Origin of the sequence: Sphingomonas sp. 3-13AW (assembly GCF_049311085.1) — a bacterium.
Classification (GTDB): domain Bacteria; phylum Pseudomonadota; class Alphaproteobacteria; order Sphingomonadales; family Sphingomonadaceae; genus Sphingomonas.
Genome location: NZ_JASNVZ010000004.1, coordinates 1 through 55,078, shown reverse-complemented (window position 1 = coordinate 55,078; position 55,078 = coordinate 1). Strand labels below are relative to the sequence as shown.

At 68.4% G+C, this 55,078-nt stretch carries 58 protein-coding genes (1 of these 58 cut by a window edge); 36 read left to right on the top strand and 22 right to left on the bottom strand.

What is annotated here, in order from left to right; translation table 11 throughout:
- From QP045_RS06700 to sdhC, 10 genes are all read right to left on the bottom strand, one after another.
- On the bottom strand, positions 1–1,910 hold the 5' portion of the coding sequence (locus QP045_RS06700) for a 2-oxoglutarate dehydrogenase E1 component (protein WP_422514199.1). Its footprint begins 1,063 nt before the window's first position; 1,910 of the gene's 2,973 nt are visible here — the first part of the coding sequence; the start codon lies at positions 1,908–1,910; its stop codon lies off the left edge, out of view.
- A 106-nt stretch (positions 1,911–2,016) separates the two neighbouring features.
- Complete coding sequence (sucD, locus tag QP045_RS06695; protein WP_422514198.1) at positions 2,017–2,901, bottom strand: succinate--CoA ligase subunit alpha; 885 nt, start codon at positions 2,899–2,901, stop codon at positions 2,017–2,019.
- Positions 2,902–3,243, bottom strand: a complete 342-nt coding sequence (locus tag QP045_RS06690) for a GIY-YIG nuclease family protein (protein WP_422514197.1) — start codon at positions 3,241–3,243, stop codon at positions 2,902–2,904.
- 76 nt (positions 3,244–3,319) lie between these two features.
- Positions 3,320–4,282 (bottom strand): malate dehydrogenase, encoded by a 963-nt coding sequence (gene mdh, locus QP045_RS06685; RefSeq protein ID WP_422514196.1) that lies wholly within the window; start codon positions 4,280–4,282, stop codon positions 3,320–3,322.
- Between the two features lie 253 nt (positions 4,283–4,535).
- A complete protein-coding gene (gene zapE, locus QP045_RS06680; RefSeq protein ID WP_422514195.1) occupies positions 4,536–5,654 on the bottom strand; it encodes a cell division protein ZapE in 1,119 nt (372 codons plus the stop codon).
- Between the two features lie 132 nt (positions 5,655–5,786).
- A complete protein-coding gene (locus QP045_RS06675; RefSeq protein WP_422514194.1) occupies positions 5,787–6,572 on the bottom strand; it encodes a succinate dehydrogenase iron-sulfur subunit in 786 nt (261 codons plus the stop codon).
- 144 nt (positions 6,573–6,716) lie between these two features.
- The gene (locus QP045_RS06670; protein WP_422514193.1) at positions 6,717–7,280 is read right to left on the bottom strand and encodes a peptidase S14; all 564 of its coding nucleotides are present in this window, start codon (positions 7,278–7,280) and stop codon (positions 6,717–6,719) included.
- A gap of 110 nt (positions 7,281–7,390) precedes the next feature.
- Positions 7,391–9,193, bottom strand: a complete 1,803-nt coding sequence (gene sdhA / locus QP045_RS06665) for a succinate dehydrogenase flavoprotein subunit (protein ID WP_422514192.1) — start codon at positions 9,191–9,193, stop codon at positions 7,391–7,393.
- Positions 9,193–9,579, bottom strand: a complete 387-nt coding sequence (gene sdhD, locus QP045_RS06660; protein WP_422514191.1) for a succinate dehydrogenase, hydrophobic membrane anchor protein — start codon at positions 9,577–9,579, stop codon at positions 9,193–9,195. Before sdhD ends, sdhA begins: the two co-directional genes overlap by 1 nt.
- Entirely contained in the window at positions 9,579–9,992 is a 414-nt protein-coding gene (sdhC, locus tag QP045_RS06655) for a succinate dehydrogenase, cytochrome b556 subunit (protein ID WP_422514190.1), read from the bottom strand. The genes sdhD and sdhC overlap by 1 nt, the downstream gene beginning before the upstream one ends.
- Positions 9,993–10,205: 213 nt before the next feature.
- Between sdhC and QP045_RS06650 the strand changes: the two genes are divergently transcribed.
- The 3 genes from QP045_RS06650 to QP045_RS06640 are packed head-to-tail and all read left to right on the top strand — an operon-like array spanning position 10,206 to position 12,587.
- Positions 10,206–10,904, top strand: coding sequence for an SDR family NAD(P)-dependent oxidoreductase (locus tag QP045_RS06650; RefSeq protein ID WP_422514189.1), 699 nt, complete (start codon positions 10,206–10,208; stop codon positions 10,902–10,904).
- A gap of 55 nt (positions 10,905–10,959) precedes the next feature.
- Entirely contained in the window at positions 10,960–11,898 is a 939-nt protein-coding gene (locus tag QP045_RS06645) for a 50S ribosomal protein L11 methyltransferase (protein ID WP_422514188.1), read from the top strand.
- 38 nt (positions 11,899–11,936) lie between these two features.
- On the top strand, positions 11,937–12,587 hold the full coding sequence (locus tag QP045_RS06640; RefSeq protein WP_422514187.1) for a TIGR02117 family protein: 651 nt from the start codon (positions 11,937–11,939) through the stop codon (positions 12,585–12,587).
- A gap of 34 nt (positions 12,588–12,621) precedes the next feature.
- On the opposite strand, the gene QP045_RS06635 is transcribed toward QP045_RS06640, so the two are convergent.
- From QP045_RS06635 to QP045_RS06620, 4 genes are all read right to left on the bottom strand, one after another.
- Positions 12,622–12,912, bottom strand: coding sequence for a hypothetical protein (locus QP045_RS06635; protein WP_422514186.1), 291 nt, complete (start codon positions 12,910–12,912; stop codon positions 12,622–12,624).
- Between the two features lie 75 nt (positions 12,913–12,987).
- Positions 12,988–13,716 (bottom strand): DsbA family protein, encoded by a 729-nt coding sequence (locus QP045_RS06630; RefSeq protein WP_422514185.1) that lies wholly within the window; start codon positions 13,714–13,716, stop codon positions 12,988–12,990.
- An 8-nt stretch (positions 13,717–13,724) separates the two neighbouring features.
- On the bottom strand, positions 13,725–15,089 hold the full coding sequence (locus QP045_RS06625; protein ID WP_422514184.1) for a M48 family metalloprotease: 1,365 nt from the start codon (positions 15,087–15,089) through the stop codon (positions 13,725–13,727).
- Between the two features lie 121 nt (positions 15,090–15,210).
- The gene (locus QP045_RS06620; RefSeq protein ID WP_422514183.1) at positions 15,211–18,036 is read right to left on the bottom strand and encodes an Rne/Rng family ribonuclease; all 2,826 of its coding nucleotides are present in this window, start codon (positions 18,034–18,036) and stop codon (positions 15,211–15,213) included.
- A gap of 481 nt (positions 18,037–18,517) precedes the next feature.
- Here QP045_RS06620 and QP045_RS06615 point away from each other — a divergent pair, with 481 nt between their 5' ends.
- The 7 genes from QP045_RS06615 to QP045_RS06585 all read left to right on the top strand — a co-directional run bounded on the left by QP045_RS06615 (position 18,518) and on the right by QP045_RS06585 (position 26,360).
- Positions 18,518–19,414: an N-acetylmuramoyl-L-alanine amidase family protein gene (locus QP045_RS06615; RefSeq protein ID WP_422514182.1), complete on the top strand. Its 897-nt coding sequence runs from the start codon at positions 18,518–18,520 to the stop codon at positions 19,412–19,414.
- Between the two features lie 81 nt (positions 19,415–19,495).
- A complete protein-coding gene (locus tag QP045_RS06610; protein WP_422514181.1) occupies positions 19,496–22,003 on the top strand; it encodes a penicillin-binding protein 1A in 2,508 nt (835 codons plus the stop codon).
- A gap of 118 nt (positions 22,004–22,121) precedes the next feature.
- Entirely contained in the window at positions 22,122–23,249 is a 1,128-nt protein-coding gene (gene prfB / locus QP045_RS06605; RefSeq protein WP_422514180.1) for a peptide chain release factor 2, read from the top strand.
- Positions 23,250–23,278: 29 nt separating this feature from the next.
- Positions 23,279–24,067: a class I SAM-dependent methyltransferase gene (locus tag QP045_RS06600; RefSeq protein WP_422514179.1), complete on the top strand. Its 789-nt coding sequence runs from the start codon at positions 23,279–23,281 to the stop codon at positions 24,065–24,067.
- A gap of 38 nt (positions 24,068–24,105) precedes the next feature.
- Positions 24,106–24,900: a thymidylate synthase gene (locus QP045_RS06595; RefSeq protein WP_422514178.1), complete on the top strand. Its 795-nt coding sequence runs from the start codon at positions 24,106–24,108 to the stop codon at positions 24,898–24,900.
- Positions 24,897–25,367 carry a dihydrofolate reductase gene (locus QP045_RS06590; RefSeq protein ID WP_422514177.1) on the top strand — a complete coding sequence of 157 codons (471 nt, stop codon included), beginning with the start codon at positions 24,897–24,899 and terminating at the stop codon, positions 25,365–25,367. Before QP045_RS06595 ends, QP045_RS06590 begins: the two co-directional genes overlap by 4 nt.
- A 63-nt stretch (positions 25,368–25,430) precedes the next feature.
- Positions 25,431–26,360 (top strand): bifunctional riboflavin kinase/FAD synthetase, encoded by a 930-nt coding sequence (locus QP045_RS06585; protein ID WP_422514176.1) that lies wholly within the window; start codon positions 25,431–25,433, stop codon positions 26,358–26,360.
- A 48-nt stretch (positions 26,361–26,408) separates the two neighbouring features.
- Here QP045_RS06585 and hemA read toward each other — a convergent pair whose 3' ends face one another.
- Together hemA and murI are read right to left on the bottom strand one after the other, a co-directional pair.
- On the bottom strand, positions 26,409–27,650 hold the full coding sequence (gene hemA, locus QP045_RS06580) for a 5-aminolevulinate synthase (RefSeq protein ID WP_422514175.1): 1,242 nt from the start codon (positions 27,648–27,650) through the stop codon (positions 26,409–26,411).
- Positions 27,651–27,724: 74 nt separating this feature from the next.
- Positions 27,725–28,522, bottom strand: a complete 798-nt coding sequence (gene murI / locus QP045_RS06575; protein ID WP_422514174.1) for a glutamate racemase — start codon at positions 28,520–28,522, stop codon at positions 27,725–27,727.
- A gap of 143 nt (positions 28,523–28,665) precedes the next feature.
- Here murI and plsY point away from each other — a divergent pair, with 143 nt between their 5' ends.
- The 3 genes from plsY (at position 28,666) to QP045_RS06560 (ending at position 33,008) form a co-directional block, all read left to right on the top strand.
- Complete coding sequence (plsY, locus tag QP045_RS06570; protein WP_422514173.1) at positions 28,666–29,235, top strand: glycerol-3-phosphate 1-O-acyltransferase PlsY; 570 nt, start codon at positions 28,666–28,668, stop codon at positions 29,233–29,235.
- Positions 29,228–30,331, top strand: a complete 1,104-nt coding sequence (gene dprA / locus QP045_RS06565; protein WP_422514172.1) for a DNA-processing protein DprA — start codon at positions 29,228–29,230, stop codon at positions 30,329–30,331. Before plsY ends, dprA begins: the two co-directional genes overlap by 8 nt.
- Before the next feature lie 103 nt (positions 30,332–30,434).
- Positions 30,435–33,008 carry a hypothetical protein gene (locus tag QP045_RS06560; RefSeq protein WP_422514171.1) on the top strand — a complete coding sequence of 858 codons (2,574 nt, stop codon included), beginning with the start codon at positions 30,435–30,437 and terminating at the stop codon, positions 33,006–33,008.
- An 86-nt stretch (positions 33,009–33,094) separates the two neighbouring features.
- On the opposite strand, the gene panC is transcribed toward QP045_RS06560, so the two are convergent.
- Positions 33,095–33,937 carry a pantoate--beta-alanine ligase gene (gene panC / locus QP045_RS06555; protein WP_422514170.1) on the bottom strand — a complete coding sequence of 281 codons (843 nt, stop codon included), beginning with the start codon at positions 33,935–33,937 and terminating at the stop codon, positions 33,095–33,097.
- 68 nt (positions 33,938–34,005) lie between these two features.
- Here panC and QP045_RS06550 point away from each other — a divergent pair, with 68 nt between their 5' ends.
- The 4 genes from QP045_RS06550 to QP045_RS06535 all read left to right on the top strand — a co-directional run bounded on the left by QP045_RS06550 (position 34,006) and on the right by QP045_RS06535 (position 37,404).
- On the top strand, positions 34,006–34,845 hold the full coding sequence (locus QP045_RS06550; RefSeq protein ID WP_422514169.1) for a division plane positioning ATPase MipZ: 840 nt from the start codon (positions 34,006–34,008) through the stop codon (positions 34,843–34,845).
- Positions 34,845–35,099 carry a J domain-containing protein gene (locus QP045_RS06545; RefSeq protein ID WP_422514168.1) on the top strand — a complete coding sequence of 85 codons (255 nt, stop codon included), beginning with the start codon at positions 34,845–34,847 and terminating at the stop codon, positions 35,097–35,099. The genes QP045_RS06550 and QP045_RS06545 overlap by 1 nt, the downstream gene beginning before the upstream one ends.
- Before the next feature lie 51 nt (positions 35,100–35,150).
- Positions 35,151–36,533: a phosphoglucomutase/phosphomannomutase PgmG gene (pgmG, locus tag QP045_RS06540; RefSeq protein ID WP_422514167.1), complete on the top strand. Its 1,383-nt coding sequence runs from the start codon at positions 35,151–35,153 to the stop codon at positions 36,531–36,533.
- Between the two features lie 115 nt (positions 36,534–36,648).
- Positions 36,649–37,404 (top strand): exonuclease domain-containing protein, encoded by a 756-nt coding sequence (locus QP045_RS06535; RefSeq protein ID WP_422514166.1) that lies wholly within the window; start codon positions 36,649–36,651, stop codon positions 37,402–37,404.
- Here QP045_RS06535 and QP045_RS06530 read toward each other — a convergent pair.
- The 3 genes from QP045_RS06530 to QP045_RS06520 all read right to left on the bottom strand — a co-directional run bounded on the left by QP045_RS06530 (position 37,401) and on the right by QP045_RS06520 (position 39,926).
- Positions 37,401–37,883 (bottom strand): DUF1440 domain-containing protein, encoded by a 483-nt coding sequence (locus tag QP045_RS06530; RefSeq protein WP_422514165.1) that lies wholly within the window; start codon positions 37,881–37,883, stop codon positions 37,401–37,403. The genes QP045_RS06535 and QP045_RS06530 overlap by 4 nt on opposite strands.
- Before the next feature lie 61 nt (positions 37,884–37,944).
- The gene (locus QP045_RS06525) at positions 37,945–38,871 is read right to left on the bottom strand and encodes a TraB/GumN family protein (RefSeq protein WP_422514164.1); all 927 of its coding nucleotides are present in this window, start codon (positions 38,869–38,871) and stop codon (positions 37,945–37,947) included.
- Positions 38,872–38,924: 53 nt separating this feature from the next.
- Positions 38,925–39,926: a bile acid:sodium symporter family protein gene (locus tag QP045_RS06520; protein WP_422514163.1), complete on the bottom strand. Its 1,002-nt coding sequence runs from the start codon at positions 39,924–39,926 to the stop codon at positions 38,925–38,927.
- A gap of 188 nt (positions 39,927–40,114) precedes the next feature.
- Here QP045_RS06520 and QP045_RS06515 point away from each other — a divergent pair, with 188 nt between their 5' ends.
- Positions 40,115–40,603, top strand: a complete 489-nt coding sequence (locus QP045_RS06515; RefSeq protein ID WP_422514162.1) for a hypothetical protein — start codon at positions 40,115–40,117, stop codon at positions 40,601–40,603.
- Between the two features lie 26 nt (positions 40,604–40,629).
- Positions 40,630–41,910 carry a DNA-packaging protein gene (locus tag QP045_RS06510; protein ID WP_422514161.1) on the top strand — a complete coding sequence of 427 codons (1,281 nt, stop codon included), beginning with the start codon at positions 40,630–40,632 and terminating at the stop codon, positions 41,908–41,910.
- 8 nt (positions 41,911–41,918) lie between these two features.
- Here the strand turns inward: QP045_RS06510 and QP045_RS06505 are convergent, their stop codons facing one another.
- Positions 41,919–42,134, bottom strand: coding sequence for a hypothetical protein (locus QP045_RS06505; RefSeq protein ID WP_422514160.1), 216 nt, complete (start codon positions 42,132–42,134; stop codon positions 41,919–41,921).
- Between the two features lie 28 nt (positions 42,135–42,162).
- Here QP045_RS06505 and QP045_RS06500 point away from each other — a divergent pair, with 28 nt between their 5' ends.
- Positions 42,163–43,299 (top strand): phage portal protein, encoded by a 1,137-nt coding sequence (locus tag QP045_RS06500; RefSeq protein ID WP_422514159.1) that lies wholly within the window; start codon positions 42,163–42,165, stop codon positions 43,297–43,299.
- A gap of 35 nt (positions 43,300–43,334) precedes the next feature.
- Here QP045_RS06500 and QP045_RS06495 read toward each other — a convergent pair whose 3' ends face one another.
- The gene (locus QP045_RS06495) at positions 43,335–43,490 is read right to left on the bottom strand and encodes a hypothetical protein (RefSeq protein WP_422514158.1); all 156 of its coding nucleotides are present in this window, start codon (positions 43,488–43,490) and stop codon (positions 43,335–43,337) included.
- A 28-nt stretch (positions 43,491–43,518) separates the two neighbouring features.
- On the opposite strand from QP045_RS06495, the gene QP045_RS06490 reads away from it, so the two are divergent.
- From QP045_RS06490 to QP045_RS06415, 16 genes are all read left to right on the top strand, one after another.
- Positions 43,519–43,827 (top strand): DUF6127 family protein, encoded by a 309-nt coding sequence (locus QP045_RS06490; protein ID WP_422514157.1) that lies wholly within the window; start codon positions 43,519–43,521, stop codon positions 43,825–43,827.
- Entirely contained in the window at positions 43,824–44,198 is a 375-nt protein-coding gene (locus QP045_RS06485; RefSeq protein WP_422514156.1) for an HK97 family phage prohead protease, read from the top strand. The genes QP045_RS06490 and QP045_RS06485 overlap by 4 nt, the downstream gene beginning before the upstream one ends.
- A gap of 72 nt (positions 44,199–44,270) precedes the next feature.
- On the top strand, positions 44,271–45,329 hold the full coding sequence (locus QP045_RS06480; protein WP_422514155.1) for a phage major capsid protein: 1,059 nt from the start codon (positions 44,271–44,273) through the stop codon (positions 45,327–45,329).
- Positions 45,330–45,400: 71 nt separating this feature from the next.
- Positions 45,401–45,952, top strand: a complete 552-nt coding sequence (locus QP045_RS06475; protein WP_422514154.1) for a head-tail connector protein — start codon at positions 45,401–45,403, stop codon at positions 45,950–45,952.
- Positions 45,949–46,164, top strand: coding sequence for a hypothetical protein (locus QP045_RS06470; RefSeq protein ID WP_422514153.1), 216 nt, complete (start codon positions 45,949–45,951; stop codon positions 46,162–46,164). Before QP045_RS06475 ends, QP045_RS06470 begins: the two co-directional genes overlap by 4 nt.
- Positions 46,161–46,562 (top strand): tail completion protein gp17, encoded by a 402-nt coding sequence (gene gp17, locus QP045_RS06465; protein ID WP_422514152.1) that lies wholly within the window; start codon positions 46,161–46,163, stop codon positions 46,560–46,562. The genes QP045_RS06470 and gp17 overlap by 4 nt, the downstream gene beginning before the upstream one ends.
- Positions 46,563–46,578: 16 nt before the next feature.
- A complete protein-coding gene (locus tag QP045_RS06460; protein WP_422514151.1) occupies positions 46,579–46,986 on the top strand; it encodes a phage major tail protein, TP901-1 family in 408 nt (135 codons plus the stop codon).
- The gene (locus QP045_RS06455; RefSeq protein WP_422514150.1) at positions 46,983–47,300 is read left to right on the top strand and encodes a gene transfer agent family protein; all 318 of its coding nucleotides are present in this window, start codon (positions 46,983–46,985) and stop codon (positions 47,298–47,300) included. The genes QP045_RS06460 and QP045_RS06455 overlap by 4 nt, the downstream gene beginning before the upstream one ends.
- Positions 47,297–47,497, top strand: a complete 201-nt coding sequence (locus QP045_RS06450) for a phage tail assembly chaperone (protein WP_422514149.1) — start codon at positions 47,297–47,299, stop codon at positions 47,495–47,497. The genes QP045_RS06455 and QP045_RS06450 overlap by 4 nt, the downstream gene beginning before the upstream one ends.
- Positions 47,490–48,053, top strand: a complete 564-nt coding sequence (locus tag QP045_RS06445; protein WP_422514148.1) for a tail tape measure protein — start codon at positions 47,490–47,492, stop codon at positions 48,051–48,053. Before QP045_RS06450 ends, QP045_RS06445 begins: the two co-directional genes overlap by 8 nt.
- A gap of 15 nt (positions 48,054–48,068) precedes the next feature.
- Positions 48,069–50,357 (top strand): phage distal tail protein, Rcc01695 family, encoded by a 2,289-nt coding sequence (locus QP045_RS06440; protein WP_422514147.1) that lies wholly within the window; start codon positions 48,069–48,071, stop codon positions 50,355–50,357.
- Entirely contained in the window at positions 50,354–51,172 is an 819-nt protein-coding gene (locus QP045_RS06435; protein ID WP_422514146.1) for a DUF2163 domain-containing protein, read from the top strand. Before QP045_RS06440 ends, QP045_RS06435 begins: the two co-directional genes overlap by 4 nt.
- Positions 51,169–51,573 (top strand): peptidoglycan endopeptidase, encoded by a 405-nt coding sequence (locus tag QP045_RS06430; protein ID WP_422514145.1) that lies wholly within the window; start codon positions 51,169–51,171, stop codon positions 51,571–51,573. Before QP045_RS06435 ends, QP045_RS06430 begins: the two co-directional genes overlap by 4 nt.
- On the top strand, positions 51,573–53,729 hold the full coding sequence (locus QP045_RS06425; protein ID WP_422514144.1) for a phage tail protein: 2,157 nt from the start codon (positions 51,573–51,575) through the stop codon (positions 53,727–53,729). The genes QP045_RS06430 and QP045_RS06425 overlap by 1 nt, the downstream gene beginning before the upstream one ends.
- Positions 53,730–53,741: 12 nt before the next feature.
- A complete protein-coding gene (locus QP045_RS06420) occupies positions 53,742–54,248 on the top strand; it encodes a DUF2793 domain-containing protein (RefSeq protein WP_422514143.1) in 507 nt (168 codons plus the stop codon).
- Positions 54,249–54,357: 109 nt separating this feature from the next.
- The coding region (locus QP045_RS06415) for an outer membrane protein (protein ID WP_422514142.1) at positions 54,358–55,078 on the top strand (721 nt) is incomplete at its 3' end.

The window sequence follows — 55,078 nt, the reverse complement described above, 5'->3', positions numbered from 1 at the left end:
AGCGAACCGAACGCCAGCGCTTCCGCGGTCGCCCAGTCGAAGCCTTCGCCCGACTTGAACATCTGGCGCTTGGCCTCGATCACGCGGCCGAGCGTCTTGTGGATCTCCAGGTCGGCCGGAACCTCGGTGAGCGTGCGGCCAAGCGAGTCGAACAGCTTGCTCTCGATGCCGGTGTCGGCGGTGCGACGCGCGCTCTCGGGATCGGCCGGCATGTGCAGGCCGGACCAGCGACCCGCGAACCAGTCCGCCCGGTTGGGCTTGTAGCTCTTGGCGCTTTCGAACTCGCCTTCCAGCAGGGTCGTGAATTCGTGCGTCTTGCTGTCGACGAACGCCTGGTCGACCACGCCCTCGGCCAGAAGCCGCTTGGCATAGACTTCCGAAACCGGCGGGTGGTTCTTGATCTTGGCGTACATCAGCGGCTGGGTGAACGAGGGCTCGTCACCCTCGTTGTGGCCGAAGCGGCGATAGCACCACATGTCGATCACGACATCGCGCTTGAAGGTCTGGCGGAACTCGATCGCGACCTTGCAGGCGAAGGTGACGGCTTCGGGATCGTCGCCGTTGACGTGCAGGATCGGCGCCTGGACGCCCTTGGCGACGTCTGACGGATAGGGCGAGGAGCGCGCGAACTGCGGGCTCGTCGTGAAGCCGACCTGGTTGTTGATGACGAAGTGGACGCAGCCGCCGGTGTTGTAGCCGCGGATGCCGGAGAAGCCGAGGCACTCCCAGACGATGCCCTGGCCCGCGAAGGCCGCGTCGCCGTGGATGAGGACCGGCAGCACCTGCTCGTGCTTTTCGAGGTCGTTGCGCACCGTCTGGATCGCGCGCGACTTGCCGAGCACGACCGGGTTCACCGCCTCGAGATGCGAGGGGTTGGCGACCAGCGACATGTGGACGGTGATGTCGTCGAAGCTGCGATCGGTGGAGGTGCCGAGGTGATACTTCACGTCGCCCGAGCCGCCGACATCCTCGGGGTTGGCCGAGCCGCCCGAGAATTCGTGGAAGATCACGCGGAACGGCTTTGCCATGACGTTGGCGAGCACGTTCAGGCGGCCGCGGTGGGCCATGCCGTACACGATCTCGCGCACGCCCATCTGGCCGCCGTACTTGATCACCGACTCCAGCGCCGGGATCATCGATTCACCGCCGTCGAGGCCGAAGCGCTTGGTGCCGACATATTTGCGGCCCAGGAACTTCTCCCACTGCTCGGCCTCGATGACCTTGGAGAGGATCGCCTTCTTGCCGTCGACCGTGAACTGGATGGCCTTGTCCTTGCCCTCCATGCGGTCCTGGAGGAAGCGGCGCTCCTCCACATCGGCGATATGCATGTATTCGAGGCCGACGTTGCCGCAATAGTTGGCGCGCAGGATCGTCACCAGCTCGCGGATGGTCGCGGTCTCGAGGCCGAGGGCACCGCCCAGGTACACCGGACGGTCGATCTCGCTGTCGGAGAAGCCGTGGTACTCGGTCGTGAGATCGGCGGGCAGCTCACGATGGGGCGAGAGGCCGAGCGGATCGAGATTGGCTGCCAGGTGGCCGCGCACGCGATAGGTGCGGATCAGCAGCTGGGCGCGGATCGCGTCGCCGGCCGCCTTCGCGATCTCTGCGTGGGTGGCGGCAGCCGGGGCCGCGGCGGGAGCAGGCGCAGGCTTGCCGCCCTTGGCGGGCTTGGGAGCGGGCTCCATCTGGGTCGGGTCGAGCGCTGCGGTGAGCGCATCGGTCTCGGTCAGCGGCCAGCGCTTGCTCTGCCAGCTGGGACCGGAGACGGCGCCCTCGAGCCCGTCGAACCACTGGCGCCAGCTGGCGTCGACGCTGCCGGGGTCCGCCTTGTAGCGGGTGTAGAGCGTCTCCACGAACGCCGGGCTCACGCCGGCTGCGATATCGGAGAAATCCTGGCCTTCGTAGCCCATGGTGCGTCCTGTCCGTCCGTTCGTCCCGACCTAGCGTCGAGGGACGTGCCGCGCGTTTCGGCGTGTCCTTGTGACACGCACAAGATGGGAACGCGCGGCTGTGTCTTTAACCCTTCAGTACTTCGAGCAGCGTCGAGCCGAGCTCGCTCGGGGAAGCCGCAACCTTGATGCCTGCTGCTTCCATCGCCGCGATCTTGTCCTCGGCGCCGCCCTGGCCGCCCGACACGATCGCGCCGGCGTGGCCCATGCGGCGGCCCGGAGGCGCCGTGCGGCCGGCGATGAAGCCAGCCATCGGCTTCTTGCGGCCGCGCTTCGCTTCGTCGCGCAGGAACTGTGCTGCTTCTTCCTCGGCCGAGCCGCCGATCTCGCCGATCATGATGATCGACTCGGTGGCATCGTCCGCCAGGAACAGCTCGAGCACGTCGATGAAGTTGGTGCCGTTGACCGGATCGCCGCCGATGCCGACGGCAGTGGTCTGGCCCAGGCCTGCGTTGGTGGTCTGGAACACCGCCTCATAGGTGAGGGTGCCCGAGCGCGAGACCACGCCGACCGAACCCTTGGAGAAGATCGAGCCCGGCATGATGCCGATCTTGCACTCACCGGGCGTCAGCACGCCCGGGCAGTTCGGGCCGATCAGGCGCGACTTGGAACCCGACAGCGCGCGCTTCACGCGAACCATGTCGAGCACCGGGATGCCTTCGGTGATGCAGACGATCAGCGGGATTTCCGCGTCGATCGCTTCCAGGATCGAGTCGGCTGCGAAGGGCGGCGGCACGTAGATGACCGAGGCGTCTGCGCCGGTCTTCGACTTGGCTTCCGCAACGGTGTTGAAGACCGGCAGGCCGAGGTGCTCGGTGCCGCCCTTGCCCGGCGTCACGCCGCCGACCATTTGCGTGCCATATTCCAGCGCCGCCTTGGTGTGGAAGCTGCCGGTCTCGCCGGTCATCCCCTGGGTAATCACCTTGGTGTTCTTGTTGACGAGGATGCTCATCTAGTCTCTCGCTCCACTTGCACCCCGGCGGAGGCCGGGGCCCAGTTGGGAAAGGTCAGGGGCGGGCAATATGCTCGAAAAGGTCTTCCCGTCCGGGCTGAACCCCTCGATCTCCCGCAACTTCCAGTCCCGTTGCCATTCCTTCATCTGCCGCTCGCGATGCCGCGCAGCTTCGATGTCGTCGCACGCTTCGTACCAGACCAAGCGCTTGCACCGAAACCGCCGCGTAAAACCTGCGGCGGCGCCGGTGCGATGTTCCCGGGAGCACTTCGCGAGATCGCTCGCACGCCCGATGGATCGCCCCGTGGCACCGGTTGGCCTGGTATCAGGCGTATCCGGCACACACCGTATCGACCGCTTCCAACTGTCCCGGCCTTCGCCGGGGTGCGGCGCGGCCGGGGGCTGGTAGCGGTTGCGCTTAGTTCAGGCTGGAGTCGATGCCCTTGCAGGCGACCAGCAGTTCCTTGACCGCGTCAACCGAGACGGTGAGGTTGGCCTTGGCCTCCTCGGTCAGGTTGATCTCGATGATCTTCTCGACGCCGTCCTTGCCGATGATGATCGGCACGCCGACGTAGAGATCGTCGACGCCGTACTGGCCCGTCAGATGGGCAGCGGCCGGCAGGACGCGCTTCTTGTCGTAGAGGTAGCTCTCGGCCATCGCAATCGCCGAGGTGGCGGGCGCGTAGAAGGCGGAGCCGGTCTTGAGCAGGCCGACGATCTCGCCGCCACCCGAACGGGTGCGCTGGACGATCGCGTCGATGCGCTCCTGGGTCGAGAAGCCCATCGCGATCAGGTCGCTGACGGGAATGCCCGAGACGGTCGAATATTCGAGCACGGGCACCATGGTGTCGCCGTGGCCGCCCAGCACGAAGCTGTTCACGTCCTTCACCGACACCTTGAACTCGTCGGCGAGGAAGTGGCTGAATCGCGCGGAGTCGAGCACGCCGGCCATGCCGACGACCTTCTGGTGGGGAAGGCCGGAGAATTCGCGCAGCGCCCAGACCATCGCGTCGAGCGGGTTGGTGATGCAGATCACGAATGCGTCGGGTGCGTTGGCAGCGATGCCCTCGCCGACGGCCTTCATGACCTTGAGGTTGATGCCCAGGAGGTCGTCGCGGCTCATGCCCGGCTTGCGAGCGACGCCGGCGGTGACGATGATCACGTCGGCGCCTGCGATGTCGGCATAGTCGTTGGTGCCGGTGATCGTGGCGTCAAAGCCTTCGACCGGACCGCACTGGCTAAGGTCGAGCGCCTTGCCCTGGGGAACACCCTCGACCACGTCGAACAGGACGATGTCGCCAAGGTTCTTGAGGGCGGCGAGGTGCGCGAGCGTGCCGCCGATGTTGCCTGCGCCGATGAGCGCGATCTTCTTGCGGGCCATGAATCCTCCCGGTGGATGCGACGGTTCGGACCGAACCGCAGTCCCGGGGGCATTACTCGCTTTGGGAGAGGCGAACAACCCGGCAAACCGACTATCTTTGCGACTGCGAACGAGTTGCAATAAGCCGCCTAGGCCCCGGAAAACCGGTGCTTGCTGGGACAGTATGAACGCGCCTAGGCCGCGTTTGTTGCCGCCGTCACCGCGCTTCTGCCCGCCCGTGGCTTCGCTGCGGCAGAGCGCTGCGCGGCGTCGTTCAGGCGATCTCGTCCTCGCCGTGACCAGCCGACAGATATTCCTCGGAGCGCATCTCGTTGAGGCGGGAGACCGTCCGTTCGAACTCAAACGCGCCGTCGCCCTTTTCGTAGAGATGTTCGGGCGGTGCGTCCGCGGCCGCGAGCAGCTTGACCTTATGCTCGTAGAGCGCGTCGACGAGGGTTACGAAGCGGGCGGCCTCGTTGCGGTTCTCCGGCCCCAAGCGTGGGATGCCGACGACGATAACCGTGTGATAGTGGCGCGCGATCGCGAGATAGTCGGGGGCGCCGCGTGCCTCCCGGCAGAGCCGCTTGAAGCTGAACACGGCCACGCCCTTCAGCGACTTGGGCACGTGCAGCGTGCGGCCGCCGTGCACGGTCAGTTCCTCGCTGGGCACGTGCTCGCGATCCTCGACCGGATAGTCGGTGAGGCGGAAGAATGCGGCCGACAGCTTCTCGGTAGCCTCCGGCCCGTTGGGGACTAGCCAGGTGTCCATCACCCCCAGGCGATCGCGGCGATAGTCGACCGGGCCGTTGAGCGGCATCACGTCGAGCCGCTCCTTGAGCAGCGCGATGAAGGGCAGGAAGCTCTCCCGCTGCAGGCCGTTCTTGTAGAGATCGTCCGGCGGGCGGTTGGAGGTGGCAACCACCGTCAGCCCATGCGTCATCATCTCGCTGAACAGGCGCGAGAGCACCATCGCATCGGCGGTGTTGTTGATGACCATTTCGTCAAAGGCGAGCAGGCGGAGGCCCTGCGCCATGGCCGCGGCAACGGGGGGCACCGGATTGCCCGCCTCGCGCTTGCGCTCGACGTTGAGGCGGTCGTGGACCTCCAGCATGAACTCGTGGAAGTGGACCCGGCGCTTTTCGGGGATGTCGACGCAATGGAACAGCAGGTCCATCAGCATCGACTTGCCGCGGCCCACCCCGCCCCAGAGGTAGACGCCGCGGGGCGGCACGGCGGCCCGGCCGGTGAGCCGCGCCAGCAGGCCGCGACTGGGAGGAGATTCGAGTTCGGTGGCAAGCCGGGCGAGCCGCTCGGCGGCGGCGCGCTGGTCGGGATCGGGGCGAAGTTCGCCGGCGGCGATCAGCGACTCGTAGCGGCCGAGAACCTTGGTCACGTGGTGCACTCCCGCACCGCCGGTTCGCGCAGTCGGGAACGGTGCGTCATATGCCGCAGGAGGCGGCAGGTGTCGCGACTGCGACCGACAGGGGGATGCCGGGGCGCCGCGTGCGGCAGCCCCGGCGCAGGATCAGATGACGCGCTCGATCTCGAGCTTCTTGATCTCGGCGATCGCCTTGGCGGGGTTGAGGCCTTTGGGGCACACATTCGCGCAGTTCATGATCGTGTGGCAGCGATAGAGGCGGAACGGATCCTCGAGCTCATCGAGTCGCTCGCCCGTCATCTCGTCGCGGCTGTCGGCGAGCCAGCGATAGGCCTGGAGCAGGATCGCCGGGCCCAGGAACTTGTCGCTGTTCCACCAGTAGCTCGGGCACGAGGTCGAGCAGCAGGCGCACAGGATGCACTCGTAGAGGCCGTCGAGCTTGGCGCGATCCTCCGGCGACTGCAGGCGCTCCTTGCCCGACGGAGTCGGGGTGACGGTCTGCAGCCACGGCTTGATCGAGCTGTACTGCGCGTAGAAGTGCGTGAAATCGGGGACCAGGTCCTTGATCACGTCCATGTGCGGCAGCGGCGTGATCCGCACCTCGCCCTTCACGTCCTCGATCGCGGTGGTGCAGGCGAGGCCGTTGCGGCCGTCGATGTTCATCGCGCACGAGCCGCAGATGCCTTCGCGGCACGAACGGCGGAAGGTGAGCGAGGGGTCCTGCTCGCTCTTCATCTTGATCAGCGCGTCGAGCACCATCGGGCCGCACTCGTCGAGGTCGATCTCGAACTTGTCGTAGCGCGGGTTTTCGCCGGTGTCCGGATCGTAGCGGTAGACCTTGAACTTCTTGACGCGCTTGGCGCCTTCAGCGGCCTTGTGCTCACGGGACGGGCCAGTGATCTTGCTGTTCTTTGGCAGGGAAAATTCGGCCATTGCGCGGATTCCGTCAGCTCTGGATGCGGTGGGGCGACGCGGACGCGCCCCGGGGCGAGTTGAGGTTCCGATACATGACCCCTGCCGCTGTCGCAAACGGCAAGCGCGCTTTTCTGCGGAGCGCGCGTGCCAAGGGCGGCCCGATCAGATCACGTCCAGCACCAGCCGGCGGCGTTTGGCCTCTTCCGCCTCGATATACCAGTTGGATGGCGCCTTTTCGACCAGCTCCTCGAACGGCACGTCCGAGCCGGCGACGAGGTCGCGGAACCCCTCTTCCTCGATCTGGATCGAGTGCTCGATCTCGTGCAGCTTGGCTTTCAGCGTGTAGCTGAGCGTCTTGAGGGGGCCGGAGAGCTCCACCGAGCTCGACATCAGCCGCTCGTGAATCATCAGCCGGGTGCCCTTGGTCAGGAAGCGCTTGTCGACGGGGAAGGCGGCCATGAAGGTCGCACCGGCCGAATAGACGGCGACCTTTCCCAGAAAGAGCAGTTCGCGGCCGCTGTACTCGCGCATGAGCCGGACGTCGTCGCCCATGGCGCGCGCAACCTCCGGATCGCCGCCAAGCGTGGAGATGGAGATCACCAGCGAGCCTTCGGCGGGGGCGTCGGCCATCTGCTGGCGGAAGGCCGCGTACATGGAATGGTCGACCGTCCCCGCGAGGTGGACGTGCGGGGCGGCGAGGAGGGGATAGCGGTTGGCATCAGTCATGCCGCGCAAACCGTGCCGGCAAGCGATGGTTCCGCTGAAGAATGGCACCTGTCCAAAGAAAAGGGGCGGACGTTGCCGTCCACCCCCAAAGCTTTCCAGTAGCGGCGTGATCAGTACACGCGCTTCTTCGGCTTGATATAGTCGATGTCGTCGGTGAGCGTGTACTCGTGCACCGGGCGATAATCGATCGCGGTGCTGCCGCCCTTGCCGCCCCAGCCATCGAATGTCGCAATCGTGTGCTTCATCCAATTGGCGTCGTCGCGCTCGGGGAAATCCTCGTGCATATGGGCGCCGCGGCTTTCCTTGCGGTTGATCGCGCCACGGATCGTCACAAGCGCCTGGCCGGCCAGGTTGTCGAGCTCCAGCGTCTCGACCAGGTCGGTGTTCCAGATCAGCGAACGATCGGTGATGCCGATGTCCTGCATGCCGGCATAGACACCTTCCATCTTGGTGATGCCCTCGGCCATCAGCTCCTCGGTGCGGAACACGGCGCAGTGGCGCTGCATCGTCTTCTGCATGTCGAGGCGCAGCTGCGCGGTCGGGGTTCCGCCCTTGGCATTGCGGAAGTGGTCGAGACGGCCGAGCGCCATCTCTTCCGAACCCTTGGGCAGCGGGTTGTGGTTGGTGCCCGGCTTCACCGTTTCCTTGATGCGCAGGCCGGTTGCACGGCCGAATACCACCAGGTCGATCAGCGAGTTGGAGCCGAGGCGGTTCGCGCCGTGGACCGACACGCAGGCTGCCTCACCGACGGCGAACAGGCCCGGGACGACCGCGTCGGGGTTCCCGTCGCGGACGTGGACGACCTCGCCGTGGAAGTTCGTCGGAATGCCGCCCATGTTGTAGTGGACGGTCGGAACGACGGGCAGCGGTTGGCGAGTCAGGTCGACGCCGGCAAAGATCTTGCCGGTCTCGGTGATGCCGGGAAGCCGCTCTGCCAGCACCTTGGGATCGATGTGATCGAGGTGCAGGTAGATGTGGTCGCCTTCCTTGCCGACGCCACGACCCTCGCGGATCTCCATCGCCATCGAACGGGACACGACGTCGCGCGACGCCAGATCCTTGGCCGACGGGGCATAGCGCTCCATGAAGCGCTCCCCTGCCGAGTTGGTGAGGTAGCCGCCTTCGCCGCGCGCACCCTCGGTGATGAGGACGCCGGCACCGTAGATGCCGGTCGGGTGGAACTGGACGAACTCCATGTCCTGCAGCGGGAGGCCCGCGCGCAGCACCATGGCGTTGCCGTCACCCGTGCAGGTGTGGGCCGAGGTCGCCGAGAAATAGCAGCGACCATAGCCGCCCGTCGCCAGCACGGTGGCATGGCTGCGGAAACGGTGGATGGAGCCGTCCTCCATGCACAGCGCGATCACGCCGCGGCACTGGCCGTTCTCCATGATCAGATCGAGCGCAAAATACTCGATGAAGAAGTCGGCGTCGTACTTCAGGCTCTGCTGGTAGAGCGTGTGCAGCATGGCATGGCCGGTACGGTCCGCCGCCGCGCAGGTGCGCTGTGCGGGCGGGCCTTCGCCCATGTTCTGCATCATGCCGCCGAACGGGCGCTGGTAGATCTTGCCTTCCTGCGTACGGCTGAACGGCACGCCGGCGTGCTCCAGCTCGTACACGGCGGCCGGAGCCTCGCGGCACAGATACTCGATCGCGTCCTGGTCGCCGAGCCAGTCGGAACCCTTGACGGTGTCGTACATGTGCCAGGTCCAGTGGTCCGGGCCCATGTTGCCGAGGCTGGCGGCGATGCCGCCCTGCGCCGCGACCGTGTGGCTGCGAGTCGGGAAAACCTTGGTGATGCAGGCGGTGCGAAGCCCCGACTCGGCGATTCCCATGGTCGCACGGAGGCCGGAGCCGCCGGCGCCGACCACCACCGCGTCATAGGTGTGGTCGATGATCTTGTAGGCTTGAGACATCAGGCGGGCGTCCCCGTGAGAGCGATGCGCACGATCGAGAAGAGCGCGAGGCCGGCCCCGAGTGCTACGAGCAGGTTGAGCACGACCAGAAGGACCACGCGGGTCTCGTCATGCTGGTAATCCTCGATCACGACCTGGAGGCCCAGGCGTGCGTGATAGAGGGTGCTGCCGATCAGCAGCAGCATCGGCACTGCCGCCCAGGCCGAGCTCAGCCAGGTGGTCACGCTGGCGAAGTCATAGGCCGGCAGCTGTGCCAGCGAGAAGAAGAGCCACAGCAGCAGCAGCAGGTTCGATCCTGCGGTCAGGCGCTGGTGCCACCAGTGATGCGCACCGTGCTTCGCGGATCCAAGGCCGCGGACGCGGCCGACGCTCGTACCGTTACCCATCAGTGCTTCCCCACCAGCAGCCAGGCCCAGAAGGCCACCGTCGCAAGCGACGAAACAACGAAGGTCAGCATCGCGCTCATCTTGGCCTTGCGCAGCTCGTAGCCGGCGCCGACGTCGAGGACGAGGTGGCGTACGCCGCTCGCCATGTGCTGGAACACGGTGAAGGTGAGGCCGATGCCGAACACATAGCCGACCACGTTGAGAGCGCCGCTGTCGACCGTGAACACGTCAACGAAGCGAGCATAGCTCTTCTCGCCCCCTGCGATCGAGGCGAGGAACCAGATCAGCAGGCCAAGGCCTACCGAATTGGCGACGCCGGTCGCGCGGTGGACAATCGAGACCAGCATGTGCGGGCCCCAGCGCCAGATGCCGAGGTGCGGCGACAATGGGCGCGCATAGGGTTTGGAAGCCAAGTCAGTTCCTTTCGCGAACCGCGCCTATCTACCCCCGGGGCGGTGTGATGCAAGACGCAAGAGCCCGGGGATGCCGACGTAAACGATCCGACAGCGAATATCGTGGTGCGCCAGTTGTGTACGGCAACTTGCGTCCGCGCCAAAGCGCCGATGTGGATCCGGCCCCGTGCGCGGGTGCTGGCGCGGCCGCGGAGGAGGCTCTATCGCCGTGCCATGACGCATATCCTCCTTACCGGCAGCTCGCGCGGGATCGGCGCCGCGATCGCCACTGCGCTCGACGCACCGGGGCTCCGCGTGGCCGGCCACGGTACGCAGAGCGGCATTCGGGCCGACTTCTCCGATCCTGCGGCACCCGCGCGGCTTTGGGAACAGGCGCTCGACGCCCTCGACGGGCAGGTCGATGTGCTGGTCAACAACGCCGGCGTGTTCGAGGCGACGCCGCTCGACCTTCCCCATGACGAATGGGTTGGCGGGTGGGAGCGCACTATGCGCATCAACCTGACGGCCGCGGCGGAACTATGCCGCCTGGCGGTGCGCCACTGGCAGGCGCGCGGCACCGGCGGGCGGATCATCAACATCGCCAGCCGCGCCGCCTATCGCGGCGACAGCCCGGCGCACTGGCATTATGCCGCCGCCAAGGCGGGCATGGTGGCAATGACCAAGACGATCGCGCGCGGTTATGCCGCCGAGGGGATCCTTGCCTTTGCGATCTGTCCCGGCTTCACCATGACGGGGATGGCCGACGACTATCTGGAGAGCCGGGGCGGCGACAAGCTGCTGGCCGACATCCCGCTGGGCCGAGTCGCGATGCCCGAGGAAGTGGCGACCGCGGCGCGGTTCCTGGCGCTGGAGGCGCCCGCCTCGATGACCGGTGCCGTGCTCGACATCAACGGCGCGAGCTACGTGCGCTGACCTGTGTTCGGCACCTGCCCGCGGGGCGGGTGCCCGTGATTATCAAGGACTCCCGATGCCTAGCTGGAAGCTGACCCTGCCGTGCACCCGCGCCGAGGCGGAGGCGATCGACGCCTCCGAGGACCTCGGACTCGAGACCGCGCCGGTGCTGATGACGACCGAAGATGTCGAGGACGATGCCGAGCGCTGGCACCTCGACGCCTATTTCGAGGAAGAGCCGAGCGATGCGGCGATTGCCGCGGTGCAGGCACTGGTGCCCAGCGCACGCGGCCGCGCGCCGGCGATCGAGCAGCTCGACGACGAAGACTGGGTCACGATGAGCCAGGCCGGGCTGGCGCCGCTGCATGTCGGGCGCTTCTACGTTCACACCTCTGCGCAGGATGCGCCGCCGCCCGAGGGCGCGCGGGTGTTCCGCATCGAGGCGGGGCGCGCGTTCGGAACCGGGCATCACGAGACCACCAGCGGTTGCCTCGCGATGCTCGACGGGCTGGCGGGGCGCCGGTTCGAGGACGTGATCGATATCGGCACCGGCACCGGCCTGCTCGCCTTTGCGGCGCGCGAGCTCTGGCCCGAGGCGCGCGTGCTGGCGACGGACATCGACCCGGTCGCGATCGACGTGACGCGCGAGAATGCCGAGGTGAATGATGTTCCGGGCGTCGACCTGGTGGTTGCCGATGGCGCGCTTGCCGATGCGATCACCGATCGCGCGCCTTATGATTTGCTGATCGCCAACATCCTGGCCGGGCCGCTGGTGTCGATGGCGCCCGAAGTGGCGGCGATCGCCGCGCCGGAGGCGACGGTGGTGCTGGCGGGGCTGCTCGGGCGACAGGCGGCGGAAGTCATCGGCGCCTATGCCGCGTGCGGCTGCACGCTGGAGGCGCGCGACGATCGCGGCGACTGGACGATCCTGCGGCTGCGTGCCGGGGCGGAACGCTATGTCCCGACCGCGCCGATCGACCCCGCCGGCCGCAACGGCTGGGCGCTGGACATCTGACCGCGGTCGGTCCCGCCTTGCGGCAGTCCGGCCGCTGGTTGCTGCTCTTGCTGGCGGCGCTGGGGGCGTTGGTCTTCGCCTATGGCGCGGCGGGCCTGGTCGGGGGTGCCTTTGCGCTCAACCGCGGCTGGACGCCTCCGTCAGAAGGGGTGCGGATCTATGTAGAGGACAATGGCATCCACACCAGCATCGTCGTGCCGGTGGCGGCGGAGGGCGTGGACTGGCGCGACCTTGTGCGGCCGGAGGACCTGCGCGATCCGCGCTTTGCGGCGCACAGCCACCTGTCGATCGGCTGGGGCGACCGCGGCTTCTATGTCGGTACGCCGACCTGGGCTGAGCTGAAGCCAGGGACGGTGCTGCGCGCGGCGGTCGGGAGCGACGACACCGTGCTCCACATCGGCCATCTCGGCGAACCGGCGGTCCAGGCGGGCGTACGGGCCATCCTGCTGCGGCCGGCAGAATATCAGCGGCTGGCCGACTTCATCCGGTCCAGCTTCGCGATCGGTGCGGATGGCCGGGCCGGCAGCGTGCCGGGATACGGTCGGTCGGACGCATTCTACGCCGCCCGGGGCCGCTATACCGCGCTTCGAACCTGCAACAGCTGGACGGGCGAAGCACTCCGCCACGCAGGCGTGCGAATGGGCGCCTGGACGCCGTTTTCCGCAACCGTGATGGAGTGGCTGAAGTGAGCGACCTGCCGGGACCGATCGCACCGGCGCGCGATCAATAGGGCTGGTCGCGCTGGATGAGTTCGGCGTCCTTGCGCGCCCGCTTCTCCTCTTCGCGTGCGCGCTTTTCTTCCTTGCGGCGCTGGCGTTCTTCCTCGGCCTGCTGCTTGCGCAGCTTGCGGCCGGCGTTGCGGTCGGCCTCGTCCTGGCTGGTCGTGGTCCAGTCGACGACCTGGGACCCGACCCGCACCGGCGCGGTCGCGACGTCCCACGCAGTCTTGGCAACGCAGCCACCCGCGAGCAGCGGCACCAGGGCAAGCAACAGGAAGCGCGGGGACGAACGCATGCAACAGCTCCTCATGGCGCCGCGGCGCGGCCAGGGAGGTATAGGGGAAGAACGCGCGGGCCGCACGCGCGAAGCTCAGCCGGCGGCGCGGGCCTTTGCGACGGCGGCGGACAGCCCCTCATAGCCCACGGCGCCGCTCAACATCTGGTTGCCGACCACCCAGGTAGGCGTGCCGGTGACGCCGAGCTGCCCGGCCTGGCCGATGTTGCGGGCGAGTTCCTGTGCGACCGCATCCGACGCGGCGACCGTGCGGGCGCGCCCGACGTCGAGCCCGGCCTTGGCCGCGGCCCGCGCGATCGCGGCCTCGTCCAGGCCGCTCTCCTCGTAGAGGGCGGCGTGGAACGGGCGGAACTTGCCCTGTTCGGCGGCGGCCAGCGCCCATTCGGCGGCCGTGCGGCTATCGGGGCTCAGGATCGGCAGTTCCCGATAGACGATGCGGACGTTCGGGTCGTCGGCGAGCAGCTTGTCGATCGCAGGGAGGCTCGCGCGGCAATAGCCGCACGCATAGTCCATATAGGCGACCAGCGTGACGTCCCCCTTCGGGTTGCCGGCCCAGGCCCCGGCAAAGGGCTTCTCGATGCCGCTGCGGTTGGCAGCGACGACCTTGCCGACCTCTCGCTCCTGCAGTTTCTGCATGGCCTCCGGCAGGATTTCCGGATGAGAAAGCACATAATCGCGCACGATCGCTTCCGTGCGGGCACGGTCGTTGCCCGGCAGGTACGGCTGGAGCAGGGCGAAGGCGGCAGCACCGAGCAAGGCAGCGAGCAACAGCGCGCCAAAGGCGAGCAGGGAATTACGGGGCATGGAGGTCCTTAGCGTTCGGTCAGGCGGCGACGGCGGTTGCCCTTGCGCTCGTCGAGCAGGTTCTGGGAGATCATCTGGATATCCTGCGCGCGCAGCCGCTCGGTGCTCCCCTCGGGCAGGCCCGCAACCGCGGCGCGGGCGCTGGCGAGGGCCATCTGGGGCTCCCCGATCAGGCTGGCGCGCTCGGCCATGGCCAGCGCCACATGGGGCTGGTCGCCCTTGCGCTCGTAGATGGTGGCAAGCTGGGTCCAGGCGAACGGATTCTGGCGATCCCGCGCGACCGCCTGGCGCAGCACCTTTTCCGCCTCGGCCAGGTTGTTCGGATCCTCGGTGGCGATCAGCGCATGACCGAAGGTCGCGGCGATCAACGGCTGGTAATCGGTGCGCTCGGTCGCTTCGCGCAGCGGCGCCAGCGCTTCCGCGGGCTTTCCGGATTCGAGCAGGATCTGCCCTTGCAGTTCCAGGAAATAGGGATCGTGCGGCGCTGCTTTCACCAGAGCCGCCGTTTCCTGCTGCGCCTGATCGGGATAGCCGGTCAGGTGATAGGCATAGGCCCGAGCGTAGTGGGCGGGCACGCTGTTGTCGCTGGGCGGATAGCGGCGCAGCGTTTCCTTGGGATCGTTGACATAGCCGCGCAGCTTGGCCTGCACCCGCAGGAAGCGCTCCTGCAGCCTGGGATCGAGCGGCTTGCCCCAGGCGGGCTGCGCCTGGAGATCGGCGGTCAGCGCGCTGATGCGCTCGCCGCTAAGCGGGTGGGTGCGGTTGTAGCTGTTCTCCTGCGGGATCGCGAGGCGGTACTCCATGTTCTGGAGCTTCTTGAAGAACGACAGCATGCCCGCGCCACTGACCCCGGCGGTGCCGAGGTAGCGCGCGCCGGCGGCGTCTGCAGAGGTTTCCTGCGAGCGGCTGAAGGCGAGATAGTTGCCGAGTGCGGCCTGCTGGCCGGCGGCGAGGATGCCGGCGCCGGCTTCGCCCGCGCCTGCGGCGACCGCGGCGATGCCGAGCACGAGGCTGAGGATCGAAATGCTGGTGGCAGGGCCCGCGCCGCGGCCCGCGAGCGCGACATGGCCGCCGATGATGTGGCCAACCTCGTGCGCGATGACGCCCTGCACTTCGTTGGCGGTGTCGGCCTCGTCGATCAGGCCGGAGTGGAGATAGACGGTCTGACCACCGGCAACGAACGCGTTGACGCTGGGATCGTTGAGCAGGACGACGCTGAAATTCTTGGGATCAAGACCGGCGGCGACCGCGATCGGGCGCGCCATGTCCGCGAGCAGCGACTCGGTTTCCGCGTCGCGCAGCATCGATTGGGCGGCGGCCGGCTGCGCGCAGAGGAGGAGCGCGGTGGCGAGGCCTGCGAGAATGCGCTTCATGCCGGTCCTTATCGGCGATGCCGGCGCGAGGTTCAACGCGGGCGTGTCGCTGCTGCCGGTGTACGGCTGAACCGATGGTGAAGCGAGCCCCTCCCGCCATGGACGGGAGGGGCTGCATCGGTCAGGCGCCGAAGGTGCGCTGCCACCAGCCGCGACGCGGCGTGGTGCCTTCGTTCGCCGCGGACGAAGCGTCGCCCTCGGCAGATTCGGCGCCAGTGTCGGCGTCGGTCGCCGTTTCCGGCTGGGCGGCAGGCTCAGGCGCTGCCTCGGCCGCAGGCGCTGCTGCCTCCGGGGCGGTCTCGGCCGCAGGCTCCGCGGCCTTGCGACGGCGGGGGCGCTTGGGCTTGGGCGCTGCTTCCTCGGCCGGAGCCGGGGCCGCTGCCTCGACGGCTGCGGGGGCTTCTGCCTCCGCGGCCGGCTCGGCTGCCTTGCGGCGGCGCGTGCGCTTGGGCTTGGGCGCTTCCTCGGCGGCGGGAGCCTCAGCCTCGGGGGCTGGGGCCTCGATCACCGGAGCGGGAGCTGCCTCCACCGCTGCTGCCTCGGCAGCGCGTGCCGACGGGCGGCGACGCGTGCGCTTGGGCTTGGCGGGTGCCTCGTCCGCAACCGCTGCTTCCGCTGCGGGCGCTTCGGCGACAGGCTCGACCGGGGCTTCGACCGGAGCCGGTGCCGGCGCGGCCTCTACCGGTGCTGCCTCGGCGGGGGCGCTGGCCTCGACCGGAGCCTCGTCCTGCGCATCCGCCTCGACATCGCTCACTGCTGCCGGTGCGTCGCTGCGGCGACCGCCACGACGGCCGCGGCGACGACGGCGACGGCCTTCGCTCGGCGCTTCGCTGTCGGCTGCAGGAACGGCGTCGGCCTCGTCGAGTGCCTCGACGTCGACGCTGTCCGCATCCTCGTCGATGTCATCGGCGTGGACGCCCTCGTCCTCGGCCCCTTCGGCTTCCGGATTGCCCGACGCATCCTCGCGATTGCGGCCGCGGCGGCCACGGCGGCGGCGGCGACGCTTGCGGCCTTCGCCCTCGTCCTCGTCGCGGCGACGCTGCGGCTGCTCCTCGCGGGCCTCCGCTGCCTCCTCGACTTCCTCGAGCTCCTCTTCTTCCTCGATGTCGTCGTAGAACTCGTCTTCGGGAAGCTCGAGCAACGGCGCGATCTTGGGCGGGTAGGCAGGCGGAGGACCGGCGGCCTCGACCATCATGCGCGCACCCTCGAGCGTGCCGTCGGCCGCAACCTCGACAGTCACGCCATACCGGTCCTCGATCTCTGCGATGTCGGCACGCTTCTTGTTGAGGACGTAGAAGGCCGCTTCCTGGCTGCAGCGCAGCAGCAGTTCGGAGCCGCGGCCGCGGGCGGCCTCGTCCTCGATCATGCGCAGCGCCGACAGGCCTGCCGACGACGCGGTGCGGACCAGGCCCGAACCTTCGCAATGCGGGCAGGTGCGGGTCGATGCCTCAAGCACCCCGGTGCGCAGGCGCTGGCGGCTCATCTCCATCAGGCCAAAGGCGGAGATGCGGCCGACCTGGATGCGGGCGCGATCGTTCTTGAGCGCCTCCTTCATCGCCTTCTCGACCTTCCGGACGTTCGATCCGTGGTCCATGTCGATGAAGTCGATGACGACCAGCCCGGCCATGTCGCGCAGGCGCAGTTGGCGGGCGATTTCCTGGGCGGCTTCGAGGTTGGTCGCGGTCGCCGTCTGCTCGATATTATGCTCGCGCGTCGAACGGCCGGAGTTGATGTCGATCGACACCAGCGCCTCGGTCGGGTTGATGACCAGATAGCCGCCCGACTTCAGCTGGACGACCGGGTTGTACATCGCGGCAAGCTGATCCTCGACGCCGGCACGCTGGAACAGCGGCACGGCATCGGCATATTGCTTCACCTTGCGCGCATGGCTCGGCATCAGGAGCTTCATGAACTCGCGGGCCTGACGATAGCCGTCCTCGCCCTCGACGATCACTTCCTCGATGTCGCGGTTGTAGATGTCGCGGATCGCACGCTTCAGAAGATCGCTGTCGCCATAGACCAGCGCGGGTGCGGTGGAGTGCAGCGTCTGCTCACGAATGCCGTCCCAGACGCGGGCGAGATAGTCGAAGTCGCGCTTGATCTCTGTCTTGGTACGCTGGAGCCCGGCGGTGCGCACGATGCAACCCATCGAGGGCGGCAGCTGCAGCTCGGCCATGATCGACTTCAGGCGCTTGCGATCGGCGGACGAGCTGATCTTGCGGCTGATGCCACCACCGTGAGCGGTGTTGGGCATGAGCACGCAATAGCGGCCGGCGAGCGACAGATAGGTTGTCAGCGCCGCACCCTTGTTGCCGCGCTCTTCCTTGACGACCTGAACCAGCAGCACCTGACGGCGGCGGATCACGTCCTGGATCTTGTAGCGGCGGCGCAGGTTCATGCGACGCTGGCGCAGGGCATCTACGGCCGCATCGTCACCACCGCCGCGCTTGCGCTTGCGGTTCGATGGCGCGCGTGCGGCCTGGTCGTCGCCGGCCTCTTCGTCATGGTCGTGATCGTGATCGTGGTCGTGCTCGTCTTCGTCCTGCTCCAGCACGTCGACGTCATCGTCCGCGTTCAGCGCGATCGCGTCGTCGTCGTAACCGTCGTCGTCCTCGTCCTCGTCATCCTCCTGCGCGCGCAGGGCTGCTTCCTCGGCGGCGTGTTCCGCCTCTTCGCGCAGCAGCGCCTCGCGATCCTCCTTGGGGATCTGGTAATAGTCCGGGTGGATTTCGGAGAAGGCCAGGAAGCCGTGGCGATTGCCGCCATATTCGACAAACGCGGCCTGCAGCGACGGCTCAACGCGCGTCACCTTGGCGAGATAGATATTACCCTTGAGCTGCTTGCGCTCAGCGGATTCGAAGTCGAACTCCTCGATCCGGTTTCCCTTGACGACGGCGACCCGGGTTTCCTCCCGGTGGCGTGCGTCGATCAGCATACGCGTGGTCATTGTAAAGTCTCCGGGCGCGGCGGGCGGCCTTTAGCCGGTGCGGCGCGCCATGGGCCGCACCGCCGGGCGGATCGGGATCCGCGGCGGTGCTGCATGTGTCGGTGAATGCTTCTGCTGCACGGGCACGGCCGGACCGGTGGTCCGGGCCAAGCGTCGCCAACCAGCGTCCGCCAATCGCGGCGGTGCTGCTGAGTCGGGACGGAACATGCCTCATGCGAGCGTCAACCTGGTTTCCCGCTAGTCGGCGCAGATGCGGCGACCGGGTGAGAGAGCGCCGGTCGTCGGGGACGACTATCGGCGTATTTTGGTGCGTAGCATTGCCGCTGGCACGCGGCAACAGCGCGCTGGTGCTACCATTCATCGCGCCGTGACTTGTCCTGTGCGACAGGCTTAGGAAGACTTTAACCTGATGGTTTCACGATCAAGGGCAGCGGGATAACCCCCGAACGACAACTGACTGCACCAGATGACGAGTGGGTTTATGATTTCACGCCGGGTTCCTAGCCGACCCCTGTTCGGCACCGCCGCGCTAGCCGCCGCGGCGCTCACGCTGGTGGCGCAGCCGATTGCAGCCACCGCGGCCGCGCCGGCCGAAGGGGGAGGCGACGCCTCGTACCGGAACCGCATGGCGGTGCCGCCCGCACGCCGGGCCGGACGCCTGCCGCGGATCGACGGCGTGGCCGGGCGGCCGCTGGTGGTGATCGATGCCGGTCACGGCGGGCATGATCCGGGCGCGCTGGCGTCCTGGGACGGCGGCCTGCGCGAGAAGGACCTGACCCTGAGGCTCGCGCGCGAGATCCGCGACAAGCTGCTCGAATCGGGGCGCGTGCGGGTGGCAATGACGCGGGATCGCGACGAGTTCCTGATCCTGCAGGAGCGATATGGCATCGCCCGTCGGCTCGGCGCCGACCTGTTCATCTCGGTGCATTGCGACAGTGCCGAGAACCAGGGCGCATCGGGCGCGTCGATCTACACGCTTTCCGAAGTCGCGTCGGACCGGGAAGCGGCTCGGCTGGCGGCGCGCGAGAACAAGGCGGACATCCTGGCCGGCGTCGACCTGGCGGATGCGTCGGCCGATATCTCGTCGATCCTGATCGACCTCACCCAGCGCGAGACGATGAACGCGTCGGCCGGGTTCGCGCGGCTGCTCGGCCGCGAGGCCAAGCCGCTGGTGCCGCTCAAGCCCAATTACCACCGGATGGCGTCGCTGATGGTGCTGAAGGCGCCGGACATGCCGTCAATCCTGTTCGAGACCGGCTATATCTCGAACGAAGAGGACGCCAAGCGGCTCAATTCGGACAGCGGCAGGCGTGCCATTGCAGAGAGTGTACGGCGCGCGGTGGAGGTGCATTTCGCCCGTCAGCTCGCCTCGCGCTGACGGCCGGGACGGTCGACTCGGCTGGTGGGCCGCAGCCAAGCTGCTGGCACCACGGTTCAAACCTGCTACATCGCGCGGCCGATGAGTGCCGCTTTCGACCCCGTGACCGCCCGCGACCCCAGCCCAGAGGGTTGGCGCGACCGTTTCCGCCGGATTCGGCGCCGCTGGTGGTTCCGCCTGCTTGCGTGGGCGGCACTGCTCGCGGGGCTGGGCATGGTGGTGATCTGGTTCCTCCTGATCCGGACCCTGCCGTCGGTCGAGGCGCTGCGCACCTATGAGCCGCCGCTGCCGACCAACGTCCGCGGCATCGATGGCACCCCGATCCACAGCTATGCGCGCGAGCGCCGCGTGGAACTGTCCTATGCGGAATATCCGCCGCTGCTGGTCCGCGCCTTCCTGGCCGCCGAAGACCGCACCTTCTTCGAGCACCACGGCGTCGATTATCCCGGTGTCGCGAACGCGGTCCTGACCAACCTGCGCAACGACGGGCGGCCGATCGGCGCCTCGACCATCACCCAGCAGGTCGCCAAGAACCTGCTGCTGAGCAACGAGGTGAGCTACGTCCGCAAGGCGAAGGAAGCCTTTCTCGCCTATCGTATCGAGGGGGTGCTGACCAAGGAGCAGATCCTCGAGCTCTACCTCAACCAGATCGCGCTCGGCCGGAATGCCTTTGGTGTCGAGGCGGCGAGCCATGCCTATTTCGACAAGAACCTGGATGAGTTGTCGCTGGCGCAGATGGCCTATCTGGCGATCCTGCCCAAGGGCCCGTCCAACTATACGCCCGAGCGCGGCTATGACCGCGCGATCGCGCGCCGCAACTGGGTGCTGGGGGAGATGCTGCGCAACCGCTTCATCACCCAGGCGCAGTACGACGGCGCGGTGGCGCAGCCGCTCGGCACCACGCCCCGGCAGACTCCGCGGTTCGAGCGGGTGGGCGGCTATTTCATCGAGGAAGTGCGCCGCCAGTTGCTCGGCCGCCTGGGCGAGAACGAGAAGGACGGGCCGCACAGCGTCTATGCCGGCGGCCTCTGGGTGCGCACGTCGCTCGATCCGCGGCTGCAGGAATATGCGCAGGATGCGCTTCGCCGCGGGTTGATCCGGTACGATTCGGGGCGCGGCTGGTCGGGCCCGATCCGCCAGGTCGAGATCGACGGCGACCGCTGGCGCCAGGCGCTGCTGAACACCAACATCGGACTGGACTATAGCGACTGGCGCGCAGGCATCGTGGTGTCGCGCGACGGCAGTTCCGCGCAGATCGGCTTTGCCGACGGCAGCACCGGGACCTTGCCGCGGTCTGCCGCGCAGATGCCGGTGCGCGGGACTGGCGGCGCAGCGTTCAACGCGCTGAAGGCCGGCGATATCATCGCGGTCGCACCGGAGGGCGGCAATTTCGGGCTACGCTCCATCCCGCGCGTGTCGGGCGGCATGGTCGTCCAGGAACCCCGCACCGGGCGTATCCTGGCGATGCAGGGCGGCTTCGACTCGCGGCTGCAGGCGTTCAATCGCGCCACCCAGGCGAAGCGCCAGCCGGGATCGACGATCAAGCCGCTCGTCTATGCGGCGGCTCTCGAGAAGGGGATGACCCCGGCCACCATCATCGCCGATGCGCCCTATTGCGTCGATCAGGGCGGGCGGCTGGGCACCAAGTGCTTCCGCAACTTCTCCGGCTCCTATGCGGGGCCGCACACCATGCGCTGGGGCATCGAGCAGTCGCGTAACCTGATGACGGTGCGTGCGGCCGCGGCGACGGGCATGAAGAACGTCAACGACCTCATCCAGCGGCTGGGCGTGAGCGAGGGGCTCTACCCGCCCTATCTTTCCTATGCCCTGGGCGCCGGCGAGACGACGGTCGCGCGGATGGTCAACGCCTATTCGATCCTGGTGAACCACGGCCGCGCGCTGTCGCCGAGCGTGATCGATTTCGTGCAGGATCGCCATGGCAAGGTGATCTGGCCGCAGAACTGGCGGGCGTGCGACGGCTGCAATGCGCGCGACTGGGACGGCAAGGCGATGCCGCGGCCGGTGGTGCGGACGCGCCAGCTGATCGATCCGTTGTCGGCATATCAGATGGTCCACATCGCCGAAGGCGTGGTTCAGCGCGGCACGGCGGTCACGCTGCGCGACCTCGACCGGCCGATGATGGGCAAGACCGGCACCAACAACGGCCCGACTGACGTGTGGTTCGTGGGCGGCACGCCGCAGATGATCGGCGGGCTCTACATCGGCTATGACACGCCCCGGAACCTGGGAGGCTATGCCCAGGGCGGGACGCTGGCGGCGCCGATCTTCAAGGCGTTCGCGGTCAAGGCGTTCGAGGGGATGGACAAGCTGCCGTTCACGGCACCGGCCGGCATCCGCATGGTGCGGGTCGATCGGGCGAGCGGCAAGCCGGTGTACGGCGCCTGGCCGACGAGCGATCCCAAGGCGTCGGTGATCTGGGAGGCGTTCAAGCCGGAGAGCGAACCGCGTCGCCGTGCGCGCCGGTCCCGTGAAGAGGAAGCGGCTGCGCCCGTGCAGAAGGCGGCGCCGCAGGCGACCTCCGCACCGCGCGACAGCGATTTCTTGCAAAGAGAGGGCGGCATTTACTAGGGCAGGGGATGACCATCCTGCCCGAACCGGCAGTCGCTTTCTGACGATGTATTGAGCGCCGCCGTTGCGGCCCGAGATTTCCGGGGTTTTCCGGGATCTCGAAAGTGGAGAGATTTCGATGCGCGCTGAAGCGCAAGCCCTAGTGGACAAGATCAACGACGCACTGGCGCTGCTGCGCCGCTTCCTCGACTGGGACCGCGCCTTGCGCCGCCTGGACGAGCTGAACGCGCGCGTCGAGGATCAGAGCCTGTGGAACGACCCCAAGGCCGCGCAGGAAGTGATGCGCGAGCGGCGGCGGCTGGACGAGGCGATCTCCGCCACCCGCGCGATCGAGAGCGAACTGTCCGACACGGTCGAGCTGATCGAGATGGCCGATGCCGAGGGCGACGCCGAGATGGCGGACGAGGGCACGCAGAGCCTGGCCCAGCTGGCCGAGCGGGCCGAGGTCGACAAGGTGAAGGCGCTGCTGTCCGGCGAAGCCGACGCCAACGACACCTATATCGAGATCAACTCGGGTGCGGGCGGCACGGAGAGCCAGGACTGGGCGGGCATGCTGCTGCGCATGTACACCCGCTGGGCCGAGCGTCGCGGCATGAAGGTGGAACTGGTCGACTATCACGCCGGCGAGCAGGCGGGCATCAAGTCGGCCACGCTGCTGGTGAAGGGCGAAAACGCCTATGGCTATGCCAAGACCGAAAGCGGCGTGCACCGGCTGGTGCGGATCAGCCCCTATGACAGCGCGGCACGGCGCCATACGAGCTTTTCGAGCGTGTGGGTCTATCCGGTGATCGACGACAACATCGACATCGAGATCAACGAGAGCGAGCTGCGCATCGATACCTATCGCGCATCGGGCGCGGGCGGCCAGCACATCAACACGACCGACTCGGCCGTGCGTATCACCCACTTGCCGACCGGCATCGTGGTGCAGTGCCAGAACCAGCGTTCGCAGCACAAGAACAAGGCAGAGGCCTTCAACCAGCTGCGCGCGCGCCTGTACGAGCGGGAACTCGCCGAGCGCGAGGCGGTGGCGAACGCGCAGAACGCGACCAAGACCGACATCGGCTGGGGCCACCAGATCCGCTCCTATGTCCTCCAGCCCTATCAGCTGGTGAAGGATCTGCGGACCGGCGTCACCTCCACCGCGCCGGGCGACGTGCTCGATGGTGCGCTCGACCCGTTCATGGCGGCGGCGCTGTCGCAGCGGGTGACCGGTGAGACGGTCGAGGTGGAGGACGTCGACTGATCGTGCGGCGGCTCTTGCCTGAACTGCGCATGCGGCGTCTGGCGGGAGCCACCGCGGCAACGGCGGGGCTCGTCCTGCTGCTGGGCGCATGTGATGCCACCGAACCCAAGCTGCCCGAGCGCACGTCCGAGGCGAAGCCGTCGGATTTCCCCGCCGCCGACCGCCCGGTCGCGACCATCGTGTCCTCACGCTGGTCGACCGAGGAAGCGCGCGACCGGCTGAACGAGGCCGAGGAAGTCATGGACGGCGCCGGCATCGCCAAGGGCATGACGGTCGCCGACATCGGTGCGGGCGAGGGCTATTACACGATCCGCCTGACCCAGCGCGTCGGCCCCGAGGGTCGCGTGCTCGCCGAGGATATCGTGCCCGAGGTGCGCGACGCCCTGGCGCAGCGTGTCGCGCGCGAGCGGCTCGACAATGTCAGCGTGCGGCTGGGCAAGGCCGATGACCCGCGCCTGCCGGAGGCGAGCTTCGACCGGGTGCTGATGGTGCACATGTACCATGAGATCGCCGCGCCCTATGCCTTCCTGTGGCACCTGCGGCCGTCGCTGCGCCCCGGCGGGCTGGTGGTGGTGGTGGATGCGAACCGCGCGACCCAGAACCATGGGACGCCGCCAGCCCTGTTGCGCTGCGAGTTCGAGGCGGTGGGCTATCAGCAGGTGTCGATGCTGCCGATGCCGTCGGCAGGCGGGTACCTCGCGACGTTCCAGGCGGTCGGACCGCGGCCGGAACCGAGCGCAATCCGGCCGTGCCGGTTGAACACGTCCGGCCCCAAGGCGCCTGCCACTCCGGCTCCTGCGCGGGCAACCGCCGACTAGCGCTTTCGTTGGGCGTCCGCAGCGGCTACCTCCGCTGCATGCAGCAATATCTCGACCTGATGCAGCGCGCGCTCGACCACGGCGCGGAGACGATGGACCGGACCGGCGTCGGCACGCGCAGCGTGTTCGGCCACCAGATGCGCTTCGACCTGGCCGCCGGCTTTCCGGTGCTCACCACCAAGAAGCTGCACCTGCGCTCGATCATCGTGGAGCTGCTGTGGTTCTTGCGGGGCGACACCAACGTGCGCTGGCTCCAGGACCGCAAGGTCAGCATCTGGAACGAATGGGCGGATGAGGCGGGCGAACTGGGCCCCGTCTATGGCAAGCAGTGGCGGGACTGGGAGACGGCGGACGGCCGCCACATCGACCAGATCGCAGAGCTGATCGCGACGCTGAAGGCCAATCCCGCGTCACGGCGCATGGTGGTTTCCGCCTGGAACCCCGGCGACCTGCCCGCGATGGCGCTGGCGCCGTGCCATTGCCTGTTCCAGTGCCATGTCGCGAACGGCAAGCTGTCGCTACAGCTCTACCAGCGCTCAGCCGACATCTTCCTGGGGGTGCCGTTCAACATCGCGAGCTATGCGCTGCTGACCCACATCCTGGCCGACCAGTGCGGCCTGGAAGTCGGCGAGTTCGTGTGGACGGGGGGCGACTGCCACCTGTACCTCAACCACCTGGACCAGGCGCGCGAACAGCTGTCGCGCACGCCCACGGCGCTGCCGCGGCTGGAGATCCTGCGTCGTCCCGACAGCATCGACGGCTATGCGCTGGAGGATTTCGTGCTGCACGACTATGTCGCCCAGCCGCACATCAAGGCGGCGGTGGCGGTTTGATCGTCTTTCACCTGGCGCGCGCCGACAACGGCGTCATCGGGCGCGACGGCAAACTGCCCTGGCACCTGCCGGCCGACCTCCGCCGCTTCAAGGCGGGCACCATGGGCAAGCCGATGGTGATGGGGCGCAAGACCTTTGAAAGCTTTCCGAGTCCGCTCCCCGGTCGGCGGCACATCGTGCTGACGCGCGACCGCAGCTGGAGTGCGCCCGGTGCGGAGGTCGTGCACGATCCCGAGGCCGCACTGGCGCTTGCCGGCAGCGGCGAAGTGGCGGTGATCGGCGGGGCCGAGGTGTTCACGCTGTTCCTGCCGCGGGCCGAGCGCATCGAACTCACCGAGGTCCACGCCGCACCCGAAGGGGACGCGGTGGTGCCGGTGTTCGCGGGCTGGCGGGAAGCAGCACGGGAGCACTTTCCCGCGGAGGGCGAGCGGCCGGCCTACAGCTTCGTCACGCTGGTGCGGGACTAGGCGCTCGGCCGGGCGGCGTGTGCATGGTTTGCGCGGGGCCCAGCTTTCCCTATAGCGCGGCTCATGGAACGGCTGGACGGCAGCTCGGCGGTCCCCGCGGGGTTGCGTGGCGGGATCGTCGCGCTCGGTAACTTCGATGGCTTTCACCTTGGACACCAGGAAGTGGTGCGCCGCGCGGTAACGCGCGCCCATGCGGAGGGGCGGCCCGCGATCATCGCGACGTTCGACCCGCACCCGATCCGCCATTTCCGTCCCGATGCGGCGCCGTTCCGGCTGACCACCCTCGACCAGCGCGAGCGGCTGTTCGCCGAAGCGGGTGCGGACGCGATGCTGGTGTTCCGCTTTGACGGCGATCTCGCCAGCCTGTCGGCTGCAGCCTTTGTGGAAGAGCGGCTGCGCGGCCTTTCCGGGATCGGCGGAGTCGTGACGGGTGCCGACTTTACCTTTGGCAAGGGCCGCGACGGCAATGTCGCGGTGCTGGCGGCGCTGGGCGCAACGCACGGCTTTTCGGTGGATACCGTGGCGCCTGTGGAGGACGCAGGCGGGCCGGTCTCCTCCAGCCGCATCCGTACGCTGTTGCAAGGGGGGCGCCCGGCGGAAGCGGCGGCGCTGCTGACGCGGCCATTCGCGATTGAGGGCGTGGTGGAGCCGGGCGCCCGGCTGGGGCGGGAGCTTGGCTATCCGACGGCCAACCTGAACCTCGGCACGTACCTGCGGCCCGCCTATGGCATCTATGCGGTGCGGGGGCGGCTGGAAGACGGGCGGGTCCTGGACGGCGTTGCCAACCTGGGCATCCGGCCGATGATTGAGCCGCCGCTGGAACTGCTTGAGCCCTATTTCTTCGACTTTTCCGGCGACCTGTATGGCCGCCGGATCGAAGTCGCGCTCATCGACTATCTGCGGCCGGAATGGCGGTTTGACGATCTGGACGCGCTGAAGGCGCAGATCGCGCGCGACTGCGAGGATGCGCGGGCCGCCCTGGCGAAGAAGTAGCGGTCAGTTCCCGGCGGTGCCGCCGGGCGAGCCGCCGCTGTCCTGTCCTCAGGCGGCGCGGCGCATTTCCAGGCGGCCCCAGATCTCGACCAGCGCATCGGTCAGTTCGCGCATCATCGCCTCGTCATGGGCGGGGCCGGGGGTGAAGCGCAGCCGCTCGGTGCCGCGCGGCACCGTCGGGAAATTGATCGGCTGCACATAGACGCCGTATTCGGCGAGCAGCACGTCGCTGACCCGCTTGGCCTTTACGGGGTCGCCGACCATCAGCGGCACGATGTGGGTGCTGGATTCCAGCACCGGCAGCCCGGCCTCCTTGAACATCGCCTTGAGCTTGGCGGCGGCGGCCTGCTGCCCCTCGCGCTCGATGGACGACGCCTTCAGGTGGCGCACGCTCGCGAGCGCGCCGGCGACCAGCACCGGGGAGAGCGAGGTGGTGAAGATGAAGCCAGGGGCGTAGCTGCGGATCACGTCGATGATCGTACGATCGGCTGCGATATAGCCGCCCATCACGCCGAACGCCTTGCCGAGCGTGCCCTCGATGATGTTGAGGCGGTCGGCGACGCCGTCCCGCTCCGAAATGCCGCCGCCGCGCGCGCCGTACATGCCGACGGCATGGACTTCGTCGAGATAGGTGAGGGCGTTATACTTTTCGGCGAGGTCGCAGATCTCCGCAATCGGCGCGATGTCGGCGTCCATCGAATAGACGCTTTCGAACGCGATCAGCTTTGGCGCCTGCGGATCGGCCTCGGCGAGCAGTTCCTCGAGATGGGCGAGGTCGTTGTGGCGGAAGACGCGCTTCTCGCACCCCGAGTTGCGGATGCCGGCAATCATCGAGGCGTGGTTGAGCTCATCGGAAAAGATGATGCAGCCCGGCAGAACCTTGGCGAGGGTCGCAAGCGTCGCCTCATTGGAGACGTAGCCGCTGGTGAACAGCAGTGCGCCTTCCTTGCCGTGGAGGTCGGCGAGTTCGCTCTCGAGGTCGACGTGGTAATGGGTGTTGCCGCCGATGTTGCGGGTGCCGCCGGAGCCGGCGCCGACGTCGTGCAGCGCCTCTTCCATCGCGGCGATCACCTTGGGGTGCTGCCCCATCGCCAGATAATCGTTGGAGCACCAGACCGTGATCGGCTTGGGCCCGTTATGCCCGGCAAAGCAGCGCGCGTTCGGGAACATGCCCTTGTTGCGCAGGATGTCGATGAACACCCGGTAGCGCCCCTCGGCATGAAGCCTGTCGATGGCCTGGTTGAAAACGCGGCTATAATCGACCGCGCGAACAGTTGCGTCGCTGGACATGGCGGGTGACATACCGTGCACACCCCTGCTTTTCCACAAGGAAAGGTCCGTAAGGTTCCCGACCGCGCCGGGAATCACAGAGTTTTGATCTGGATCAGACCGTAGCCGACGAGTGCGGGGCTGAGCGACTCGGTGTCGACGCCGGGGCCGGTGAACACCGCTTCCCCCGGCACCGGCGAATCGGGCCACTCGGCGCCGTCCAGGAGATAGGCGACGCGGCGGGCGATCCCCTCCCCACCATCGACGAAGCGGATCGGACGGCCGGCGGCTTCGGCAAGGCGATCCGAAACCAGTGGAAAGTGGGTGCAGGCGTTGACGATCACGTCGATGCGGTCGCCGTCCGGCTGGTCGAGCAGGCCGGAAAGCACCGCGCGGTAGGCCTCGCTCGGGGCTTCCTCCCCGCGCAGTCGCGCTTCGGCCAGCGCGACGAGCGCCGCCGAACCGTGCCGCAGCACCCGGCAATCGGCCGCAAACCGCTCCGCGAGATCGTCGACATAGGGCTGGCGCACGGTGGCGTCCGTACCGAGCACGCCGATCACGCGCGTCCGGCTGCGCTCGGCAGCGGGCTTGATGGCAGGAACGGTGCCCACCACCGGCAGGTCGAGCGCGGCACGAACCGCGGGCAGGGCGATGGTGGAGGCGGTATTGCAGGCGATCACGATCAGCCGCGGGCGGTAGCGTTCTGCCAGGCGACCGAGGAGCGCAGGCACGCGCGCGGCGATCTCCGCCTCGCTGCGTGTGCCATAGGGATAGCCAGCCGAATCGGCCGCGTAGACGATCGGCGCATTCGGCAGCAGACGCCGGGTCGGCGCGAGCACGGAGAGGCCGCCTACACCGGAATCGAAGAACAGGATCGGACGGCTGTCAGGCATCGGCTTCCTTGTGGCGGGGAGGCGGCGTTCCCGCTTTGATCGTCGTTGTTGCGCCTCGATACCGAAAGGCTTAGCCTGTGGGCAATCGGGGATTGAGAGCTATTTTGCCAAGTGACTTCACATTGGGGCCGGCCGTCGGCGCATTGCTGCTAGGCTACGCCCTTGGCTCGATCCCGTTCGGGCTGCTGCTCGCGCGCTGGTTCGGCGCGGGCGATCTGCGCGCGATCGGATCGGGAAATATCGGCGCGACCAACGTGCTGCGTACCGGCCGCAAGGGGCTGGCCGCGGCGACGCTGCTGCTCGACGCGGCCAAGGGCTGCCTTGCCGTGCTCCTCGCCGAATGGCTGTTCCCGGGCTACGGGTTGCTGGCGGCGGCCACCGCGTTCCTGGGCCACTGCTTTCCCGTCTGGCTGGGCTTTCGCGGCGGCAAGGGCGTGGCGACGATGATGGGGGTCGTGCTGGCCCTCCACTGGCCCAGCGCACTGGTGTTCGCGGTGGTGTGGCTGGGTCTGCTGGCGCTCCTGCGCATATCCTCGGTGGCGGGAATGACCGCCTGCATCTCCGCGCCGGTGAGTGCCGCCTTCTTCGGGCGTTTCGACCTGGTGCTGCTCTTGCTGGGGCTGGCGGCGGTGGCGCTGTGGAACCACCGCGAGAATCTGGGCCGCTTGCTCGAGGGTACCGAGCCGCGCATCGGCAGCCGCACGGGTGGCTGACGCCGACCCGCGGGTCGATCGGCTGCGGCTGATTCGCTCCGCGAACGTCGGTCCCGTCAGCTATCGTCAGCTGGTCGCGCGGTTCGGCAGCGCTGCCGCCGCACTTGAAGCGCTACCGCAGCTGGCAGCGCGCGGCGGCGGACGGGCGCCGGTGATCGCGGCGGAAGAGGGCGTGCGACGCGAGATCGCGCGAACGGAGCGGCTGGGCGCCCGTTACCTGTTCCTAGAGGATTCCGAGTATCCGCCGCTCCTTGCCCAGATCGAGAACGCACCGCCCGCGCTGATCCTGCGTGGCGAGTCGGCGTTGATGTTGCGGCCGTGCGTAGCGATGGTCGGCGCGCGCAACGCGTCCGCCGCGGCCTGTCGTTTCGCCCGCCAATTGGCGGAAGCGCTGGCGGCGGAGGGGATTACCGTCGTCTCCGGCCTGGCGCGCGGGATCGACACGGCGGCGCACATCGGTGCCCTGGCAGGTGGTACCGTCGGGGTGATCGCGAGCGGGATCGACATCGCCTTCCCGCCCGAGAACGCCGAATTGCAGGAGGCGGTTGCGACTCGCGGGCTCCTGGTGGCCGAGCAGCCGCCGGGGACCGAGCCGCGCGCCCGACATTTTCCCTATCGCAATCGCATCATCGCCGGACTGTCGCAGGGGACGGTGGTGGTGGAGGCGGCGCCCAAGTCCGGCTCGCTGATCACGGCGCGCTTGGCCGCCGAGGCCGGGCGGGAGGTGATGGCGGTGCCGGGCAGCCCGCTCGATCCGCGCGCCCAGGGCTGCAACCTGCTGATCCGCGAGGGCGCGACGCTCATCCAGTCGGCTGCCGATGTGGCAGAGATGCTGCGCCCCATCGATCCACGGAACCTGCGATCGCCGGGCAGCCGCTATGACGCGCAACCGGCCCTGGAGGACGCGGGCGAGGCGGAGCGGCGGGTGGTTTCCGACCTGCTGAGCCCTGCGCCGGTTCCGGTCGATGAAGTGATCCGCCAGTCGGGCTTGCCGGCCGCCGTCGTGCAGACCGTGCTGCTGGAGCTGGAACTCGCCGGGCGCCTGGAGCGGCATGCGGGGGCGCGCGTCAGCGTCGGCGAGGCGGCTGCCGGCTAGCCCTCCACCACAAGATGCAGTGGCTGCAACCATCTTGTGCACAATATGATGTTGTAGATGAGCGGGCGAAGGCTTAGCTTCTGTGTCCCCACGGAGACGCTAGATGACGCTTGCCCCCGCACCCGAGTTCCGCCCCCTGCACCCGGGAATGGGGGTGGCAGTGGCGGAGCGTACCTATCTGCGGCGCGTGCTGACGGACGAGGCGCTGGCGCTGCTCGATCGGGAGATTGCGCTCAATCCGGCCGACCCTGATCTGAAGCCCTGGCTGGTCGCGCTCAACAACAGCGGCGGCTTTACGGTTCGCCTGGACTCGAAGGCGGCGATGCGGGGCTTTGCGCCGCCGACCAGGTGGGAAAGCTGGGGCGAACTTGCTGCGCGCGTTGCTGAGGGCAATGCATCGCTACTCGCGCTGCCGGGACCCGATGGCCAGCCGCGCGAGCCGGATGCCGACGTGCGCGAGGCGGAGGCGAGCGGCTTGCGCGACCTGATCGCCAAGGGTGCGGTGCTGATGTCGGGACGGCATCTGCAGCAGGGCGACGCTGCCCAGATCACGCGCCCGCAGGAGGTGTTCACCAATTGCAGCACGGCCGCGACCTCCTTCGCGCTGTTCTACCTGCTGCTCAACGGGTCCGGCGTGGGGCGTTGCTACGACGATGACCTGATGCTGACGAATTGGGACAACATGCCCACCATCCGGGTCGTGCTCGACGATGCGCACCCGGACTTCGATCATTCGCAGCACAGTTCGGTGCGGGATGCGCGGCACCTGTATGGCAAGGGCGGAAACGTCACCTGGTTCACCGTGCCGGACAGCCGCGAAGGCTGGGCCGAGGCGGTCGAGATGCTGGAGATCATGACCTATCAAAAGGTCTTCAGCGACCGGCTGCTCGTGATCGACTTCTCGCAGGTGCGCGGGCGCGGCGAGCCGATCATGGGCATGCAGGGGCGGCCTTCGTCGGGCCCGGTCCCGCTGATGAACGCGTTCGAGAAGATCGCGAAGATCAAGGGTGCCGGCCTCGCCCCGTGGCGGCAGACGCTCTACATCGACCATTATCTCGCCGAGCCGGTCCTGGTGGGCGGGGCGCGCCGTGCGGCGCGCATGTCGACCAAGCACTGGTCGGACCTTGACGCCGTCGAGTTCATCGAGGTCAAGCGGCCGATCGAATATGACGGGCTGTCGATGGAAGAGGTCGTGGCGCTGCGCCAGCAGAGCGCGTTCCCGCCGATGGCATTCCTGTGGTCGAGCAACAACAGCGTGACGGTGGATGCCGACTTCTGGCGGCGCGTTGCGCTGGAACCGGGGCATCCCGAGTATAATGCGCAGCTCAGCCGGCATGCGCGGGCGGTGTTCCGGCGGGGGGCCGAATGCGCCTATGGCGACGGCACGGGCGAGCCGGGCTTCATCAACGAGGACCTGCTGGTCAAGAACGATGCCGGGCTCGACGCGCCCGCGTTCCGTCGAGGCGACTTCGTCGGATCCGAGCGGTATCAGGTCCAGGACGATACGCGCATGTACCTGGCGCGGCTGGCGCGGATCGTCGCGTCCAAGAGCAACGGCTATATCGTCAATCCCTGCGGCGAGATCGTGTTGAGCGTGCTCGGCGCGTTCTGCGTGATCGCGGATGTGGCGCCGTTCCACTGCGACACGCTGGAGGAGGCGGATGCCTCGGTCCGGGCGGCAGTGCGGGCGCTGATGCGCGTCAACCTGATGGACAGCCTCTATTCTGCAGAGGTGCAGCGGACGAACCGCATCGGCGTGGGGCTGACGGGCGTCCATGAGTTCGCGTGGAAGTTCTTCCGGGTGGCGTTTCGCGATCTCGTGGCGCCGGACTTTGCCGGCTATCATCGCGCCAAGGCAGAAGACGCGGAGCATGTCGAGGAGGCGATCCTGGAGTACCCGCCGGCGATCCGGGCGGCGGCGTTCTGGGACACGCTGGGTGCGCTTTCCCGGGCCGTGCACGACGAGGCGACCGGCTATGCCGGGAAGCTGGGTGTCGGCGTGCCGCACACGATGACGACGATCAAGCCGTCAGGGTCGGTTTCCAAATTGTTTGGCCTGACGGAGGGCTGGCACCTGCCGTCGATGCTCCATTACCTGCGCTGGGTTCAGTATCGCCACGACGACCCGCTCGTCGCCGAATATGCGGCGCTTGGGTATCCCGTGCGCACGCTGGAGACGTACAAGGGCCACACCATCGTCGGCTTTCCGACGTCCCCGACGATCGCCGAGCTCGACGGCATCGAGAGCGAACTGGTGACGGCAGGTGAGGCCAGCATGGAAGACCAGTTCGCATGGCTGCGGCTGGGCGAGCGGTTCTGGCTGGAAGGGTTTGACACGGTCGAGCATCTCGCCGGCGCCAAGGCGCTGCCGGCCTATGGCAACCAGATCAGCTACACGCTGAAGTACCGCCCTGCGGAAACGGATTTTGCGACGTTCGAGGCGATGCTGCGCGCGCATCAGCCGGGTGTGCGGGCCTGTTCGGTAATGCCCCAGTCCGAAGACCTGACCGCGTACGAGTATCTGCCGGAGCAGCCGGTCTCAAAGGCGGAGTTCGAAGGGATCGCGCGCGCCATCCAGCGGTCGACGATGTCCGAGGACATCGGGCGCGAGCATCTAGATTGCGCGGGCGGTGCTTGCCCGATCGAGTTCCGGGACGAGGGCAAGCAGGCAGCCTGAGGCCGCGCTCCCGACCGAACGGCGCCCGCCGCTGACTCTCGCGCCGCCTCCCGCCGCGCCTTGGCGCGTGCGGGAGGCGGGTACCGTCAGGCGGCGGGCTCGACCGCTACGTTGTCGATCAGGCGGGTGTTGCCGATGCGGGCGGCGGCGAGGAGGCGCATCGGGCGGTCGGCTGCGGGCTCTCCGAGCGTCTCTGCATCGACGAGTGCGACATAGTCGATCTCGAACCCGGCCTGGATGAGCATGTCGCGGGCCTGGGCGAGCGCCTCATCCGCGGAGCCACCCTTTTCCAGCGAGCGTGCCGCGATGCCGAGGGCGCGTGGGAGCGCGACGGCGCGCTGGCGCTCGTCGGGATCGAGGTAGAGGTTGCGGGACGACAGGGCGAGGCCGTCGTCGTCGCGCTGCGTCGGCACGCCCAGCACTTCGACGCCCAGATCGAGATCGCGCACGAGGCGGCGGATGACCGCCAGCTGCTGGAAATCCTTTTCCCCGAACAGGGCGATGTCCGGGCGGACCTGGCCGAGCAGCTTGGCGACTACGGTCGCGACGCCGTCGAAATGCCCCGCGCGGTGGGCGCCCTCCAGGATATCGCTGACGCCGGAGACCGAGACGGCAGTGGCGAAGCCGCCGGGGTACATTTCCTCGACCGGCGGCATCCACAGCACATCGGCGCCCGCGTCTGTCAGCATGCGCGCATCCTGCATCTCGCGGCGCGGATAGCGGGCCAGATCCTCGTTCGGGCCGAACTGGATCGGGTTTACGAAGATCGACACCACGACGCGCTGCGCGCGCAGGCGGGCGGTTTCGACGAGCGCGATGTGCCCGGCGTGAAGCGCCCCCATGGTCGGGACGAGCGCAATGCTCTCCCCTGCGGCGCGGAATGAAGCCAGCGCGTCGCGAAGCGCGTCGAGCTGACGGATGGTTTGCACGGCCCCAATGCCTCCGGTAAGAATGAGAAGGCGGCCTTCTATGGGGGTGCCGCCACGGGATCAACACCATGGCACCAGCACCAGGGCACCAACAGGGGATAGAAGGCACCTTGAGCACGGCCTCAAACGGATTGCACGTGATCGTGTTCGCCAACGAAAAGGGCGGCACGGGCAAGTCGACGACCGCGGTTCATGTCGCGATCGCGCTGGCCGCGCGGGGCGCGCGCGTGGCGGCGTTCGACCTGGACCATCGCCAGCGTACGCTGGGGCGCTATCTCGACAATCGCGCGGAGACTGCGCGGCGGCTGGGCAACAGCCTGCCGATGCCGATCCATGCGACGCATGACGGTGAGAGCATGGACTTCTTTACCGACACGCTGGAGCGTTTGTCGGAAGAAGCCGATTATGTGGTGATCGACACGCCGGGTCGCGACGATCCGTTCGCGCGGATCGCAGTCACCAATGCCGACACGCTGGTGACGCCGATGAACGACAGCTTCGTCGACTTCGACCTGATCGGCCAGGTGGATCCGGAGACGTTCAAGGTCACCCGGCCGAGCTTCTATTCCGAGCTCATCTGGGAATCGCGCAAGCACCGGGCGCGCGCCGACGGATCGACGATCGACTGGGTCGTGCTGCGCAACCGGCTGCAGCACATCGAGGCGCGCAACATGCGCCGCGTGTCGGAGGCGATCGAGCAGCTGTCCAAGCGCGTCGGCTTCCGAGTGATCCCGGGGCTTTCGGAGCGGGTGATCTATCGCGAGCTGTTCCCCAAGGGGCTGACCATGCTGGACAGCCGGGAGTTCGGGGCGATGGGCCTGAGCCACGTCGCCGCGCGGCAGGAACTTCGCGAGATGATGGCCGGGCTGGCGCTGCCGGACCCGGCGCTTCCCTCCGCCGCGGCGTGATGCTGAAGTTCATTCTTATCATCGCGGCGCTGGTGGGGCTGTGGCTCTACCTGCGGCCGCGCAAGCCGAAGCTGTCGGGCGAAGCCGAGGCGCGGCAGGTGCTGGGCGTCGGCCCGGATGCCGACGAGGCGACCATCCGCGCCGCGCACCGGCGGCTCGTCGGTGCCGTGCATCCCGACAGGGGCGGCTCGGCCGACCTTACCCGACGGGTGAACGCTGCGCGCGACACGCTGCTCGGGCGGCTGCGGAATTGAACTTTCGGTCGCGCCGGGCGATCTGAGACTAGCGTTTCCCAGGAGATTTTCATGAGCCACGTCTTCGACCCTACCTCGCTGCGCGAATATGACATTCGAGGGGTGGTCGGCAAAACCCTGGGAACGGCAGACGCCAACGCGATCGGGCGCGGCTTTGCGACGCTGGTGCGCCGTGCCGGCGGCACCCGCGTTGCGGTGGGCCGCGACGGCCGCGTGTCCTCGCCCGAGCTGGAGGCGGCGCTGGTCGCTGGCCTCACGCAGAGCGGCGTCGATGTGGTGCGCGTCGGTCTGGGGCCGACGCCGATGCTCTATTATGCCGAGGCGACGCTTGAGGTCGACGGGGGCATCATGATCACCGGCAGCCACAATCCGGCCGACTACAACGGCTTCAAGATGGTGCTGCAGCACAAGCCCTTCTTTGGCGAGGACATCCAGAAGCTCGGCCAGATGGCTGCAGAGGCGGATTGGGACGAGGGCGAAGGCGCCGTCAGCGACTATGATATCGTCGACAATTATGTCGGCCGGCTGATGGCAGGCTATGCCGGCGGGGCGTACCGGATCGGCTGGGACGCGGGCAACGGATCGGCCGGCCCCGTGATCGAGAAGCTTACCAAGCTGCTCCCAGGCGAGCACCACCTGCTGTTCACCGATGTCGACGGCCGCTTTCCGAACCACCACCCGGATCCAACCGAAGAAAAGAACCTGGCGGCGTTGAAGCAGCTGGTGGCCGACAAGAACCTCGACTTCGGGCTCGCGTTTGATGGCGACGGCGACCGGATCGGTGCTGTCGACGGCACCGGGCGGGTGATCTGGGGCGACCAGTTGCTGGCGATCCTTGCAGAGCCGGTGCTGAAGGAATTGCCGGGCGCGACCATCATCGCCGACGTGAAGGCGAGCCAGGCGCTGTTCGACCGCATCGAGGAACTGGGCGGCAAGCCGCTGATGTGGAAGACCGGCCACAGCCTCATCAAGACCAAGATGCGGGAAACCGACGCGCCGCTCGCCGGCGAAATGTCGGGCCATATCTTCTTCGCGCACGACTATTACGGGTTCGACGACGCGCCCTATGCAGCGGTGCGGCTGATCCGCGCGGTGCACATGATCGGCAAGTCGATGACCGAGATCCGCGGCGCGATGCCGAACATGATCAACACCCCGGAAATGCGCTTTCAGGTCGACGAAAGCCGCAAGTTCGCGGTGGTCGACGAGATCCTGGAGCGGCTGGAAGCGGCGGGTGCCGACGTCAACCGCACCGACGGCGCGCGGGTGAACACGCCCGACGGCTGGTGGCTGCTGCGCGCGTCCAACACGCAGGACGTGCTGGTCGCGCGGGCGGAGGCCAAGACCGAGGAAGGCCTCGCCCGCCTGATGGCGCAGATTGACGAGCAGTTGGCGCTGAGCGGGCTGCAGCGTGGGGCGCAGGCGGCCCACTGACCGTGTGAAGCCGGGGCGCGACGTCGCCCCGGCCCCGCCATCGCGGGACATCCGCGCGGCAGTTTAGCGGCCGCATGGGGTGGCAATTCGCGGCCGGCTGCCCCATTTCGGCGCAATGGCTTCCCCCCAGATCGTTCGCGTCATCGACCTCGAGACCACCGGCAACGCGCCGCCGCTGCATGGCGTGTGCGAGATCGGCTGGCAGGACGTCGCGCTGGGCCCCGACGGGCGCTGGGAACTGCTGGGCGAGGGTGGCTCGCAGCTCGTCAATCCCGGGCGCATGATCCCGCCCGTCACCCAGGCGGTGCACCACATCCTGGACGAGCAGGTCGCCGATGCCCCCTATTGGCACGACGTTGCCCGGCGGGTGCTGGATCCCTATCCCCGGCGGGTCGCGCTGGCGGCGCATCGTTCCGACTTCGAGCAGAAGTTCTGCACCGCGCCGCTGACGCATGGCGCCGACTGGATCTGCACTTGGAAATGCGCGCTTCGGCTGTGGCCGGAATCGCCCGGCTTCTCCAACCAGATGCTGCGCTATTGGCGGCGGCCGCAGGGCATGGAGCATGAGCGGGGCCTGCCCGCGCATCGGGCGTTCCCCGACGCCTATGTCACCGCATTCCACCTGCGCGACATGCTGAACGAGGCGAGCATCGCCCAGCTGATCGAATGGTCGAACCTGCCGGGCCTGCTGCCGCGGGTGCGCTATGGTCCCGATCGCGGGCGGGAGTGGACAGAAATCGACGACGATTCGCTCGACGGGTTCCTGTCGGACCGGGACGAGGACGTGCGCTACACCGCGGAACAGGAACTGGCGCGGCGCCAGAGCGGCGGGGCCGTCGGCCGCACGCGCGAGGACTGGCTGCTGCTCTAGCGGCGGCCGCCGAGGAGCGCGCGGGTCCCCTCGAGCGCGACGCCGTAGACCATGTGCGAGGCCAGGCCGTAGCCCTGGCTGGCGAGGGATGCTTGCCACGGCGCCGCGCCGAGCCCGGCGGCCGGAACCGCGGTTTCGTCGAACAGAATGGAGGTGACCAGGCCATAGGCGCCGCCAAAGCCGCGCCGCGTCGTCGGCCGGTATTCGGCAAGCACGCCATAGATGCCGCCAAGGGCTGCCCCGACGACATAATGAACCGTCCGGCCGGCAGCAGCCCGGTGGCGATCAGGTACGGGATGCCCGGTCGCGGCCTTGCTGACACGGTCGGCGGCCTTCACCGTCGCCGGTTCCGCATCGTCGTCCGAGGGAACGAACCGTGCGGCTGCGGCCTGAAAGGCTGCCATCGCGGCCGAGGCGACGACGCCGGCAGCGATGCCGGCGAACAGGCCCAGGAGCGGCCGGGGTGCGGTGTTCGCCATGCGCTGTCCTTCTCTTTCAGCCCCGCACCCAACGAGCGGCGAGGCGAACTGCTCCGCGGACTTAATAGTGAATGCGCTCTGCCTTCAGATTGTGCGCGGCGAGCTTGGTCTGGACGCTGTCCTTGCCGGCGAGATGCCCGGCGCCGACGGCGACGAAGACCGTGCCCGGCTTTGCCATCCGGTCCGCGATCCAGTTGGCCCAGCGAACGTTGCGATCGACCAGCAGGATCCTGGCGATTTCCGGCGTGGCCTTGAGGCCCTCGTTCATCGTCTCGGCAAGCGCGTCCGTGTCGCCCTCGGACCATTGGGTCACCATCTTGCCGATTTCTTTCTCGGCCTCGGGGAGCTGCTTCACAGTGTCGGCGAGGAAGGCGATCTGCGACTTCTCGGACAGGCCGTCGAAATAGCCGAACTGTTGTTCGAGGGTCTCAAGCCCGGTCACGGGCTTGCCCGCCTGCTTGGCGGCGGCGGTGAGCGCCTGTTCGGTGCCGCTGTTGGGATCATAGCCAGCCTTCACCAGCTTGAGCACCGACAGGTTCGTCGCCGCGAACCAGGGATCGAACCGGTCAAAAGCCGCGGCCGGGACTCCAAGGTCGGCGAGCGCCGCAAGATAGGCCTTGCGGGTATCGGCGGGCAGCTTCTGCTCGAGCCCCGGGCCGGTCGGGTTGATCGCGGTGGCGACCAGCGCCTTTTGCACCGTCTCCGGATCGGGAAGGACGATCTCCTGTACCAGCTCGTCGCTCGCGTCGAAGGCGGTCTTCACAGCCTCGTCGAACCAGCTGAGGCCGGGCTTGAGCAGGTGGATGGTGCCGAAGAGATAGATGGTCGTGTCGTCGTCCTTGACCACCCACAGCGCCGGATCGGCGTCTACGGTCGCGGCCGCCGCCGCCGCCGCCGGGGCGGGTGCCGGGGCCTGTTGCGCGGCAAGCGGCATCGTCCAGGCGGCGAAGGCGAACAGGCCGGCGGTACGCAGCAGGATCTTGATCATCGGTTTCTTATCCTTGGAGCAGGCATGCGTTGCGCCCGAGCGGGCCGCGGCTGTCAAGCGTTCGGAGCGGTTTCCGCCGCCTGTGCGTAGCGGCGAGCGATGACCGCGCAGGCGAGCAGCTGAAGCTGGTGGAAGATCATCAACGGGAGGATGAGCGCGCCTACCTGGGCCGCCGGGAACAGGACGCCGGCCATCGGCACACCCGAGGCGAGGCTCTTTTTCGAGCCACAGAAGAGGATCACGATCTCCTCTGCGCGCGCAAAGCCCAGCCGGCGGCTGATCGTCCGGGTCGCCAGCAGCACCACGGCGAGCAGGAGGCAGCAGACCGCGATCACCAGCGCCAGCTGCCACGCCGGAACGCGGTGCCAAAGCCCCTCGATCACCGCTGCGCTGAAGGCCGTGTAGACTACCAGCAGGATCGAACCCCGATCCAAGCTGGTGACCAGTGGCTTGTGGCGTTCGATGAAGCCGCCGACCAGCGGACGGGCGAAATGGCCGAGGATGAAGGGGAGGAGCAGTTCCAGCGCGATCTGTTCCATCGCGGCAAGGGAATCGCCATTGCCGCCCGAGACACCCATGAGCAGCGCGACCAGGAGCGGGGTCACGAAGATACCCGCGATGTTGGAAAGCGAGGCGCTGCACACCGCCGCCGGGACATTGCCGCCGGCAATGGCCGTGAAGGCGATCGACGACTGCACCGTCGAGGGGAGCAGCGTCAGGAACAGCAGGCCCTGCACCAGGGCCGGCGACAGGAACCAGGACGAGCCCCCCGCCACCACCAGGCCCAAGGCGGGGAAGAGGAGGAAGGTGGCGGCGAGCACCACCAGGTGCAGGCGCCAGGCCGTGATCCCCGCGACGATGGCCGCGCGCGACAGCTTGGCGCCGTGGAGGAAGAACAGCAGCGCGATCGCAATCTGTGTGAGGATACCGAAGGCGTCGGCCGCTCGACCGCGGCAGGGAAGCAGGCTCGCCAGCACCACGGTGCCGATGAGCAGCATGCTGAAGGTGTCGATCGCCGACGTGAGGCGGCGCAGAAGCGGCGGAGGAGACGTCATCGCCAGCCTCGTACCGGAAGACAGGACGCCCGCCGAGAGATTGTTGCCGAACGAAGATATACGAACCAAACAGGTACAAAGTACTTGACATCGTCACGCTCATATGGCACATAGCAGGAACGCTGAGGAATTGCGGGCGGGGCTGGTGCCGGGGGCGCCGGCCCCGCTCGCGTTCAGGGGGATGTGCGATGAGCAATCGGATCGTGGCTGGATCGGGCAGCACGGCTTCCTCGACCAAGCGGCTGAGCAGCAAGGAGGAAAGCGGCTTCCTTAACCATCTGGCGGCCACCGGCAGCGTCGAACTGGCGGCCCAGGCCGTCGCGATTGCGCCGCTCGACGCCTATGCCGCGTGCCGCACCAATGCCGGCTTTGCGCAAGGGTGGCGGGCGGCTCTGCGGGTTGGATATGATCGGCTGGAAGCGATGCTGATCGAGCGAACCGCCGCGGTGCTGGCCGGGGATGCGAACGGGCCGTTGGAAACACCCGACGTGCTGTTCGCGCTGCGGTTGGTCGACCGTCACCGGGACATGGACCGGCCAGAGGGCAAGGCGCTCAAGCCGTCTGCCGTGGCCGACAAGACGGATGCTGCGATCCTCAAGCGGCTGGCGATGCTCGGCAAGCGACAGGCGGCAGAGGAAGCGCGCGCCCGGCAGGCGCAAGGGGGAGGCGATGCGTGACCCCGGCGGAAAAAAGGGACTTTGCGATGCGGGCGCTCGCCCGTGCCGATCCGGAAACGCAGGCGGCGACGCTGGCGGCATTGTCGCCGGAGCAGCGGCGCGAACTGCTGGAACGGTGGGAACGGTGGGCGCACGCCGGACAGCTGCCGGGCGTGGAGGACTGGCGGATCTGGATGATCCTGGCCGGGCGCGGTTTTGGTAAAACACGGGCCGCGGCCGAATGGGTGTCGGCATTTGCGCGTTGCCATCCGGGCGCGCGGATCGCGCTGGTGGGGGCAACACTGGACGACGTGCACCGGGTGATGATCGGCGGCGAGGGCGGCCTGCAGGCGAGTGCGCGTGAAAGCGAACCGACGTTGCTGAAGTGCGGCGTGCTGCACTTTGCATCGGGAGCGATGGCCTTTCCCTATTCGGCCGCCGCGCCCGGGAAGCTGCGCGGCCCGGAGCATCATGCCGGCTGGTGTGACGAAATCGCCAAATGGCGCGACGGAGACGCGGCCTGGGACAATCTGATGATGGGTTTGCGGCTGGGGGAGCAGCCGCAGCTGGTGGTGACCACGACGCCCAAGCCGGGCACCCTGCTGCGGCGGGTGCGCACTTTGCCGGGGGTGCATGAGACGCATGGGCGCACCGCCGACAATCCGCACCTGCCAGCGAGCTTCGTCGAGGCGATGACGGCGCACTATGCCGGAACCAGGCTGGGGCGGCAGGAACTCGACGGCGAACTGCTGGAAGACGTGGCCGGTGCGCTGTGGACGCGCGCGCTGATCGAGCGGTGCCGGGCGGCGGTAGCACCGGAGCTGGTGCGGATCGTGGTCGGCGTCGATCCGCCGGCCAGTGCGGAAGGCGACGCGTGCGGCATCGTCGCCGCGGGCGTGGCCAGCGACGGGCGCGGCTATGTGCTGGAGGATGCAAGCGCCGCCGGGCTGACGCCGGACGGGTGGGCGCGGGCAGTGGCAGCCTGTGCGGCGCGGCACGACGCGGATCGCGTGGTTGCGGAGGCGAACCAGGGCGGCGCGATGGTGGAGACGGTGCTGCGCACTGCCGAGGCGGCGTTGCCGGTGCGGCTGGTGCATGCGTCGCGCGGCAAGTCCGCACGGGCCGAACCGATCGCGGCGCTCTATGAGCGCGGGCGCGTGGCACATGTCGGCGCCTTCCCCGAGCTGGAGGACGAGTTATGCGGCCTGGTGGCGGGAGGCGGCTATGAAGGGCCGGGCCGGTCGCCGGACCGCGCCGACGCGCTGGTCTGGGCGATGGACGAGCTGATGCTGGGCCGGCGGGGGCCAGCCTCCGTGCGGGGGTTGTGAGCCCCGGCTCAGGTAAACAGCGACAGGAACAACAGTACGAAAGCGGCGGCACACACGCTGCCGCCGACGGTGAGGTGGCGGGCAGCGGAGCGGGCGAAGGGCTCTCCACCGGCGGGGCGGACTTGCTCGCGGCGGATGCGCCAGCCTGCCCAGACGAACATGCCGCCCAGCCAGAACAGCATCAGCGATGCAGGGAACAGGGCGAAGTGTGCGCTTTGCGGCATCTGACTCTCCTAGACGGAGGAAGCTAGCATGAAATGGTTCGGCAGGAAGAGCCTGGAGACGGGCGTCGACGGGCGCAGGCCGGCGCTGTCGGCATCGGGCGCGATGTCGGCACTCGGCAGCTGGCCGACCAGCTACGAAGCGCAGGTGCGCGCGGGCTATCTGGAGAATGCGATTGCACAGCGGGCGGTGCGGATGGTCGCCGAGGGCGCGGCGGCGGCGCCGATCACGGGAGCGGACCCGGAACTCGTGCGGCTGGTGACGCGACGATCGGCGGGGCAGGTGCTGATCGAGACGATTGCGGCACAGCTGCTGCTGCACGGCAACGCCTTCGTCCAGTTGCTCGAGAACGGCCGCGGGGGCGTCGGCGAACTCTATGCGCTTCGCCCCGAGCGGGTGACGGTGGAGCCCGATGCCAACGGTTGGCCGGTGGCGTTCCGCTATCGGGTGGGAGGGCAGGTGCAGCGGCTGGCCGCGGAGGATGCCGCCGGACGGGCGGCGGTGGTCCATATCAAGGCGTTCCATCCGCTTGACGACCATTATGGCCTCGGCTGCCTGGGCGCGGCGGCGGGCGCGATCGCGGTCCACAATGCGGCAGCGCGATGGAACAAGGCGCTGCTGGACAATGCGGCCCGCCCTTCGGGTGCCCTGGTGTACGATCCGGGGGACGGCGGCGTGCTTTCGCGCGACCAGTTCGATCGATTGCGGGCCGAGATGGAGGCGGCCTTTGCGGGTGCCGCCAACGCGGGGCGGCCGATGCTGCTGGAGGGCGGGCTCAAGTGGCAGGCGATGAGCCTGACGCCGGCGGACATGGACTTCAACGGGCTGAAGGCACAGGCGGCACGGGAAATCGCGCTCGCGTTCGGGGTGCCACCGATGCTGCTGGGGCTGCCTGGCGACAACACCTACGCCAATTACCGTGTGGCGAACCGGGCGTTGTGGCGGTTGGCGATCCTGCCGCTTGCGGAGCGGATCCTGGCGGAACTTGGGCAGGGGCTGGCCGGCCACTTCGCCGATGCGGGGTTGGCGGTGGATCTCGACCGGGTGCCGGCACTGGCGGAGGACCGGGAGCGGCTGTGGTCGCAGGTCAGCAGCGCGGAGTTCCTGACGCGCGAGGAGAAGCGGGCCATGGTCGGCGTCGGGCCGATGGTGGGCGCCGGGCTTTAGATCGGTGCGCCCCGAGGGCGCGCGGGTCGGGAGGGCTAGGGCGTCTGCGGCGGGCTGCACACCATCGTGGTGCGGTCGAACCGGCCGCCCTGCTCCGCGCATTGCTTGCCGCGCACGAAGGGCAGCACGAACGCGATCGATAGCAGGGCCGCGAGCGCGGCGAACAGGACGATGCGAAGGCGGCGGGGCATCTCCGGCGACTATCAGGTGGAGGCGGCAATGGACAATGCACAGGTGCTGGCGCAGCTGATGGGCCAGGCGCGGCAGGACGGCGCCGACCTCGCGACGCTGCGCGCGATCGTGGAGGAAGCGGGCGAAGACGGCGCGATGCGGGCGCTCACCCGGCTGGGGCTGGAGGATGCCGCGGCCGGCGCGGACATGAAGGAGCTGCGCGAACTGCTCGCCGCATGGCGCGATGCGAAGCGATCGGCCGCGCGCGCCGCGATCGGCTGGGTGGTGCGGATGTTGCTGGCGCTGGTGCTGGTGGGCGTGGCGGTGAAGACCGGCTTTGGCGCGTGGGTGCGATGAGCGTGCGCTTTGCCGGCTATGCCGCGATCTTTGGCGTGCCGGATCGGGGCGGCGACGTGGTGCGGCCGGGCGCGTTTGCCGGGGCCGGGCCGGTCCCTCTGCTGTGGCAGCACGGTGGCGCGCCGATCGGGCAGATCGAAATGCTGGCCGAGGACCGCCGCGGACTGCGCGTGATCGGCCGGGTCGAACTGCCAGAGCTGGCGCTGCAGGTGCAGCAGGGCGCGATCGGCGGACTGTCGTTTGGATACCGGGTGCAGGGGGCGCAGCACGGGCGCTGGCGCGAACTGACGCGGCTGGATCTGGTGGAGGTGAGCCTGGTGCCGGTTCCGATGCAACCGCTGGCGTGGGTGCATGCGGTGGCGCCGGGCTGAGCGCTCAAGACCCTGGTGGAGTGGTGAGGACGTCCCGGTCGGCGCGTCCTTTTTCTTTTGTGGGAGACGGTAATGATCGAGACAAAGGCAGACGCGCTGGAAGCGAGCTTCGCAGGCGTGGAGGGCGCGGGAACGCCGGCGGTCCGTCCGATGCTGGCGGGGGCTGCGCTCCGTCCGAGCGGTGCGGCGTTCGAGGGCTTTGTGCGCAGTGGCGCCACCCTGGAGATGAAGGCGTTCACCGGCATGACGGGCGAGGCGGGCGGCTATGCGGTGCCGACCGAAATCGACCGGCAGATCGACACGCTGCTGAAGTCGGCGAGCCCGATCCGTGCGATCGCCAACGTCGTGAAGGTCGGAAGCGCCGGCTATCGTAAGCTGGTGACGAGCGGGGGCACGCCTTCGGGGTGGGCATCGGAGACGGCGGCGCGGCCGGAGACGGCGACGCCGAGCTTCCATGAGGTATCGCCGCCGATGGGCGACCTCTACGCCAATCCGGCAGCGAGCCAGGCGATGCTCGACGACGCCGCGTTCGATGTCGAGGATTGGCTGGCCGGTGAGATCGCGGCGGAATTCGCGGCCGCCGAAGGGCAGGCGTTCGTTAACGGCACGGGCATCAACCAGCCCAAGGGGTTTCTGCGCCAGCCGGTATCGACCGCAGGCGATGCCATGCGCGGGTTCGGCACGCTGCAATATCTGCCAAGCGGCGCGGCGGGTGATTTCGGAACCGAGCCGCAGGACCGCCTCATCGACCTGGTGCAGAGCCTGCGCGCGCCATACCGGCAGGGTGCGGTGTTCGTGATGAATGCGGCGACCTCTACCCGGATCCGCAAGCTCAAGACCTCGGACGGTGCATTCCTGTGGCAGCCGGGGCTGGTGGCGGGGCAGCCGGACACGCTCCTGGGCTACCCCGTGGTGGAGGCGGAGGACATGCCGGACATCGCCGCGAACAGTGCGTCGATCGCGTTCGGCAACTTTCGGCTGGGGTACCTCATCGCCGAGCGGCAGGAGACGCAGATCCTGCGCGATCCCTATTCGAACAAGCCGTTCGTCCACTTCTACGCGACGAAGCGCGTGGGCGGCCAGGTCAGCAATTCGGAGGCGATCAAGCTGATGAAGTTCGCAGCGGCCTGAGCGGCCCTTCTCCGGCGCGGGGAGCCCCGCGCCGGACCTGTCTTCCTGCCCAACCACCACGGAGCTTCCCCATGGAGACGCCACCCATTCCGCAGGCGGCGATCGCTGCCGCCTGCGCTGCAGCCGCCGCCCATTTGCGCATCGGGGTGGTTCAGGAAGGGGCGGTCCTGGAGCAGGCGGCGGCCACCGCCTTTGCCGTGTGCGAGGCCTTCACCGGCCATGCGCTGATTGCGCGCGATTGGCAGGCGGTGGTGCCGGCGGCGGCGAGCTGGTCGCCGCTGCCCGTGCAGCCGGTGTTCGCGATCCATCGCATCGAAGGATTGCCGGCCGATGGCGCGGCCTTCCCCCTGCCGTCCGACAGCTATGCGATCGACCTAACTGCTGATGGTGTCGGCTGGGTGAAGGTGATGTTGCCCGGAAGCGCGGGCCGGCTGCGTGTGGGCTTCCGCGCCGGGCTGGCGGACGGATGGGCCAGCCTGCCGCCGCCGCTGTCGCAGGGCATCGTGCTGCTGATGGTGCATCTGTTTGCGAACGGCAGCGCGGGCGGGGAGCCGCCGGCGGCGGTGGCGGCCCTGTGGCGGCCGTGGCGGCGGATGCGGCTGGCACCGGAAGTGCGGCGATGAGGGTGCGGTTGCTGGAGCGGGGCGAGGCTGCGGGCGAGCGCGCAGTCGCCGCAGCGGTGCGGCGGATCGGCGAGGCCGCACGCGAGGGCGCGACGGGGCTGCCGGGCATTCACGTCGAAAGCGACGACGCGGCGGTCACGATTTCCGGGCGCGGGTTGTGGCGGCGGCGGATCGAGGATGCGCGGGTGCGCTGGCTGGGAGCGGAGCGGTGAGCGCGCAGACAGTTCTGGGCGAGGCGCTGGTCGCCGCCCTCCAGGCGCATGCCGGTGTTACGCGGCTGGTTACCGCAGTGTTCGATGCGCCGCCGGTGCGGGGTGCGAGGCCCTTTGCGGAGGTGGCGGAGTCGCTGCTGACCGACTGGAGCACCAAGGACATGGTCGGGCGCGAGGGCCGCATCGCGATCGTGCTCCGCGACGCTGGCGAGCGGCCGGTTCGCCTGCGCGAACTGGCAGGCGAGGTGGATGCAGCGGTCGAAGCCCTGCCGCGTGACCTGCCCGAGGGATGGCGGATCGCGAGCCTCGTGCCCGTGCGCAGCCGCATCGTGCGCGAGGGCGAGGGGCTGTGGGCCGGGACCAACGAATATCGGGTCCGCATGCTGCGGATGCAGTGACGAGGGAGGCAGAAACATGGCGGCGGAGAAGGGAAGCGCATTCCTGCTGAAGGTGGGCGACGGCCAGGTGCCGCCGGGCTTCACCACGGTGGCGGGACTGCGCACGACGGAATTGTCGATCAACGGCGAGGCGGTGGCGATCACCTCCAAGGATTCGGGCGGGTGGCGCGAGCTGCTGTCCGGGGCAGGGGTACGGTCGGTCAGCGTATCGGGGGCCGGCGTGTTCACCGGATCGTCGGCGGAGGCGCGGCTGAAGGCGAATGCGCTGGCCGGCACGATCGACGATTATCGGCTGAGCTTTGAAAGCGGGGAGACGATGACCGGGCGGTTCCTGCTGACCCGGCTTGAATATGCCGGCGATTACAATGGCGAGCGCAGCTACACGCTGGCGCTGGAAAGCTCCGGCGCGGTGGTGTCGGCATGAGTGGGGAAGGGGCAAACCCGGCGCGGGGCGAGGCGGAGCTTCGGGTGGCGGGCGAGCGGCTGGTGCTGCGGCCGAGCTTTGCCGCGCTGGTGGCGGCGGAGGACGAGCTGGGGCCGCTGTTCGCGCTGGTCGAGCGGGCCGCGGCGGGGAAGCTGGCGCTTAGCGAACTGGTCGCGCTGTTCTGGCACTGCCTGCGCGAGCGGCCGGAGGCGCTCACACGTGAAGCGCTGGGCGAGGCGGTGGTGGCGGGCGGCCTGGCGGCGGCGACGCCTCCGCTGCGGCAGCTGCTGGCACAAATTCTGGCCGGACGGTGAGCGAGCGCTTCGCTGATGTCGCGGTGCGGCTGGCGGGGTTTGCGGGGCTGTGGTTCGGCTGGAGCCCCGACACCTTTTGGCAGGCGACCCCGGCGGAGCTTGCGGGGCTGGCCAACGCAGCGGGCGGTGATGCGGGCACGGCGCCACCCGATGCGGGGACGCTGGCCCGGCTGATGGAGGCATTCCCCGATGGATGAGGAAATCGAGCGGCTGGTCGTTTCGGTGCGCGCGGACACCGCGGCGTTCGCGCGAGACGTGGCGGCGATGCAGAACAGCCTAGACGGCCCATTCGCGAGTGGCGTGGATCGTGCCGGGCGCGCGCTGGAGACAACGCTGGTGCGGGCAGTGCGGAGCGGCTCGCTGGGGTTCGAGGATCTGGGGCGGATTGCCAACCAGGTGCTCGGCGAGATTGCGGCGAACGCGGTTCGCAGCGGGCTCGACACGCTGCTGGGCGGTGCCGTCAACGGCGGCGGATTGCTGGGGTCGCTGGTAGGGCTGGTCTCCGGGGCGCCGGGACGGGCGACCGGAGGGCCGGTCAGCCCCCAGCGTCCCTATTGGGTCGGCGAGCGCGGGCCCGAACTGTTCGTACCGACCAGCAGCGGCAGTGTGACCGTGCCGCAGGCGGGCGGCGGGCGCGATGTGCGCATCGCGATTTCGATCAACGCAGGGTCGGGCGAGGCGCCGCGCGCGCTGGCGCAGTCGAGCCGGCAGGTCGCACGCGCGGTAAAGGCCGCGTTGATGGACATCGAGTGAGCGCGGGAGGACCTGATGGGATATTGGCTGGCGCGCGAGCGGACGGTTCAGACGGAGGACGTCCTCACGCGGTTCGATCCGCGGTTCTGGACGGTGAATTTCCCGCGGCCGATGATGGCTTCGGTCGTCTCCACTGCGGCGGACGCACTGCGGGTCGACGCCCTCTTCTACCGGGCGGACGATCTTGCCGGGCTGATCTGGGAATCCGAGGATCGGCATGACCACCCGCTGCTCGGCTATGCCACCCGGCGCGACTATCGCGAGTGCCGGCTGCGGTTCCGGTGGCGCTCCGGCGGGGTAGTGCCGCTCGACGCAGTGCATGGCCCGGTGCTGACGATCGAGGGACGCGACGCCAGCGGAGAACCCCGGTCGTGGTATGTGCGGCTGTGGAACCACGCCGTCGGATCCGCAGAGGATGCCGTGGTCGAGATCGACTTCGCCACCGTGACCGGCGGGTTCGAACTGCCTGCGGAGGCGGATCCGGTGTGGGCGGGCGATGTGGACCGGATGTTCGTCTCGCTGGTGGCGCCCGGCTACTCCGGCGCGGACGCACTGCTGCCCGCGCCGGCGGAAGGCTGGGTGGAGCTTTCAGAGATCGCCTGCGAAGGGCCGGATCCGGTGCTGGCGATCGGGTCCGTGATCGTTCCGGAGCATGGGCTGTCGATCGCGAGCGGGTATGACGACAGCTACCACCTCACGCCTGCCCGGTTGCTGCGCAACGCGCTCCACCTGGGGTACCGCGGCAACATTGTCCATTATGTCGGAATGAGCCATTATTTCCGGCTCGAGGCTGACGGCGGGGGGCTGTACGCCAGCCGCGCCGGCGGGGCGCTCAACCCGCCTTGTCGCGCCTGGCACCGCCACTTTGCCGCCGAGGCGAAGGCGCTTGGCTATGGCGTGATCTGGTCGCTTTCCTACGAACTGCTCGACCAGCATTGCTGGAGCGACTGGAAGCAGCGGGCGAGTGACGGATCACCGGCGCTGACCGGTTGGGAGCCACCGTCGGCATTGCTTTCGCCCGCGCACGGCGGTGCCATGGCCTATCTGAAGGCGGTGGCGGGTGCTTTCGTGCAGCTGGCAATCGAGGTGGGGTTGCCGGTTCGTTTCCAGGTGGGCGAACCCTGGTGGTGGGTGATGCCGGACGGGCGGCCGTGCCTGTACGATGCTGCGGCGCGTGCGGCACTTGATCCGATTCCCATCGCAACTGTCCGGGCGCCGCTGGATGCCGAACAGACGTTGCTGCTGGACCGGGCGGGCGCGGTGCTGGCGGCATCGACTGCCGCTCTGACGACGGCGGTGCGGGAGTTGGCGCCGGAGGCGGAGACGCTGCTGCTTGCGTATCTGCCGACGGTGCTCGACGTGGCTGCGCCCGAGCTCAAGCGTGCCAACCTGCCGATCGGCTGGGCCTGGCCGGCGTTCGACGTGCTGCAGCTGGAAGATTATGACTGGGCCGCCGCCGGCAATGTCGCGGCTACTGCGCGCGGGATCGCGGCAGCCGAGGCGCGGCTTGGTTACTCCGCGCGCCGCCAGCAGTATTTCGCCGGCTTTGTGCTCCGCCCCGAGGATGCCGGTCAATGGCAGGCGATCGAAAGCGCGGCGGAGGTCGCCCGGAAGCGCGGCGTGGCGGCGACCTTCATCTGGGCCCTTCCGCAAGTGATCCGCGACGGCTTCGTGCATTTCGACGATGGGGAGGATGCGATGCAGGCGTTCGATGACGTGTGCTTTCCGCTGGCATTGGGCCGGGAAGCGGAGGTGGCGCCGGAAATGTCGACTGCCATCGTCACCAGCGCGGGCGGGGTGGAGAAGCGCAACGCCGACTGGGCCGAAGCGCGCACCCGTTATGATGAGGGTCCGGGGGTGCGGTCCGAGGCCGACATTGCGATCCTGCTGGGCTTTTACCGCGCGCGGATGGGCCCCGCGCGGGCGTTTCGCCTGACGGACCCGTTCGACAACGCATCTGGTGAGCCTGTCAGCGCGACGGACCAGCCGGTCGGGATCGGTGACGGTGTTGCAACCCGCTTCCCGCTCATCAAGCGCTATGACGACGTAGCCCGGCGGATCACGCGACCTGTTCCAGGCAGCGTGCGGGTGGCCGTCGACGGGGTGGAAACCCAAGGCTTCTCCCTCGAACCAGGCGGGGTGGTAGCGGTGGACGTCGCGCCGCCGCCGGGCGCCGAGATCTCAACGGGCTTTCGCTTCGACGTCCCGGTCCGCTTTGCGGAGGACCGGCTTGTGGTGAACAGGGCAACATTCCTTGCGGGCGCGGCGCCTTCGGTGCCGCTGGTCGAGGTGCGCGAGGCATGAGTGCCCCGGACTGGCTACAAGGAGCGGTGACGACCATGGCGCTGTGCTGGCGGCTGGAGCGGCCCGATGGCATCACCATCGGGCTGACTGCCCATGATCGCGATCTTGCCATCGATGGTCTGCGCTATCGCGCCGCGCCCGGGATGACGCCGTCCGCGATCCGGCGCACCGACGGGCTTGATGGCGACAGCATGGATGCGAGCGGGCCGCTTTCGGGGGAGGCGATCCGGGAGGCAGACCTGCTCGCCGGCCGCTGGGATGGCGCGCGCATCCAGGTGTTCGCGGTCGACTGGGCGTCGCCGAAGGTGCCGCTGCTGTTGGGCGAGGGGACGCTTGGCGCGGTGGAGACGGGCGACGGCGGCTTCACCGCGGAGCTTCGCGGCGCCGCGGCCGCGTTGGAGCGGCCGGTGGTGGAGGAGACCTCCCCCACGTGCCGCGCGCGGCTGGGAGATCGACGATGCCGGGTCGCCATGGCCGGGCGGCGCCAGTTTGCGCGGGTGCTGGCGGTGGCGGGGCGCGTCGTCACGCTGGACCGCAGCGAGCCGACTGCCGATGCCTATGGTTCCGGGGTTCTTCGCTGGTTCGGCGGCAGCAATGCGGGCCTGGAAACGGCGGTGGCGGCTTCGGCGGGTGCGACCGTGACGCTCGAGCGGATCCCACCGATGCCGGTCGAAGCTGGGACGCTGGTGGAACTGGTGGAAGGTTGCGACGAGCGGCTGGAGACTTGTGCGAACCGCTTCGGCAACGCCGCCAATTTTCGCGGCGAGCCCTATCTGCCGGGGATCGACCTGCTGACCCGGTATCCCGGCGCATGACCGGCAACAGGCGTGTCGTGGCCGCGGCGCGGGCGGTCTTGGGCAGTCGGTTTCGCCTGCACGGCCGGGACCCGGCGCTGGGGCTTGATTGCGTGGGCTTGGTCGCGGTCGCGCTGGCGGCGGACGGCCATCAAGGCGGGATCCCCGCGGACTACGCCTTGCGTTCGGGCGATGCGGCGAAAGCCCAGGCGGCGCTGAAGGACGCGGGGCTGTTGCGGGTGGAGGGTGCTGAACCCGGCGACGTGCTGCTGCTGCGCGCAGGCCCGGAGCAACTGCACCTCGCGATCCTGAGCGAGATCGGACTTCTTCACGCGGATGCGATGCTGCGCCGGGTCGTGGAACGGCCGGGCAAGCCGCCGTTCGCGCTGTTGAGCGCATGGCGGTGGGAAGGGAGAGGCTGATGGCAACGCTGGTTCTCACAGTGGTCGGCGGCGCCGTCGGCGGGCCGATCGGCGCGGCCGTGGGCGCTGCGTTGGGGCGAAGCGTCGATGGCAGCCTGTTGTTCGGGAGCAAACCGCGGCAGGGGCCGCGGCTAACCGAACTGGCGGTTCAGACATCGTCGTACGCGACGCAGATTCCCCGGCTGTTCGGCAGGATGCGGGTGGCGGGATCCGTCATATGGGCAACCGACCTGATCGAGGCCCGCAGCAACGAAGGCGGGGGCAAGGGCCAGCCCGGCGCTACGCGCTACAGCTACGCCGCGAACTTCGCGGTGCTGATTTCGGGGCGGCCAATCCTGGCGGTGCGCCGGATCTGGGCCGACGGGAAGATGCTTCGCGGTGCAGCCGGGGACTGGAAGGCGCAGACGGGCTTCCGGTTGCACCTGGGTGGAGAGGAACAGGAGCCGGACCCGCTGATGGTGGCCGCAGAGGGCGTGGGGCTGGTGCCGGCGCATCGGGGCTGCGCCTATGCCGTGTTCGAGGGCCTACAGCTCGCCGACTTCGGAAATCGCATCCCGTCGCTAACGTTCGAGGTGGAAGCCGATTTTGCGCCGGTACCGCTGGGCGCGGTGGTCGAGGAACTGAGCGGGCGCGCGATCCCGGCGGGCGAGGGGGCGCTGCCGCTGATCGGCTATTCCGCGCAGGGCGATAGCGTGCGCGCTGCCGTGGAGGGGCTGCTGGCGCCGGCGGGATATTGGCTGGGCGCAGACGGCATATGCGCGGGCACTGGCGTCGCCACGGAGATCGCCGATGCAGGCGTCCGTCTCGAGGGTGACGGGGTAGCGCGCGGTGTGCGGGCGGTTGCGGCCAGCGACAGCGCGCCCGGCGAGGTCACGATCGGCTATTATGATGCATCCCGCGACTATCAAACGGGGGTGCAGCGCGCGATCCGTGCCGGCGCAACGGGACGGGCGCGACGGATCGAGTTGCCGGCGGTCCTGGAGCCGGAACGAGCGCGCGGCCTGGCGGCGAGTGCGGTGGAAGCACTGGACCTGGCGCGCGAGACGCGGCGGGTGTCGCTCGACTGGGGAGATGCTGCAATCAGGCCTGGCGATCGGGTGACGATCGCTTCCGAGCCGGGCCAGTGGCGGGTTCGGGGGTGGACGTTCGAGCGCATGGTTTTGAAGCTCGAGCTCAAGCGGATCGTGGACGCGCCCGTCTGCGCCCGCGCTGCGTCGAGCGGCCGCGCGAGCCTTGCGCTGGATGCGGTGCATGGGCCGACGCGTCTGACGGCGTTCGAGTTGCCGCCGCTCGACGGGAGCACCACCAACACCCCGCGTGTGGCGATCCTGGCCTCCGGCGACCTGCCGGGATGGCGCAGGGCCGCCCTTCTCGCGTCCGAAGACGATGGGCAGAGTTGGCAAGCGATCGGCAGCACGGCGGGGCCGGCGGTGCTGGGCAGGCTTGTCGGGGTCCCGGAGGGCGCGCCGGCGACGCTCGAGGATCGGCGCTCCACCATCGAAGTCGAGCTCCCGCACGACGCGGTCGGGCTGGCAGGCGCGACTGCGACGGCGATGGACCTTAGCGCAAACCTGGCGATCGTTGGGGATGAACTGATCCAGTTCGGCGAGGCGGTGCAGGTGGCGCCGCGTCATTGGCAATTGCGGCGACTCTGGCGGGGGCGGCGTGGAACCGAAGCGGCAATCGGCACGCAGCAGGTGGGCGATCGGTTCGCGCTCCTCCAGAAGGACAGGGTCTGCTGGTTCGAACCCAATCGTGTGGGGGAAGGCGTGCAGTTGAGGCTGCGCGCATCGGGCATCGGCGACGGCGAAGAGGGCGCGGCAGCGGCAGTTGCTGTGACAGGTCGGTCGCTGCGTCCACCATCCCCGGTGCACCTGCTTGCCGCTGTCCTGCCGGATGGGGCGCTGCAGCTACGCTGGGTGCGCCGGAGCCGCAGCGGGTGGTGGTGGCGCGACGGGATAGACGTGCCCCTGGCCGAAGATGTCGAAGCCTATGCAGTGGAGGTCGTCCGCGTCGGCGGCCCGAAGGCGAGTTTCACATGCTCGGCCCCGTCCTTTCGGGTTCCTCCCGATGTCGCAGCCGGGGCTGTGCGCATTGAGGTGCGGCAGACCGGCACCTACGGGGCATCGGAACCGGCGCTCGCTCTTCTCTCCTGACCGGAGGTTACTATGACGGATAGAACAGCTCGCTTCGCGCTGCCGATGCTTCACGCGGGACAGGCGCAGAAGGAGATGACGCACAACGAGGCATTGCTTGCGCTCGACATCCTTCTTCACCCTGAAGTGGAGGCAGTGGGACAGAACCACCCGCCTGAGGCGCCGTTGCCCGGACAATGCTGGATCGTTGGCGATGCACCGTCGGGTACGTGGGCAGGGCAGGAGGATCGGATCGCCGCCTGGTCGGAAGGCGGCTGGCGGTTCCTTCGCCCCCGTGACGGGATGTTGATGTGGAGCCGCGCAGAGGGGATGGCGGTGCGGCGGATATTGGGCGCGTGGGCAGTCGGCAGCCTGCACGGCACCGCTCTATTCTTGGGAGGGGCTCAGGTCGTCGGACCGCAGCAGCCGCCAATCGCAATGGCGACCGGTGGCACCCTGATGGATGTTGAGGCTCGGGCTACGATCGCGCATGTTCTGGACGCGCTTCGGGAGCATGGATTGGTCGCGCGCAACGCCTAATAACTGTTGCCGTTCCGCAACAGTGGTGGTTTTTGTTCGCTTGCGCGGAAACGAAGGCCGAAGTAGTGAGTTTGCGCTGTCCGTAGGACAACCATGAAAGGGGAATAGAATGCGGAAGCTTGCCGTCACATTGGCGCTCGCGACCACTGCGCTTTCAACTCCCGCCCTTGCACGCGACAACGCGTGGTATGTGGGCGTGGAAGGCGGCGCGATGATCGTCGAAGATATCGACTATGACCTGTCGACTCCGGCTGGTGGGACTTCCACCGTCGATCACGACTATGGTTATGACGTCGGTGGCTTCGTCGGTTACGATTTCGGCGCGTTCCGCGTCGAAGCAGAGGTCAGCTATCGTAAGGCTTCGCTCGATAGCTATCGTTCCACCACCGCAATTCCGGTCTACACGGCTGGCGGCGCTCTGACCACGGTCGGCGCCGGTGACTATGACGCAGGCGGCAGCACGTCGGCTCTGTCGTTCATGGGTAACGCCATGCTCGACTTCGGCCAGGACGACGGCGTGTCCGGCTTCGTCGGTGCAGGTGCCGGTGTCGCTCGCGTCAAGGCTAGCGATTATCGTCTGAACGAGAACGGCTCGTTCCTCGACGACTCTGACACCGTGTTCGCGTGGCAGGCAATCGCCGGCATTCGCGCGCCGCTGTCCGAGAAGGTCGACGTATCGCTGAAGTATCGCTTCTTCAACGCGGAGAACGTGAAGCTCGTCGACGTCGCAGGTCGTGGCTATGACGGTCGTTTCCGGTCGCACAGCATCATGGGCGGCCTGACCTTCAACTTCGGCGAACCGGCAGCACCGCCGCCGCCGCCCATGATGC

What these genes read in the sequence shown, in the direction of transcription:
- QP045_RS06510 (WP_422514161.1), top strand. Translation starts at nt 40,630, where the DNA reads ATGCGGGCGCTCGCCCGTGCCGATCCGGAAACGCAGGCGGCGACGCTG.
- QP045_RS06670 (WP_422514193.1), bottom strand. Translation starts at nt 7,280, where the DNA reads ATGACTGATGCCAACCGCTATCCCCTCCTCGCCGCCCCGCACGTCCAC.
- QP045_RS06600 (WP_422514179.1), top strand. Translation starts at nt 23,279, where the DNA reads ATGCGGCGTCTGGCGGGAGCCACCGCGGCAACGGCGGGGCTCGTCCTG.
- QP045_RS06505 (WP_422514160.1), bottom strand. Translation starts at nt 42,134, where the DNA reads ATGCCGCAAAGCGCACACTTCGCCCTGTTCCCTGCATCGCTGATGCTG.
- QP045_RS06460 (WP_422514151.1), top strand. Translation starts at nt 46,579, where the DNA reads ATGGCGGCGGAGAAGGGAAGCGCATTCCTGCTGAAGGTGGGCGACGGC.
- QP045_RS06515 (WP_422514162.1), top strand. Translation starts at nt 40,115, where the DNA reads ATGAGCAATCGGATCGTGGCTGGATCGGGCAGCACGGCTTCCTCGACC.
- QP045_RS06470 (WP_422514153.1), top strand. Translation starts at nt 45,949, where the DNA reads ATGAGGGTGCGGTTGCTGGAGCGGGGCGAGGCTGCGGGCGAGCGCGCA.
- QP045_RS06635 (WP_422514186.1), bottom strand. Translation starts at nt 12,912, where the DNA reads ATGCGTTCGTCCCCGCGCTTCCTGTTGCTTGCCCTGGTGCCGCTGCTC.
- QP045_RS06550 (WP_422514169.1), top strand. Translation starts at nt 34,006, where the DNA reads ATGGCACCAGCACCAGGGCACCAACAGGGGATAGAAGGCACCTTGAGC.
- QP045_RS06545 (WP_422514168.1), top strand. Translation starts at nt 34,845, where the DNA reads ATGCTGAAGTTCATTCTTATCATCGCGGCGCTGGTGGGGCTGTGGCTC.
- QP045_RS06420 (WP_422514143.1), top strand. Translation starts at nt 53,742, where the DNA reads ATGACGGATAGAACAGCTCGCTTCGCGCTGCCGATGCTTCACGCGGGA.
- QP045_RS06440 (WP_422514147.1), top strand. Translation starts at nt 48,069, where the DNA reads ATGGGATATTGGCTGGCGCGCGAGCGGACGGTTCAGACGGAGGACGTC.
- QP045_RS06530 (WP_422514165.1), bottom strand. Translation starts at nt 37,883, where the DNA reads ATGGCGAACACCGCACCCCGGCCGCTCCTGGGCCTGTTCGCCGGCATC.
- QP045_RS06560 (WP_422514171.1), top strand. Translation starts at nt 30,435, where the DNA reads ATGACGCTTGCCCCCGCACCCGAGTTCCGCCCCCTGCACCCGGGAATG.
- murI (WP_422514174.1), bottom strand. Translation starts at nt 28,522, where the DNA reads ATGCCTGACAGCCGTCCGATCCTGTTCTTCGATTCCGGTGTAGGCGGC.
- QP045_RS06495 (WP_422514158.1), bottom strand. Translation starts at nt 43,490, where the DNA reads ATGCCCCGCCGCCTTCGCATCGTCCTGTTCGCCGCGCTCGCGGCCCTG.
- QP045_RS06455 (WP_422514150.1), top strand. Translation starts at nt 46,983, where the DNA reads ATGAGTGGGGAAGGGGCAAACCCGGCGCGGGGCGAGGCGGAGCTTCGG.
- QP045_RS06435 (WP_422514146.1), top strand. Translation starts at nt 50,354, where the DNA reads ATGAGTGCCCCGGACTGGCTACAAGGAGCGGTGACGACCATGGCGCTG.
- QP045_RS06535 (WP_422514166.1), top strand. Translation starts at nt 36,649, where the DNA reads ATGGCTTCCCCCCAGATCGTTCGCGTCATCGACCTCGAGACCACCGGC.
- sdhD (WP_422514191.1), bottom strand. Translation starts at nt 9,579, where the DNA reads ATGGGTAACGGTACGAGCGTCGGCCGCGTCCGCGGCCTTGGATCCGCG.
- QP045_RS06645 (WP_422514188.1), top strand. Translation starts at nt 10,960, where the DNA reads ATGCCTAGCTGGAAGCTGACCCTGCCGTGCACCCGCGCCGAGGCGGAG.
- QP045_RS06595 (WP_422514178.1), top strand. Translation starts at nt 24,106, where the DNA reads ATGCAGCAATATCTCGACCTGATGCAGCGCGCGCTCGACCACGGCGCG.
- QP045_RS06445 (WP_422514148.1), top strand. Translation starts at nt 47,490, where the DNA reads ATGGATGAGGAAATCGAGCGGCTGGTCGTTTCGGTGCGCGCGGACACC.
- QP045_RS06610 (WP_422514181.1), top strand. Translation starts at nt 19,496, where the DNA reads ATGAGTGCCGCTTTCGACCCCGTGACCGCCCGCGACCCCAGCCCAGAG.
- QP045_RS06630 (WP_422514185.1), bottom strand. Translation starts at nt 13,716, where the DNA reads ATGCCCCGTAATTCCCTGCTCGCCTTTGGCGCGCTGTTGCTCGCTGCC.
- QP045_RS06650 (WP_422514189.1), top strand. Translation starts at nt 10,206, where the DNA reads ATGACGCATATCCTCCTTACCGGCAGCTCGCGCGGGATCGGCGCCGCG.
- QP045_RS06675 (WP_422514194.1), bottom strand. Translation starts at nt 6,572, where the DNA reads ATGGCCGAATTTTCCCTGCCAAAGAACAGCAAGATCACTGGCCCGTCC.
- QP045_RS06620 (WP_422514183.1), bottom strand. Translation starts at nt 18,036, where the DNA reads ATGACCACGCGTATGCTGATCGACGCACGCCACCGGGAGGAAACCCGG.
- mdh (WP_422514196.1), bottom strand. Translation starts at nt 4,282, where the DNA reads ATGGCCCGCAAGAAGATCGCGCTCATCGGCGCAGGCAACATCGGCGGC.
- hemA (WP_422514175.1), bottom strand. Translation starts at nt 27,650, where the DNA reads ATGTCCAGCGACGCAACTGTTCGCGCGGTCGATTATAGCCGCGTTTTC.
- QP045_RS06490 (WP_422514157.1), top strand. Translation starts at nt 43,519, where the DNA reads ATGGACAATGCACAGGTGCTGGCGCAGCTGATGGGCCAGGCGCGGCAG.
- QP045_RS06525 (WP_422514164.1), bottom strand. Translation starts at nt 38,871, where the DNA reads ATGATCAAGATCCTGCTGCGTACCGCCGGCCTGTTCGCCTTCGCCGCC.
- QP045_RS06615 (WP_422514182.1), top strand. Translation starts at nt 18,518, where the DNA reads ATGATTTCACGCCGGGTTCCTAGCCGACCCCTGTTCGGCACCGCCGCG.
- sucD (WP_422514198.1), bottom strand. Translation starts at nt 2,901, where the DNA reads ATGAGCATCCTCGTCAACAAGAACACCAAGGTGATTACCCAGGGGATG.
- QP045_RS06425 (WP_422514144.1), top strand. Translation starts at nt 51,573, where the DNA reads ATGGCAACGCTGGTTCTCACAGTGGTCGGCGGCGCCGTCGGCGGGCCG.
- QP045_RS06520 (WP_422514163.1), bottom strand. Translation starts at nt 39,926, where the DNA reads ATGACGTCTCCTCCGCCGCTTCTGCGCCGCCTCACGTCGGCGATCGAC.
- QP045_RS06430 (WP_422514145.1), top strand. Translation starts at nt 51,169, where the DNA reads ATGACCGGCAACAGGCGTGTCGTGGCCGCGGCGCGGGCGGTCTTGGGC.
- QP045_RS06475 (WP_422514154.1), top strand. Translation starts at nt 45,401, where the DNA reads ATGGAGACGCCACCCATTCCGCAGGCGGCGATCGCTGCCGCCTGCGCT.
- prfB (WP_422514180.1), top strand. Translation starts at nt 22,122, where the DNA reads ATGCGCGCTGAAGCGCAAGCCCTAGTGGACAAGATCAACGACGCACTG.
- QP045_RS06485 (WP_422514156.1), top strand. Translation starts at nt 43,824, where the DNA reads ATGAGCGTGCGCTTTGCCGGCTATGCCGCGATCTTTGGCGTGCCGGAT.
- QP045_RS06585 (WP_422514176.1), top strand. Translation starts at nt 25,431, where the DNA reads ATGGAACGGCTGGACGGCAGCTCGGCGGTCCCCGCGGGGTTGCGTGGC.
- sdhA (WP_422514192.1), bottom strand. Translation starts at nt 9,193, where the DNA reads ATGTCTCAAGCCTACAAGATCATCGACCACACCTATGACGCGGTGGTG.
- QP045_RS06500 (WP_422514159.1), top strand. Translation starts at nt 42,163, where the DNA reads ATGAAATGGTTCGGCAGGAAGAGCCTGGAGACGGGCGTCGACGGGCGC.
- pgmG (WP_422514167.1), top strand. Translation starts at nt 35,151, where the DNA reads ATGAGCCACGTCTTCGACCCTACCTCGCTGCGCGAATATGACATTCGA.
- QP045_RS06480 (WP_422514155.1), top strand. Translation starts at nt 44,271, where the DNA reads ATGATCGAGACAAAGGCAGACGCGCTGGAAGCGAGCTTCGCAGGCGTG.
- QP045_RS06625 (WP_422514184.1), bottom strand. Translation starts at nt 15,089, where the DNA reads ATGAAGCGCATTCTCGCAGGCCTCGCCACCGCGCTCCTCCTCTGCGCG.